This window comes from Nocardiopsis alba (assembly GCF_000710955.1).
Taxonomy (GTDB): domain Bacteria; phylum Actinomycetota; class Actinomycetes; order Streptosporangiales; family Streptosporangiaceae; genus Nocardiopsis; species Nocardiopsis alba.
Genome location: NZ_BAZE01000006.1, coordinates 1 through 56,944, shown reverse-complemented (window position 1 = coordinate 56,944; position 56,944 = coordinate 1). Strand labels below are relative to the sequence as shown.

At 70.2% G+C, this 56,944-nt stretch carries 51 protein-coding genes and 1 pseudogene (1 of these 52 cut by a window edge); 33 read left to right on the top strand and 19 right to left on the bottom strand.

The features are described from left to right. Positions 1-1,496, bottom strand: the 5' portion of a protein-coding gene (locus tag TR33_RS12740; RefSeq protein WP_042283274.1) for an ABC transporter permease. 1,195 nt of this gene lie to the left of the window's left edge; the window shows 1,496 of its 2,691 coding nt (coding positions 1-1,496); its start codon is at positions 1,494-1,496; the stop codon falls past the left edge of the window. A gap of 4 nt (positions 1,497-1,500) precedes the next feature. Continuing rightward, on the bottom strand, positions 1,501-2,265 hold the full coding sequence (locus TR33_RS12735) for an ABC transporter ATP-binding protein (protein WP_014908378.1): 765 nt from the start codon (positions 2,263-2,265) through the stop codon (positions 1,501-1,503). Positions 2,266-2,610: 345 nt separating this feature from the next. Here TR33_RS12735 and TR33_RS12730 point away from each other — a divergent pair, with 345 nt between their 5' ends. From TR33_RS12730 to TR33_RS12710, 5 genes are all read left to right on the top strand, one after another. Further along, on the top strand, positions 2,611-3,948 hold the full coding sequence (locus TR33_RS12730; RefSeq protein WP_042283270.1) for a sensor histidine kinase: 1,338 nt from the start codon (positions 2,611-2,613) through the stop codon (positions 3,946-3,948). Continuing rightward, complete coding sequence (locus tag TR33_RS12725; protein ID WP_014910489.1) at positions 3,923-4,582, top strand: response regulator; 660 nt, start codon at positions 3,923-3,925, stop codon at positions 4,580-4,582. The genes TR33_RS12730 and TR33_RS12725 overlap by 26 nt, the downstream gene beginning before the upstream one ends. A gap of 197 nt (positions 4,583-4,779) precedes the next feature. Continuing rightward, the gene (gene fabG, locus TR33_RS12720) at positions 4,780-5,484 is read left to right on the top strand and encodes a beta-ketoacyl-ACP reductase (RefSeq protein WP_014911925.1); all 705 of its coding nucleotides are present in this window, start codon (positions 4,780-4,782) and stop codon (positions 5,482-5,484) included. 53 nt (positions 5,485-5,537) lie between these two features. Continuing rightward, positions 5,538-6,302 (top strand): enoyl-ACP reductase FabI, encoded by a 765-nt coding sequence (gene fabI, locus TR33_RS12715; protein WP_014910830.1) that lies wholly within the window; start codon positions 5,538-5,540, stop codon positions 6,300-6,302. Between the two features lie 84 nt (positions 6,303-6,386). Continuing rightward, on the top strand, positions 6,387-7,148 hold the full coding sequence (locus TR33_RS12710; protein WP_014911286.1) for an SDR family NAD(P)-dependent oxidoreductase: 762 nt from the start codon (positions 6,387-6,389) through the stop codon (positions 7,146-7,148). A gap of 45 nt (positions 7,149-7,193) precedes the next feature. On the opposite strand, the gene TR33_RS12705 is transcribed toward TR33_RS12710, so the two are convergent. After that, positions 7,194-8,954 carry a helix-hairpin-helix domain-containing protein gene (locus TR33_RS12705; RefSeq protein ID WP_017535717.1) on the bottom strand — a complete coding sequence of 587 codons (1,761 nt, stop codon included), beginning with the start codon at positions 8,952-8,954 and terminating at the stop codon, positions 7,194-7,196. 97 nt (positions 8,955-9,051) lie between these two features. Further along, positions 9,052-9,582: a MarR family winged helix-turn-helix transcriptional regulator gene (locus TR33_RS12700; RefSeq protein WP_042283269.1), complete on the bottom strand. Its 531-nt coding sequence runs from the start codon at positions 9,580-9,582 to the stop codon at positions 9,052-9,054. A gap of 98 nt (positions 9,583-9,680) precedes the next feature. On the opposite strand from TR33_RS12700, the gene TR33_RS12695 reads away from it, so the two are divergent. Beyond that, positions 9,681-11,942 (top strand): LLM class flavin-dependent oxidoreductase, encoded by a 2,262-nt coding sequence (locus TR33_RS12695; RefSeq protein ID WP_014911519.1) that lies wholly within the window; start codon positions 9,681-9,683, stop codon positions 11,940-11,942. 31 nt (positions 11,943-11,973) lie between these two features. Here the strand turns inward: TR33_RS12695 and TR33_RS12690 are convergent, their stop codons facing one another. Then, positions 11,974-12,927: an aldo/keto reductase gene (locus TR33_RS12690; protein ID WP_187294502.1), complete on the bottom strand. Its 954-nt coding sequence runs from the start codon at positions 12,925-12,927 to the stop codon at positions 11,974-11,976. A 108-nt stretch (positions 12,928-13,035) separates the two neighbouring features. On the opposite strand from TR33_RS12690, the gene TR33_RS12685 reads away from it, so the two are divergent. From TR33_RS12685 to TR33_RS12670, 4 genes are all read left to right on the top strand, one after another. Further along, on the top strand, positions 13,036-13,788 hold the full coding sequence (locus tag TR33_RS12685; RefSeq protein ID WP_017535720.1) for an MSMEG_4193 family putative phosphomutase: 753 nt from the start codon (positions 13,036-13,038) through the stop codon (positions 13,786-13,788). 51 nt (positions 13,789-13,839) lie between these two features. Further along, entirely contained in the window at positions 13,840-14,421 is a 582-nt protein-coding gene (locus tag TR33_RS12680; protein ID WP_017535721.1) for a DUF3090 domain-containing protein, read from the top strand. A gap of 2 nt (positions 14,422-14,423) precedes the next feature. Then, the gene (locus TR33_RS12675) at positions 14,424-15,224 is read left to right on the top strand and encodes an SCO1664 family protein (RefSeq protein WP_017535722.1); all 801 of its coding nucleotides are present in this window, start codon (positions 14,424-14,426) and stop codon (positions 15,222-15,224) included. Positions 15,225-15,361: 137 nt separating this feature from the next. Then, complete coding sequence (locus TR33_RS12670; protein ID WP_042283525.1) at positions 15,362-16,129, top strand: HAD-IIA family hydrolase; 768 nt, start codon at positions 15,362-15,364, stop codon at positions 16,127-16,129. 67 nt (positions 16,130-16,196) lie between these two features. On the opposite strand, the gene TR33_RS12665 is transcribed toward TR33_RS12670, so the two are convergent. Further along, on the bottom strand, positions 16,197-16,580 hold the full coding sequence (locus TR33_RS12665; RefSeq protein ID WP_017535724.1) for an RNA polymerase-binding protein RbpA: 384 nt from the start codon (positions 16,578-16,580) through the stop codon (positions 16,197-16,199). 654 nt (positions 16,581-17,234) lie between these two features. On the opposite strand from TR33_RS12665, the gene TR33_RS12660 reads away from it, so the two are divergent. The 7 genes from TR33_RS12660 to TR33_RS12630 all read left to right on the top strand — a co-directional run bounded on the left by TR33_RS12660 (position 17,235) and on the right by TR33_RS12630 (position 23,505). Continuing rightward, the gene (locus TR33_RS12660) at positions 17,235-18,548 is read left to right on the top strand and encodes an ATP-binding protein (protein ID WP_014909546.1); all 1,314 of its coding nucleotides are present in this window, start codon (positions 17,235-17,237) and stop codon (positions 18,546-18,548) included. Then, the gene (locus TR33_RS12655) at positions 18,548-18,952 is read left to right on the top strand and encodes a roadblock/LC7 domain-containing protein (protein WP_014910217.1); all 405 of its coding nucleotides are present in this window, start codon (positions 18,548-18,550) and stop codon (positions 18,950-18,952) included. Before TR33_RS12660 ends, TR33_RS12655 begins: the two co-directional genes overlap by 1 nt. Beyond that, positions 18,949-19,308: a DUF742 domain-containing protein gene (locus TR33_RS12650; protein WP_014908978.1), complete on the top strand. Its 360-nt coding sequence runs from the start codon at positions 18,949-18,951 to the stop codon at positions 19,306-19,308. Before TR33_RS12655 ends, TR33_RS12650 begins: the two co-directional genes overlap by 4 nt. Continuing rightward, a complete protein-coding gene (locus TR33_RS12645) occupies positions 19,289-19,912 on the top strand; it encodes a GTP-binding protein (RefSeq protein ID WP_026125214.1) in 624 nt (207 codons plus the stop codon). Before TR33_RS12650 ends, TR33_RS12645 begins: the two co-directional genes overlap by 20 nt. Positions 19,913-20,022: 110 nt before the next feature. Further along, positions 20,023-21,240 carry a cytochrome P450 gene (locus TR33_RS12640; protein WP_014912542.1) on the top strand — a complete coding sequence of 406 codons (1,218 nt, stop codon included), beginning with the start codon at positions 20,023-20,025 and terminating at the stop codon, positions 21,238-21,240. Further along, a complete protein-coding gene (locus TR33_RS12635) occupies positions 21,240-22,496 on the top strand; it encodes a cytochrome P450 family protein (RefSeq protein WP_017535729.1) in 1,257 nt (418 codons plus the stop codon). Before TR33_RS12640 ends, TR33_RS12635 begins: the two co-directional genes overlap by 1 nt. A gap of 163 nt (positions 22,497-22,659) precedes the next feature. Beyond that, complete coding sequence (locus tag TR33_RS12630; RefSeq protein WP_017535730.1) at positions 22,660-23,505, top strand: hypothetical protein; 846 nt, start codon at positions 22,660-22,662, stop codon at positions 23,503-23,505. A 69-nt stretch (positions 23,506-23,574) separates the two neighbouring features. Here TR33_RS12630 and TR33_RS12625 read toward each other — a convergent pair whose 3' ends face one another. Together TR33_RS12625 and TR33_RS12620 are read right to left on the bottom strand one after the other, a co-directional pair. Beyond that, complete coding sequence (locus tag TR33_RS12625; protein WP_017535731.1) at positions 23,575-24,978, bottom strand: nucleobase:cation symporter-2 family protein; 1,404 nt, start codon at positions 24,976-24,978, stop codon at positions 23,575-23,577. A 376-nt stretch (positions 24,979-25,354) separates the two neighbouring features. Next, positions 25,355-27,040: an ABC-F family ATP-binding cassette domain-containing protein gene (locus TR33_RS12620; protein WP_017535732.1), complete on the bottom strand. Its 1,686-nt coding sequence runs from the start codon at positions 27,038-27,040 to the stop codon at positions 25,355-25,357. Between the two features lie 211 nt (positions 27,041-27,251). Here TR33_RS12620 and TR33_RS12615 point away from each other — a divergent pair, with 211 nt between their 5' ends. The 5 genes from TR33_RS12615 (at position 27,252) to TR33_RS12605 (ending at position 30,333) form a co-directional block, all read left to right on the top strand. Continuing rightward, positions 27,252-28,214 (top strand): bile acid:sodium symporter family protein, encoded by a 963-nt coding sequence (locus TR33_RS12615; RefSeq protein WP_017535733.1) that lies wholly within the window; start codon positions 27,252-27,254, stop codon positions 28,212-28,214. Positions 28,215-28,292: 78 nt separating this feature from the next. Beyond that, the gene (locus TR33_RS26885) at positions 28,293-28,457 is read left to right on the top strand and encodes a hypothetical protein (protein WP_014908821.1); all 165 of its coding nucleotides are present in this window, start codon (positions 28,293-28,295) and stop codon (positions 28,455-28,457) included. A gap of 175 nt (positions 28,458-28,632) precedes the next feature. Beyond that, positions 28,633-28,851, top strand: coding sequence for a hypothetical protein (locus TR33_RS26595; protein ID WP_152472941.1), 219 nt, complete (start codon positions 28,633-28,635; stop codon positions 28,849-28,851). A 508-nt stretch (positions 28,852-29,359) separates the two neighbouring features. Beyond that, positions 29,360-29,908, top strand: a complete 549-nt coding sequence (locus TR33_RS12610; protein ID WP_026125215.1) for a maltokinase N-terminal cap-like domain-containing protein — start codon at positions 29,360-29,362, stop codon at positions 29,906-29,908. Positions 29,909-29,973: 65 nt separating this feature from the next. Further along, complete coding sequence (locus tag TR33_RS12605) at positions 29,974-30,333, top strand: MmcQ/YjbR family DNA-binding protein (protein ID WP_014911566.1); 360 nt, start codon at positions 29,974-29,976, stop codon at positions 30,331-30,333. A gap of 50 nt (positions 30,334-30,383) precedes the next feature. On the opposite strand, the gene TR33_RS12600 is transcribed toward TR33_RS12605, so the two are convergent. Then, positions 30,384-31,739 (bottom strand): outer membrane protein assembly factor BamB family protein, encoded by a 1,356-nt coding sequence (locus TR33_RS12600; RefSeq protein WP_159068784.1) that lies wholly within the window; start codon positions 31,737-31,739, stop codon positions 30,384-30,386. A gap of 497 nt (positions 31,740-32,236) precedes the next feature. Here TR33_RS12600 and TR33_RS26380 point away from each other — a divergent pair, with 497 nt between their 5' ends. Beyond that, positions 32,237-32,848: a hypothetical protein gene (locus TR33_RS26380; protein ID WP_017535736.1), complete on the top strand. Its 612-nt coding sequence runs from the start codon at positions 32,237-32,239 to the stop codon at positions 32,846-32,848. 14 nt (positions 32,849-32,862) lie between these two features. On the opposite strand, the gene TR33_RS12590 is transcribed toward TR33_RS26380, so the two are convergent. Genes TR33_RS12590 through TR33_RS12575 form a run of 4 tightly spaced genes read right to left on the bottom strand, consistent with a single transcriptional unit; the run spans position 32,863 to position 36,733 of the window. Beyond that, positions 32,863-33,294: a hypothetical protein gene (locus TR33_RS12590; RefSeq protein ID WP_014911231.1), complete on the bottom strand. Its 432-nt coding sequence runs from the start codon at positions 33,292-33,294 to the stop codon at positions 32,863-32,865. Positions 33,295-33,348: 54 nt separating this feature from the next. After that, on the bottom strand, positions 33,349-34,020 hold the full coding sequence (locus tag TR33_RS12585; RefSeq protein ID WP_042283265.1) for a hypothetical protein: 672 nt from the start codon (positions 34,018-34,020) through the stop codon (positions 33,349-33,351). Positions 34,021-34,061: 41 nt separating this feature from the next. After that, positions 34,062-34,991 carry a 5'-methylthioadenosine/S-adenosylhomocysteine nucleosidase family protein gene (locus TR33_RS12580; protein WP_042283264.1) on the bottom strand — a complete coding sequence of 310 codons (930 nt, stop codon included), beginning with the start codon at positions 34,989-34,991 and terminating at the stop codon, positions 34,062-34,064. Then, a complete protein-coding gene (locus TR33_RS12575; RefSeq protein WP_017535738.1) occupies positions 34,988-36,733 on the bottom strand; it encodes an AbeC-like domain-containing protein in 1,746 nt (581 codons plus the stop codon). The genes TR33_RS12580 and TR33_RS12575 overlap by 4 nt, the downstream gene beginning before the upstream one ends. An 88-nt stretch (positions 36,734-36,821) precedes the next feature. Between TR33_RS12575 and TR33_RS12570 the strand changes: the two genes are divergently transcribed. The 3 genes from TR33_RS12570 (at position 36,822) to TR33_RS12560 (ending at position 38,914) form a co-directional block, all read left to right on the top strand. After that, positions 36,822-37,538: an NUDIX hydrolase gene (locus tag TR33_RS12570; RefSeq protein ID WP_042283263.1), complete on the top strand. Its 717-nt coding sequence runs from the start codon at positions 36,822-36,824 to the stop codon at positions 37,536-37,538. Positions 37,539-37,606: 68 nt separating this feature from the next. Continuing rightward, positions 37,607-38,194 carry a histidine phosphatase family protein gene (locus TR33_RS12565; RefSeq protein WP_017535740.1) on the top strand — a complete coding sequence of 196 codons (588 nt, stop codon included), beginning with the start codon at positions 37,607-37,609 and terminating at the stop codon, positions 38,192-38,194. A 297-nt stretch (positions 38,195-38,491) separates the two neighbouring features. After that, positions 38,492-38,914, top strand: a complete 423-nt coding sequence (locus TR33_RS12560; RefSeq protein ID WP_014913446.1) for a YchJ family protein — start codon at positions 38,492-38,494, stop codon at positions 38,912-38,914. 61 nt (positions 38,915-38,975) lie between these two features. Here TR33_RS12560 and TR33_RS12555 read toward each other — a convergent pair whose 3' ends face one another. Further along, positions 38,976-40,325 (bottom strand): hypothetical protein, encoded by a 1,350-nt coding sequence (locus TR33_RS12555; protein WP_042283262.1) that lies wholly within the window; start codon positions 40,323-40,325, stop codon positions 38,976-38,978. A gap of 695 nt (positions 40,326-41,020) precedes the next feature. Between TR33_RS12555 and TR33_RS12550 the strand changes: the two genes are divergently transcribed. Then, positions 41,021-42,514 carry a sodium/glutamate symporter gene (locus TR33_RS12550; RefSeq protein WP_017535743.1) on the top strand — a complete coding sequence of 498 codons (1,494 nt, stop codon included), beginning with the start codon at positions 41,021-41,023 and terminating at the stop codon, positions 42,512-42,514. 56 nt (positions 42,515-42,570) lie between these two features. On the opposite strand, the gene TR33_RS12545 is transcribed toward TR33_RS12550, so the two are convergent. From TR33_RS12545 to TR33_RS12535, 3 genes are all read right to left on the bottom strand, one after another. Then, positions 42,571-43,947 (bottom strand): hypothetical protein, encoded by a 1,377-nt coding sequence (locus tag TR33_RS12545; protein ID WP_017535744.1) that lies wholly within the window; start codon positions 43,945-43,947, stop codon positions 42,571-42,573. Positions 43,948-44,181: 234 nt separating this feature from the next. Next, positions 44,182-44,919, bottom strand: a complete 738-nt coding sequence (locus TR33_RS12540) for an SDR family NAD(P)-dependent oxidoreductase (protein WP_042283260.1) — start codon at positions 44,917-44,919, stop codon at positions 44,182-44,184. A 130-nt stretch (positions 44,920-45,049) separates the two neighbouring features. Continuing rightward, complete coding sequence (locus TR33_RS12535) at positions 45,050-46,330, bottom strand: hypothetical protein (RefSeq protein WP_042283259.1); 1,281 nt, start codon at positions 46,328-46,330, stop codon at positions 45,050-45,052. Positions 46,331-46,856: 526 nt separating this feature from the next. Between TR33_RS12535 and TR33_RS12530 the strand changes: the two genes are divergently transcribed. Continuing rightward, the gene (locus TR33_RS12530) at positions 46,857-48,026 is read left to right on the top strand and encodes an FxsB family cyclophane-forming radical SAM/SPASM peptide maturase (protein ID WP_026125217.1); all 1,170 of its coding nucleotides are present in this window, start codon (positions 46,857-46,859) and stop codon (positions 48,024-48,026) included. Then, on the top strand, positions 48,027-49,358 hold the full coding sequence (locus tag TR33_RS12525) for an HEXXH motif domain-containing protein (RefSeq protein ID WP_042283258.1): 1,332 nt from the start codon (positions 48,027-48,029) through the stop codon (positions 49,356-49,358). It abuts the gene before it with no gap. Positions 49,359-49,396: 38 nt separating this feature from the next. Here the strand turns inward: TR33_RS12525 and fxsT are convergent, their stop codons facing one another. Continuing rightward, positions 49,397-51,952, bottom strand: a complete 2,556-nt coding sequence (gene fxsT / locus TR33_RS12520) for an FxSxx-COOH system tetratricopeptide repeat protein (protein WP_042283256.1) — start codon at positions 51,950-51,952, stop codon at positions 49,397-49,399. Positions 51,953-52,208: 256 nt separating this feature from the next. Between fxsT and fxsA the strand changes: the two genes are divergently transcribed. Together fxsA and TR33_RS12515 are read left to right on the top strand one after the other, a co-directional pair. Continuing rightward, positions 52,209-52,382, top strand: coding sequence for an FxSxx-COOH cyclophane-containing RiPP peptide (gene fxsA / locus TR33_RS26020; RefSeq protein ID WP_014911352.1), 174 nt, complete (start codon positions 52,209-52,211; stop codon positions 52,380-52,382). 247 nt (positions 52,383-52,629) lie between these two features. Then, positions 52,630-54,471 (top strand): nSTAND1 domain-containing NTPase, encoded by a 1,842-nt coding sequence (locus TR33_RS12515; protein ID WP_042283252.1) that lies wholly within the window; start codon positions 52,630-52,632, stop codon positions 54,469-54,471. A 251-nt stretch (positions 54,472-54,722) separates the two neighbouring features. On the opposite strand, the gene TR33_RS12510 is transcribed toward TR33_RS12515, so the two are convergent. Beyond that, positions 54,723-56,111, bottom strand: coding sequence for an MFS transporter (locus TR33_RS12510; RefSeq protein ID WP_042283249.1), 1,389 nt, complete (start codon positions 56,109-56,111; stop codon positions 54,723-54,725). 341 nt (positions 56,112-56,452) lie between these two features. Between TR33_RS12510 and TR33_RS12505 the strand changes: the two genes are divergently transcribed. Together TR33_RS12505 and TR33_RS27495 are read left to right on the top strand one after the other, a co-directional pair. Beyond that, complete coding sequence (locus TR33_RS12505) at positions 56,453-56,812, top strand: transposase (RefSeq protein ID WP_234305833.1); 360 nt, start codon at positions 56,453-56,455, stop codon at positions 56,810-56,812. A gap of 19 nt (positions 56,813-56,831) precedes the next feature. Next, positions 56,832-56,944: pseudogene (locus tag TR33_RS27495) on the top strand (IS5/IS1182 family transposase); the annotation flags it as partial.

Below are 56,944 nucleotides of genomic sequence, written 5' to 3'. Positions count from 1 at the left end.
ACGGTCAGGGCGATCATCGCGGTGGCGGCGCGGCGCGGGTTGCGGACGGAGTTGTCCACGGCCAGCATGCTCGGAACGCCCACGCGTCGCAGCGGGACCCCCACCAGGCGCACGATGCCGCGCACCAGCAGCGGGCCGAGGACGACCACGCCGACGAAGGCGATCAGGGCGGCGCCGGTCACGATGAACAGGCCCGCCGGGTCGGGGCCGGTCATACGGGTCAGGCCGATCAGACCGGCCGAGACCGCGAACAGCAGCAGGCCGAACACCACGCGCACCCAGCCGGTGCCCTTCTCCAGACCGGAGGCCGTGGCGCTGGTGCGCAGGGCCGCCAGCGGGGCCACCCGGGTGGCCCGCATGGCCGGGACCAGGGCGGAGAACACCGTCATCAGGGTGCCCAGCAGCAGGCCGCTGAGCACGGCGCCGGGGCCGATCACCACGGAGGCGGTCACGTCGGTGCCCATGAGCGGGCCGGCGAAGCGGGCACCGGCCATACCGATGCCGATACCGGCCAGCACGCCCAGGATCGAGGAGACCATACCGACCACGAAGGACTCGGTCAGCACCGAACGGAAGACCTGGCCGCGCTTGGCGCCCACACAGCGCAGCAGGGCCAGTTCGCGCTGGCGCTGCGCGATGAGGATCGCGAAGGTGTTGTAGATGACGATCGCGGCGACGAACATCGCGATCACGCCGAACAGCAGCAGGGCGATGCGCAGGACCTCGGTCTGGGCGCCGACCCCTTCGGCGAGCTCCTCGCCGAACTCGGTGCCGGTGGCCACCTCGGCGGTGGCGCCGAGCTCCTCCTCGACGGCCTTGGCGACGGTCTCGTCGTCGGTGCCCTCGGCGGCCACGACGTCGATCTCGGAGTAGCCCTGGGGCGCGGCGATCTCACGGACGACGTTCTCGGTCAGGACCGTGGCGCCGGCCATGCTGAAGTTCGGGTCGACACCGAAGTTGACGAGGCCGGTGAGGGTGAAGTCGCGCTTCTCCTGGTCGGCGTCGAGCATGGTGACGGTGTCGCCGACCTCGAAGCCGGTCGAGGACGCGGTGGAGGTGGCCAACGCGATCTCGTCGTCGGCCTCGGGCAGGCGGCCCTCCTTGGCGGAGAAGCGGGAGGCGTCTCCAAGGGAGACCGCGGCGGGCGGCATGAACCCGACGGCCCGTCCCTCGGCGTCCAGGAGCACGGCCCGGCCTTCGAGCATGCCGTCGGCGGAGGCGACCTCGGGAAGGTCGCGGACCCTCTCCAGCTGTTCCTCGTCGAAGGCGACGGCCTCGGCCGGGTCCTCGCCCTCGACGTACTCCGGTTCGGCGGGCGTCGCGATGGCGTCGACGCCGGTCGCCGAGCCCATCACGGACTCCTCGTAGCTGGCCTTGAGCGTGTCGGCGAAGACCATGGTGCCCGAGATGAACATGACGCCCAGCAGGATCGCCAGGACGGTGGTGACGTAGCGGGACTTGTGCAGACGTAGCCCCGCGAGTGTGGTGCGCAGCATCGGGCTAGGCCTCCAGCTTCAGCAGGTGGTCGGAGACGACCTCGGCGGTGGGGGAGAGGACCTCGTCCACCAGGCTGCCGTCGCGCAGGAACACCACGCGGTCGGCGTAGGAGGCGGCCACCGGGTCGTGGGTGACCATGACGATGGTCTGCTGGAGTTCCCGGGCCGAGTTCTGTAGGAAGGCCAGCACTTCGGCGCCCGAACGCGAGTCCAGGTTGCCGGTGGGCTCGTCGGCGTAGACGACCTCGGGGGCGTTGAGCAGGGCCCGGGCGACCGCGACACGCTGCTGCTGGCCGCCGGAGAGCTTGGCGGGCAGGTGGTCGAGTCGCTGACGGAGTCCGACCACGTCGATGATGTGGTCGAAGCGGGCCTGGTCGACCTTGCGCTTGGCGATCTGGGAGGGCAGCAGGATGTTCTGCTCGGCCGTCAACATCGGCAGCAGGTTGAACGACTGGAAGATGAAGCCGATCCGGTCGCGGCGCAGCAGCGTCAGTTCGCCGTCGCGCATGCCGGTGATCTGGGTACGGCCCAGGTGCACGGTGCCGGAGGTGGGCACGTCCAGCCCGGCCAGGCAGTGCATCAGGGTCGACTTGCCCGAGCCGGAGGGGCCCATGATCGCGGTGAACGCGCCGCGGTGGAACTCCACGTCCACCCCGGCGAGGGCGTGCACCTGGCTGCCGCCGGTGTCGTAGGTCTTGGTGAGGCCCCGCGCCACCACGACCGGAGGGGCTTGGACCGGGGACGGGGACTGCGTGGTGGGCGTGCTCACGAGGACTACTCCTGGTATCGCTGACGGATGGTGCCGGTGGGTCGGGGGAGACCCCCGTGCTCTTCGGCGTGGTCACCACGCTAGGCCCGCGAGAACCACCGATTCCTCCCCCTACAGGCCGAAACCGGGGTCGGCCGAAGGCATGACGCGCAACGGGTTCGCGACTCCTTCGACCGGCCGCACCCCCGACTTTCGTAGGGGGTCGGTAGCGACCGCGAACGCCACCGGTTCCTCGGGCGCCCCTCTGACCAGGGAGAACGTAGAGGGATCGACGAACGGACCGTCGTCCGCCGGGCGGTGTCGTGTCGCCGAAGAGGCGTGATCCCTCCACCTAGACTCGGGCGGGTGAACGAGCGGTTGAGAGAGTGGAACGAGAACCTGGGCCTGCTGGTCCGACGCCACGGGATGTGGTGGTGGAGGCGACGGGCGCGTATCGCCGACTGGTTCTACGCGCTCTTCACCCTGCCCTTCAGTGGGCTGATGATGCTGGCGGGGACCACCAGCGGGATCGGGCTGTTCTCCAAGCCCTTCGCCGCCCTCATGGTCGCGCCGGTCGGAGCCCCCGAGCCCGGGCCCGCCGCGGCCTGGACCGCTGTGGCCACGTTGTTCGCGCTGTTCGTGATCCCCGGGACCCTGGCCTCGGCGACGATGCTCTGGCGCAGAAGCTCGCCCCGGTGGCTCCTGATCGCCGGCGCGATCCTCATGATCGGCTACGGCGACCCGATCCCGCTCATGGTGGGCCTGTACTCCTACCCGGCCTTCTTCAGCGACCGCAAGGTCCTCACCGGCTGGTTCGCCCTCGGTGTCCTGAGCACCGCCCTCGTCTACAACGCGTCGGTGACCGGCTTCGTGATGGCCGTGATCGTCTTCCTGCTGGTCCCGGTCTTCGCGGGGCTGTGGATCGGTACACGCCGCGAACTCATCGAACGGCTCGAAGAGCGGGCCGAGCGGCTGGAGCGCGAACAGCACATGATGGCCGAGCAGGCCATCTCCTCCGAACGCACCCGCATCGCACGGGAGATGCACGACGTGGTCGCGCACAGGGTGAGCCTCATGGTCCTGCACGCGGGCGGATTGGAGGTCTCGGCGATCGACGACCGCACGGTCGAGGCGGCCGGGCTCATCCGCACCACCGGACGCGAGGCGCTCGCCGAACTGCGCGGGATCCTCGGGGTCCTGCGCGACGAGGGCGGCGAGACCGCCCCCACCGCGCCCCAACCGGTCCTCGACGACCTGGAACGGCTGCTCGGCGAATGGCGCGGGGCCGGAATGGAGGTGCGCCGTGAGGAGAGCGGTGATCCGCGTCCGCTGCCGGTCCAGGTCCAGCGCACCGCCTACCGGGTGGTCCAGGAGGCCCTGACCAACGCGGCCAAGCACGCCACCGGCGCCGTCGTCGACGTCCATCTGTACTACGCGGCGGACCGTCTGGAGCTGGAGGTGTCCAACGGCCCCGCTCCGGGGGTGGTGAACCCTCCGCCCCGCAGCGGGTACGGTCTGACCGGGCTGAGCGAACGCGTCGCCCTGGCCGGCGGCGAGGTCTCGGCGGGCCCCTGCTCCGACGGGGGGTGGCGTCTGCGCGCTATCTTGCCGCTGGGGGAGACGGACGAGAACGATGCCCCCGTCCCGAACACCGAAGTCGAGGAAGAGGGCTCCGAGGGTGATCCGCACACTCCTGGTCGATGACGAACTCCTGGTCCGATCCGGGTTGAGGATGATCCTGGAGTCCGCTCCGGACATCGAGGTGGTCGGTGAGGGGAGCGACGGCGACGAGGCGACGCGTCTGGCCGAGGAGCTCGCCCCCGACGTGGTCCTCCTGGACATCCGGATGTCGGGCACCGACGGGCTGACCGCCGCGACCCGGATCACCTCTCTGCCGAACCCGCCCCGTGTGGTGCTGTTGACCACCTTCGACCTGGACGAGTACGTGCACAGCGCGCTCCAGGCCGGGGCGGTGGGCTTCCTGCTCAAGGACACGCCGCCCCGCGATCTCATCGCCGCCGTGCGCACCGTCCACGAGGGGCACGCCATGCTCTCGCCCAGCGTCACCAAACGCATGCTCGAACGCTTCGCCGCGCCCGCCCCCGCCGACTCGGCCGCCGGCCGTGAGGAGGCCCTGCGTCGGTTGTCGGTGCTCAGCGAGCGGGAACGGCAGGTGCTGATCGCGGTGGCCGAGGGCAAGTCCAACGCCGAGGCGGGCCGGGCCCTGGGCATGCGCGAGACGACGGTCAAGGCGCACGTCAGCCGGATCCTCGCCAAACTGGAGATGTCCAACCGCGTTCAGGCCGCGATCCTGGCCCACGACGCCGGTTGGGCCTGACCCGGCCGGCAGGCCTTCGCCCTCGCGCGGGTCCCGACCTCGGCCGTTCCGCGCGGGGGACACGTGGCTTTTCACACCCCCTGACGGATTCACCCTCGGTTGCGGCTACCCGCTGGTAGCTCGGTACGCTGCAAGGCGATCCCCGCCCGAGGTACACACATCGTGGCTGTTCAAGGCCACAGAGAAGAGGAGCCCCTATGTCGCGTTCGGTACTGGTCACCGGCGGCAACCGCGGAATCGGCCTGGCCATCGCCCGTGAACTGGCGGCGAACGGCGACAAGGTCGCGGTGACCTACCGCTCCGGCGAGCCCCCGGAGGGTCTGCTCGGTGTTCGCTGCGACATCACCGACTCCGCCCAGGTGGACGCGGCCTTCAAGGAGGTCGAGGAGACGCACGGACCGGTCGAGGTCCTGGTCGCCAACGCCGGTGTCACCAAGGACCAGCTCCTGGCCCTGATGAGCGAGGACGACTTCTCCTCGGTGCTCGACACCAACCTCACCGGATCCTTCCGTGTGGCCAAGCGCGCCGTGCGCGGCATGATGCGCAAGCGCTTCGGCCGTATCGTCCTGATCTCCTCGGTCGTGGGCCTGCTCGGCTCCGGCGGCCAGGCCAACTACGCCGCCTCCAAGGCCGGCCTCGTCGGCTTCGGTCGCTCCCTGGCCCGTGAGCTCGGTTCGCGCAACATCACCGTGAACATCGTCTCCCCCGGCTTCATCGCGACCGACATGACCGCGGCCCTGGACGAGGACCGTCAGACCGAGATCAAGAAGAACATCCCCCTCGGTCGTTTCGGCGGCACCGACGACATCGCCAGGACGGTCTCCTTCCTCACCGGCCCCGGCGCGGACTACATCACCGGTGCCGTCATCCCGGTCGACGGCGGCATGGGCATGGGTCACTGACCGCCCGCCCCACCGACCGCACCGGCAACCGAGACAGACAGAACGGACCCGACATGGGAATCCTCGAAGGCAAACGCATCCTCGTCACCGGGGTGCTCACCGACTCCTCCATCGCCTTCCACATCGCCCGCTTGGCCCAGGAACAGGGCGCCACGGTCGTGCTGACCGGCTACGGTCGGCTCGGTCTGGTCAAGCGCATCGCCAAGCGCCTGCCCGAGGAGCCCCCCGTCCTCGAACTGGACGTCACCGACGACGAGCACCTCGCCTCCCTGGCCGATCGGGTCCGCGAGCACGTCGACGGTCTGGACGGCATCGTCCACTCCATCGGGTTCACGCCCCAGGAGGCCCTGGGCGGCAACTTCCTCAACACGGAGTGGGACGACGTCGCCAAGGCGATGCACACCTCCACCTTCTCGCTGAAGTCGCTCACCACCGCGCTGCTGCCGCTCATGGACAAGGGCGGCTCGGTGGTCGCCCTCGACTTCGACAACAGCGTCTCCTACCCCATCTACGACTGGATGGGCGTGGCCAAGTCCGCGCTGACCTCCACCGCCCGCTACCTCGCCCGTTACGTCGGCGACAGGAACGTGCGGGTCAACCTGGTGTCGGCGGGCCCGCTGAGCACCATGGCCGCGCGCAGCATCCCCGGCTTCGAGACCCTGGCCGAGCACTGGCCCGAGCGGGCCCCGCTGGGCTGGGACGTCAAGGACCCCGAGCCCGCGGCGAAGGCGGCCGTCGCCCTCCTCTCGGACTGGTTCCCGGCCACCACCGGCGAGATCGTCCACGTCGACGGCGGCTTCCACTCCACCGGAGCCTGACACGGGACGGGCGGCGTCCTTCGGCGTCGCCCGCCCCCTTCCGGATACCATCGGGCCCTGCGAGTACCGAAACGAGGGGGACGTATGGATCTGGGACTGGCGGGCGCCAAGGTCATGGTGACCGGGGCCAGCAGGGGGATCGGCCGCGCCATCGCCCAGGCGTTCGCGGAGGAGGGCGCCGACCTGGCCCTGTGCGCGCGTACGCCGGGACCTCTGGCCCGGGCGGCCGAGGAACTCGGGGCGACCGGGTCCACGGTCTTCACCCGTGACCTGGACGTCACCGACCACGATGCCCTTCCGGCCTTCGTCGAGGACGCGGTCGTCGCGCTCGGCGGACTGGACGTGCTGGTCTCCAACGTCTCCGGTGGCAGCGCGCCCACCCCCGACCAGTGGGAGCGCGGGTTCGCCGCCGACCTCATGCCGTTCGTCCGACTGGCCCAGGCTGCCGAACCGCACCTGCGCCGCTCCGGTACGGGCGGCTCGGTGGTGCTGGTCTCCACCACCTCCGCGTTGCACGTGACCCGACCCGCGGGGGCCCGTTCCTACGGCGCGGTCAAGGCGGCGCTCAACCACCACGCCGCCTCGCTGGCCCGGGAGTGGGCGCCGGAGGGCCTGCGCGTCAACACCGTCTCCCCGGGGCCCATCGAGTTCCCCGGTGGAGGCTGGGAGCGCCGCAAGGAGAGCGACCCGGACTTCTACGAGAGCGTGCGCGAACGCATCCCCTACGGTCGGCTGGGCCGACCCGAGGAGGTCGCGCGCTCGGTGGTCTTCCTGGCCTCGCCCGCCGCGTCCTTCGTCACCGGCCAGAACCTGGTCGTGGACGGCGGCTTCCTCGACCAGGTCTGACCCCCGTCCGACGTATGGACCCTCGGGGTCCGTTCGTCGGGCGGGTCAGCCTTCGCGGAGGATCTGGACCAGGCGGGTGGTGCGCTCGGGCGCGAGCGTCTCGCGCACCCCGGTCGCCAACGCCCCGTCGGTGGCGTCCACCACCGACACGTGCCGGGTGGCGCGGGTCAGGCAGGTGTACACCTGAGGACGCGAGATCGGAACCTCGGGCGGGAAGACCGCGACCACGGCGGGCCACAGGCCACCATGGGCGGCCGCCACGGTGATCGCCCACCCGTGCCGCAACACGGACGGGTCCGTCACCTTCACCCGGGAACCGCCGGCCAGCTCCACCACGGCGCCCTCCGACACCTCGCGCAGGTATCCGGTGTCCCCGGGGCCGTATCCCGGCCCCTCGGCGGTCACCAGGATCCGGTCTCCCACGTCGAACCCGCCGTGCGCGCCCGGCCCCGGGTTCAGCAGTTCCTTGCAGGCGGCGTTGAGCGCGCGTGCGCCCGCCGGGCCGTCCTCCCGGGCGGTCACCACCTGAATCCCCTCGGAGGCCACACCCAGGGCCCGGGGGATGGAGTCGGTGACCAGCTGGGTCACCCGGTGGGCCGCCTCCTCCGCGGAGGAGGCCGGCACTCGGACCACCTCGCGCCCGGGGGCCTCGACCTCGGGCAGGTCGCCTGCGGCCACGGCCCCGGCCAGGACCGCCAGGGGCCCCGGTTCGGCGTCGTCGGCCAGGAGCGCCACGTGGGCGGTACGGGAGACGGCGACGTCCATCGCCACCCGCCCCGGGGTGGCCGAAGGGGCCTGGTCGGGGTCGGCCAACAGCACCAGGTGCGCGCCCTCGGAGCAGGTCGAGACCAGCTCGGCCATGCGGGAGGTGCCCACCGCCATCGACTCGTACAGCACCACGATGCCCGCCTCGATCGGGGCCCGGGCCAGGAGGGCGGGCAGCGACTCCACGCCGGGCGCGCCCTCCGCCCCCTCCTCGTCCGGCTCGCCCTTCGCGTCGACCACGGAGGCCAGGTCGGCCTCGGCCGCGGCGGCGGTCTGCGCCGTGGGGGCGACCACCGCCAGGCCCACACCGCTCTCCTTCGCGATGGCGGAGATCCCGAGCAGGGCGCGGGCGATCTCGGCGCGGTCACCGGGGCCGTGTCGTAGCACGGTGACCGGGCGCAGAGCCACCGTCACCAGGGCCTCACGGGTCTGTTCGGACAGGGGGAAGCCGCCCCGCTCCCGGGCGGCGTCGACGGTCTCGGTCGCGGTCAACGAGTCCATGACCGGATCGTTGGCGCCGATGAGCCGGGCCAGGCGGACGCCCAGACGCTGTTCGCGCTCACCGATCTCGGCGAGCGCGTAGAAACGTTCGGGGTCGGGCGGCTCGGGGATCCCGCCCTCCTCGAAGTCGAAGTCGTCGTCCGGTTCGTCGGTGCTCTCGAACAGCACCGCCTGCTCGCTCGACAGGGCCGCCTCCAGGGCGGCCATGGGGGAGGGGACGCCCAGCCGCCCGATCACCGTGGCGAGCCGCTTCTCCTCGACCGCGGTGTGGCCGCGCCCCGCCGCGGTGCGCAGGGTGTGCCGGACCAGCGCGGCCAGACGACGGGGATCGTCCGGTCTGGCCTGGTCGCCCAGGTGGTGGCGGGCGCAGAAGTCGGCCTGTTCCAGGGTCACCCCCGGCAGGCGGAGCAGGAGCCAGGGGTCGGCGTCCAGCTCTGCGGCGGGCTGTGGACCCAGTACGGACACCAGCCGCGCCGCCAGGGCGCGCGGGGCGCCCATGCGGTCAAGGACGGCACTGACCTTCTCGACGGCCTCGGACACCGGTTCCCCTCGTCGTGTCGTTCGTGGACGTCAAGGAGCCTACCGACTCGCGGCGACGGTCCGGCTCGGGGTCGATCGGAGGGCGGGTCGGAGCCGTTCAGCCGGCGCGATCGGAGGGGGCGGGCTCCTTATCGCCCGGACCGGTCACCTGGAGGACCGCCTCGCAGGGGTCGGTGTCGGGGGAGTGCCGCCGCACGGAGACGGCGGCCGTGCTCGCCGAGGCCCGGAACAGGGCGCGGTGTTCGGGGGCCAGCCCACCGAGGAGCCGTTCCTCCACGTGTTCGACGACCTTCTCGGCCCGGGCCAGGACCGCCCGGCCGTGGTCGGTGGGGCAGACGCGGCGTGCCCGTCGGTCCTTGGGGTCGACCCGACGTCGGACCAGATCGGCGGCCTCGAGGTCGTCGAGCAGGTAGGTCATGACGCTGCGGTCGATGAGCAGACGGTCGGCCAGGCAGGCCTGGGTGGGCGCCTCGCCCTCGGCCGCGATGGAGAGCACGTGGTAGCCGCGGCTGCCGTGCGGAAGGTCGGTGAGGGCCTGTTCGACGTGCTCGTGCCAGCGGCGGAGCAGAACGGCCAGGGACCACCCCAGGTTGTGTTCAGGGGCCCTGTCCGGGGTGGTGGGGTTCATCTGCTCACCGTATCAAGGGCGATTCGCGCGTCAGATAGGTTGTAGGAACTATCGTTTGTGATTTCAATGATTTTGCCGGACCGTGCCGAGGAGCGCCCATGACCGACTACGGACATCACCTGGAGTTCGGCACCTTCCTGACACCGACCTCCCGAGACCCCGAACACGTCGTCGGGCTCGCCGAGCGCACCGAGGCGGCGGGTCTGGACCTGGCCACCTTCCAGGATCACCCCTATAACCCGGAACTCCTCGACACCTGGACCCTGCTCGGTTGGGTGGCCTCGCGCACCGAACGTCTTCGCGTCGCCGGTAACGTCCTCAACCTCCCCCTGCGTCACCCCACGGTCCTGGCCCGTGCCGCCGCCGGTCTCGACCTGCTCTCCCGAGGCCGGGTCGAACTCGGTCTCGGCGCCGGAGGCTTCCGGGAGGCCGTTCAGGGCATGGGCGGGGCCCGACGCACCGCGGGGGAATCGGTCGACGCGCTCTCGGAGGCCATCGACCTCATCCGCGCCGTCTGGGACGTCGACTCCGGCGGCGAGGTCCGTTCCTCGGGGCCGCACTACCCCGTCCCCGGCACCCCGCGCGGCCCCCGGCCCCACCACGACATCGGTATCTGGCTGGGCGCCTACAAACCCCGGATGCTCGGGCTCGTGGGGGCCAAGGCCGACGGCTGGCTGCCCAGCCTCGGCTACCTGGACCTCGCCGACCTGCCCGAGGGCAACAGGATCATCGACGAGTCGGCCGAGGCCGCCGGGCGTGATCCGCGCCAGGTCAGACGCCTGCTCAACCTGACGGGAACCTCCTTCTCGTCCGTATCCCGGGGTTTCCTCCAGGGGCCGCCCGAACAGTGGGTCGAACAACTCCTGCCACTGGTCCTGGAACAAGGGGTGGCCACCTTCGTCCTCGGCGGCGACGACCCCCGCGCCATCGACCTCTTCGGTCGGGAGGTGGCGCCCGCGCTCAGGGAGGCCGTCGAAGGCGAACGCGCCGTGAAGGGGACCCCCACCGGCCCCGCCCGGCCCGTCGCCGCCCTGGCCGCCCGCCGCCCGGGCATCGACTACGACGGGGTCCCTGCCGCCCTGCGCGATCTCGCCGTGGAGCCCGGCGACGGCGGCTACACCGGAGTGCGCCACGGCTACATGCAACGGGGCCGGCCCGGACTGGTCCTGCGTCCCACCGACCCCGAGCAGGTGGCGGAGGCGCTCGCCTACGCGCGGGAACAGCGGGTCCCCCTCAACGTGCGCTCCGGAGGTCATGGCATCAGTGGGGCCTCCACCAACGACGGCGGCATCGTGATCGACCTCGGCCGGATGAACGGGATCCGGCTCCTGGACCCGGACACCGGACGGGTCCGTCTGGGAACCGGGGCCCGCTGGGGCGACGTGGCCAGGACCCTCGGCGACCGAGGGTGGGCGATCAGCTCAGGCGACCACGGGGGCGTGGGCGTGGGCGGTATCGCCACCACCGGCGGCATCGGCTACATGTCCCGCGCCCACGGGCTCACCATCGACCGCCTCACCGCCGTCGAACTCGTCACCGCCGACGGTCGTCTCCTGCGCGTGGACCAGGACCACGACCCGGAGCTGTTCTGGGGGACGCGCGGCGCCGGGGCCAACCTCGGCGTGGTCACCGCCGTGGAGATCGAGGCCGCGCCGGTGGGGAACGTCGTCCTCGGCAGGTTCGTCTACGACGCCTCGGCCACCGCCTCCTTCCTCCGCGCCTGGGGGGAGATCGCCGACGCCGCCCCGCGCGAGGTCACGGCCTTCCTCACCCTGGGCGCGGGCCGCGGCGGTCAGGGGCCCGTCGCCCAGGCGATGGTGGTCTACGCGGGTGAGGACACCGACGCGGCCGTCGCCGCGCTCGAACCCTTCCTCAAGGCGGGGCCGGTCCTGGACCAGCGCGCCCAGGTGGCGCCCTACGCGGCCCTCCTGGTCCCGCACCAGGGTCCCCACGAAGGGCACGGGACCCCGGTCTCGCGCTCGGGGCTGATCGGGGAGACCACCCCGGAGATCGCCGAGATCGTCGCCGCCATGATCACCTCGGGCGACTCCTACTTCACCCAGTTCCGGCAGGTCGGCGGTGCCGTCGACGACATGGCTCCCGAGGCCACCGCCTACGCCCACCGTTCGGCCCGTTTCTCGGTGGCGGCGCTGGGGGCCCGCGCCGGGCGCCTGGACCGTCACTGGTCGGCCCTGGAACCGCGGCTCCAGGGGATGTACCTGAGCTTCGACACCCGCACCGGGCCCGAGGTATTGGCCCAGGCCTTCCCCGAACCCACCCTGAGTCGGCTGCGCGCCCTCAAGGCCGTTCACGACCCGGACCAGGTCTTCGACCAGAACTTCCCGATCCCGCCCGCCTGAGCGGACCGACCGGGCCGGTCCCGGGCGCGGGTCAGCGCCCCGGGCCGGCCGTCGCGTCGTCCAAGGCGTCTCTGATCTCGGGTGGCAGCTCCACACTCTCCACCGAGAGGATCTCCTCCAGTTGGGGGAGGGTACGCGGCCCCACCACGGCGGCGGCCACGCCCTCCTGGTCCCGGGCCCAGCTCAACGCCACCGCGGTCGGGGACACCCCGAGACCGTCGGCGGCGGTGCACACCGACTCCACCACCCGTCGGCTGCGGTCGTCCAGGTAGGGCTCCACATAGGGGGCCATGTGCGGAAAGGCGGCGCGCGAGTCCGCGGGCACCCCGTTGCGGTACTTGGCGCTGAGCACGCCCCGGCCCAGCGGAGACCACGCGATGACGTGGGCGTCTCCGGCCGCCACGGCGGGGCGCAGGGCGCGCTCCGCCGACCGGTTGAGCAGGGAGTACTCGGTCCCGGCGCTCACCAGCGGCACCCGGCCGGGCCGTGCCCTCTGCCAGGTCGACAGGGTCGCGAACTGCCAGGCCTCCAGGCTCCCGGTGCCCACGTAGCGGGCCTTGCCGGAGGTCACCGCCGCCTCCATGACCTCCAGGGTCTCCTCCGGAGGGGTGCGGGGGTCGAACACGTGCAACTGCCACAGGTCCACGTAGTCGGTTTGCAAACGGCGCAGCGAGGCCTCCAGGGACGCCATCAGGTGGCGCCGGGAGGCGTCCACCGGGCGGTAGCCCTCGGGGGTGTGACCGCTCTTGGTGGCCACCACCATGTCCTCGCGCCGTACGGCCCCGCGCAGCAGCCGGCCCAGGATCCGTTCGCTCTGTCCGCCCGTGTAGATGTCCGCCGTGTCCACGAGAGTGCCTCCCGCGTCCGCGAACGCGGTGAGCTGCTGCCCGGCCTCCTCCTCGGAGGTGTCCTTTCCCCAGGTCATCGTGCCGAGAGCGGTACGAGACACCCAGAGACCTGATCTGCCCACCTGTCGCTGTTCCATGCGGCGGAGAGTACCGTGTCCGCCGAAGTCGGGTGAGGGGGACGGCGTGGAGAGGCCCGGGGCGGTCCGTGCCGGGACCGCTGCCCGCACGCGGCCTAGAGTGGGGGCATGGCGACAGCGGCTGAGACCAAGGACACCCCGACCGTCCCCGAGGCGGTCACCCTCCTGCTCGTGAGGCACGGCATGACCGACGCCACCGGTCCCCGGCTGGCGGGCCGGGCCCCGGGGCTGCACCTCAACGACACCGGCCGGGCCCAGGCCGTCGACCTGGCCGGCCGGCTGGCCGGCCTGACGCCCGCGGCCCTGGTCTCCAGCCCCCTCGAACGCTGCCAGGAGACCGCCGAGGCCCTATCGGAGCGGATCGGCGTTCCCATCACCACGGACGAACGCTTCGTGGAGTGCGACTACGGCTCCTGGACCGGCCGTTCCCTCACGGAGCTGGCGGAGGAGCCCCTGTGGCGGGTGGTCCAGGATCACCCCAGCGCCGTGCGCTTCCCGGGCGGCGAGTCCCTCGCCGCGGTCTCGGCCCGGGCCACGGAGGCGGTCCGGGACTGGAACGGGCGCCTCCTCGCCGAGGCCGAGGGGACCGCGGGCTCCCCTCCCGTCTACGTGGTGTGCGGACACGGGGACGTGATCAAGGCGATCGTCGCCGACGCCCTCGGCGTCCACCTGGACCTCTTCCAGCGCATCCGGGTGGACCCCTGCTCGGTCACCTCCATCACCTACACCCGGACCCGACCCTTCCTCAACGGGCTCAACGAGACCGGGCGGCCGCTGGCCGGCGTCCTGCCCACGGCGAGGGAGGCCGGGGGCGACGCCCCGGTCGGAGGCGGGGCCGGAGGGGCCGAGGAACCGGCCTGACCGGTCACCGGAGAATCGCACCCCGCCACCGTCATCCCGTAAGGTTCAGTCATGCCCGTCTTTCAGTTCAATCCGCCGGAACGGTTCATCGCGGGGACCGTCGGTCGGCCCGGGGACCGCACCTTCTTCCTCCAGGCAGTGGGGGAGGGTCGCATCACCAGCGTCGTGTTGGAGAAGGCCCAGGTGGAGGCCTTGGCCACCCGTATCGAGGAGCTTCTGGAAGAGGTGAACCGCCGGTTCGGCACCCCGCCCGGCGATGAGACCGCGCCCGAGGACGACGGCCCTCTGGAACAGCCGATCGAGCAGGACTTCCGGGTCGGAACGCTCGCCCTGGCCTGGGACGCCGAGGCCGCGCGCGTCATCATCGAGGCCCAGGAGATCGACGAGACCGCCGGCGAGGAGTTGGTCGAGGACGACGAGGACGAGTTGGAGGTCTTCGCGGAGGAGGCCCCGCCCCACCGTGACGTCCTGCGGGTCTACCTCACCCCCGGCGAGGCGCACGCCTTCGCCGTCCGCGCGCTGAAGGTCGTCTCGGCCGGGCGTCCCGACTGCCCGCTGTGCGGGCGTCCGTTGGACCCGGAGGGGCACATCTGCGTCCGCCAGAACGGTTACCGTCCGGACCGCCTCGTCTGACCTTGGACACCGACGACACCACCGGATCCCGGCCCGCCGAGGCGCCGGGATCGGGCCCCTCCCCGGCCGACTTCGACGGGATCGACCCCGCCGAGGCCGTGTCCCTGTTGCGCGAGGGCGAGCTCACGGTGGAGGGGCGGTTGACCTCCGCGTCCAACGCCACGCTCTACTGCACGATCTCCGACGGCGTCCGTTCGGCCGCCTGCGTCTACAAACCGGTGGCGGGGGAACGGCCGCTGTGGGACTTTCCCGACGGCACGCTGGCCGGCCGTGAGGTATCGGCCTACGCCGTCTCCGAGGCGCTGGGATGGTCGGTGGTCCCGCCCACCGTCCACCGGGACGGCCCCTACGGCGAGGGCATGGTCCAGCTCTGGGTGCACGGCGACACCACCGTCGACCTGATCGCCCTGTCCAGGGAGACCGGGCACGTGGGGCTGCGCCGTATGGCGGTGCTGGACACGGTGATCAACAACTCCGATCGCAAGATCGGGCACCTGTTGCCCACCCCCGGTGGTCATCTGTACGGGTGCGACCACGGAGTGTCCTTCGCCGAGGAGTACAAGTTGCGCACGGTCCTGTGGCAGTGGCGGGGCGAGCCTCTGACCGAGGAGGCGCTGGAGGCGCTCACCCGGCTGCGGGCTCGGCTGGAGGACGCGGAGGACCCCTTGTCCGTCGAGCTGGCGCGCCATCTGACCGGCCCCGAGGCCTACGCCGTGCGGGCCAGGGTGGAACTGTTGCTCCACCATCGTGTCCACCCCTACCCCTCGCCGGATTGGCCCTCGGTACCGTGGCCGCCGGTCTGACCCGGAACGGGCGGATGGACCGGGTGTGAGCAGTGTCTAACACCCGACCTGCGACTACCGGGGGGTAGGAATGGCGTCGCCCTCACCCCGCCCGGCACAATGGTGTCGTGAGCAACGAGTGGAACTACCTTTTCGACATGGACGGCGTGCTCGTACGCGAGGAGCACCTGATCCCCGGCGCGGACACGCTCATCGCGGAGCTGCGCGAGCAGGGGACCCCGTTCATGGTGTTGACGAACAACTCCATCTACACCCCGCGTGACCTGCGTGCTCGACTGCTCAACACGGGGCTGGACATCCCGGAGGAGTCCATCTGGACCTCCGCGCTGGCCACCGCCCAGTTCCTTCAGACCCAGCGTCCCGGCGGTTCCGCCTACGTGGTGGGAGAGTCGGGCCTGACCACCGCGCTGCACAACGTCGGCTACGTGATGACCGAGCGCGACCCGGACTACGTGGTGCTGGGGGAGACCCGTACCTACAGCTTCGAGGCCATCACCCGGGCCATCCGGCTCGTGCGCGGCGGGGCCCGCTTCATCGCGACCAACCCCGACGAGACCGGCCCCAGCGCCGAGGGGCCGCTGCCCGCGACCGGTGCCGTGGCGGCGCTGATCGAGAAGGCGACCGGTCGACGTCCCTACTTCGTGGGCAAGCCCAACCCGTTGATGATGCGCTCGGCGCTGCGTCGGATCGGCGCGCACTCGGAGAACACCCTGATGGTCGGCGACCGGATGGACACCGACGTGCTCAGCGGGCTGGAGGCCGGGTTGCAGACCGTCCTCGTGCTCTCGGGCATCTCGGACCGGGACACCGCCGACCACTTCCCCTACCGGCCCACCCGGGTGATCGGGTCGGTCGAGGAGCTGGTGGGGCACACGCAGGACCCCTTCCAGACGGCCGAGGGCTGACCAGGGGGACCCCGGACACGACGGCGGGGGCGGTGGACTCCACGTCCATCGCCCCCGTTCCGTCGTCTCAGGCGCTCTGCCGCTGCTTGGCGATCTCCTCGACCTTCGCCGCCTCCTCGCGGCGTCGGGCTCGGAGCAGTTCCAGCCGTTCGGCGAGGACCTCTTCCAGGTCCTCCATGCTCCGGCGTTCGAGCAGCATGTCCCAGTGGGTCCGTACCGGCTTGGTGTTCTTGGGTTCCTCACCACCGCCGTCGCGCCGCAGCGCGCGGTCGCCGCAGAAACGGCATTCCCATTCGGCGGGGATCTCGGCCTCGGTCGCGAAGGTGACCGAGAAGCGGTGACCCCGGGTGCAGTCGTATGTGACCTCCTGGCGGGGAGCCAGGTCGGTGTTGCGGTCGTTCTCGTAGCTCGTCGCCCCGAGCCGGGTGCCGCGAAGTGCTCGCTCGGCCATCGTGTGGGTGCCTCCAGGCGCTCGTGCGGTCTCGCGGGGTGTAACGCGTCGGTCCACGTCAAGATTCCCCGCTCACCTGAGGTCGAACCACCCCGAAGTGGGCGGGTGCCCCGCGTGTGCCGTGGGAGCCGGAGAGAGCGGGCTCCACGGCACCGGTGACCTGAACCACCTTAGGGGGCGACCATCGAAAGTCGCCTCACCGCCCTCGGCATGGCACGAAGTGTCGTACGCCGTTTCCCCGTTCACCCGGATCCGTCCCGTCGACGCAGTTCGCGATATGCGCGCGGCGAATCGGAACGGTGTTTTCCGAGGTATTGCGAGTGTGGTTCCCAAAGGCCCGTCGAGCGCCGGAAGCCCTGCGGTGACGGACGTACAGAGGCCTTCCCGGGGGAATGCATTGTTCATTGGCGCGATATGAGAGGCCGGAGGGTTTGGTGGTATGTTGTCTCGCTGTGTGCTGAAAATGCGGGTCGGAGTATTCTTTGTCCCCGCTCTCGGCGCATCTTCGCACGTGGATCGCGGTTTTCTCCAGGCCTGACCTTCGGCGTGCGCGAAGAATGACGACGCGGCCGGACATGGAGCCCCATGACTGCTGGACCACCACCCCCCGGTGGAGCATCGTCTCCGAAGTCCACGGCACCACGATGGCTCCTGATGCCCGCGCTCATCGCGCCGCTCTGGGGCTGGGCGCTGTGGGAGACACGCTCCGAAGGGTCGCTCGCCGTGCTCATCGCGGGCGGCCTGGCACTTCTGCTCGCCCTCGTGGCGGCACTTCTGCTCGCGGCCCGCGATCGGCGGATCGCCGAACTGCGCTCCCAGGTCGACAGGGTGCGCTCCGACACGGTCGCCCTCTCCGAGGAACACCTGCCCCGCCTGGTCGGACGGCTGCGCGAGGGAGATTCCGCGGAGACCGCCCTGCACAGGATCACACTGCCCGAGGACCCCGGCGTCGCCGGCGCGCTGCGGACCGCCGCCGCCGAGATCGCCCTGGCCGAACGTCGGCGCTCCGCAGCGATGGCCGCCTGCGCCACCGCGGCCGGCCGGGTCCAGGCCCTGACGACCACCATGCTCGCCGACCTCCGTCAGATGCAGGAACGCCATGGCGGAGCGGAGAGCGGTCCCGACGTCCTGGGCGACCTGATGCACCTGGACCACGTCACCGCGCAGACCGGACGTGTGGCCGACAGCATCGCCGTGCTCACCGGGGCCCGCTCCGGCAGGCGCTGGAGCCGCGCGATCCCGATGGAGAGCATCCTGCGCGGCGCCATGGGCCGGATCGGCGCCTATCAGCGGGTCCGGACCCACAGCGTCTCCCGGCTGGCGGTGGCCGGGTTCGCGGCCGAAGGCGTCATCCACGCCCTGGCCGAGATCCTCGACAACGCCGCCAAGTTCTCCCCGCCCACCGCCGAGGTCCACGTGCACGTGGAGGAGGTCCAGGCGGGCGTGGCGATCATGGTCGAGGACGGCGGACTGGTCATGGGCGAGGAGGCCCTCGGGCGCGCTCGACGCGCGGTCGAGAACGGGCTGGACATCGCGGCCATCTCCGGAACCCGTCTGGGCCTGTCGGTCGTGGGACAGCTCGCCCGACGCTACGGCCTCTCGATCTCCTTCCGTTCCTCCTCACGCGGTGGAACGGCCGTCGTGATGCTCCTGCCCCAGCGCATCATCAAACCGCTTCCCGCCTCGACCGGCCCCACACCGGTCGTCTCCTCCTCACCGTCGGCCACGCCCCGGCCGGACGACACGTCCTCGGACGAGGACACCGACACCCCCTCCGCAGACGCCGGGTCCACGACCCTCCTCCCCAACGGGCTGCCCCGGCGCCGTCGGGGACGGACCCTCGCCGCGGCCGAGCGCGCCCGTCCCACCCTCGCGGAGAGTGCGCCCCGGACCCCCTCCAAGGGGTTCGGCGCGTTCCGTGAGGCGGTGCGGGGCCAGGGACCGACCGACCCCTTGAAGGAGACATGATGGATCTCAAGAAGCTGACCTGGCTCCTCGAAGGCCTCACCGAGCGCACCCCCGGTGCCCGTCACGCGCTCGTGCTCTCCCGAGACGGTCTCAAGCTCTGTCACACCGCGAGTCTGGACGTCGACCGGGCCGACCACCTCTCCGCGATCGCTTCGGGGGTGCAGAGCCTCGCGCACAGCGCCTCGATCGAGTTCGGCGACGGCGGGGGCGGGGTCCGTCAGGCGATGGCCGAGTTCTACGGCGGTCTGCTGTTCATCGTCGAGGCCGGACACGGCACTCATCTGGCCGTCATCACCGACGGGGAGGCCGAGCCCGGGCTGGTCGGTCACAACATGAACGAGCTGGTCGAGCAGATGGGCGAGCACCTGACCACCCCGGTCCGTGCCGGGACCGAGACGGCATGAGCCGGTCGCACCGGGACGAGGGGCCGGACCGGCTCTACGTCATCACCTCCGGGCGCAGCGGCGGCGCCGACGAGGCGTTGGATTCGGTGACCCTCATCGTCGCCGAGAGCGCCCCCTCGCCCGGAATGCAGTCCGAGCACGCCGCCATCCTCGAGCTGTGCGCGAGCCCTGTGGCGGTGGTCGAGGTCGCCGCCCACCTGCGTCTGCCGGTGGCGGTCGTGCGCATCCTGCTCACCGACCTCATCGACACCGGTCGGGTGACCGCCCGTCATCCGGCCTCCGCGCCCACGTGGGCGCACCCCCTCGCCTCGCCGGACGTGTTGGAGAAGGTGCTCGTTGCGCTCCACAAGCTCTGAACCCGCGGACGTGGACGGGGTCGGCCCGCCGTCGTCCCCGCTTCCGGACACCGCCTCCCAGGCCCTGAAACTCGTCGTCGTCGGAGGGTTCGGCGTCGGCAAGACGACCATGGTGCGCTCGGTCAGCGAGATCCGTCCGCTCGACACCGAGGAGACGATGACCAGGGCCGGGGCCGGGGTCGACGACCTTCAGGGTGTGGAGTCCAAGCACACCACCACCGTCGCCTTCGACTTCGGTCGCATCACCCTGGACGCCACCTCGGTCCTCTATCTCTTCGGCGCTCCCGGCCAGGAACGTTTCTGGTTCCTGTGGGAGCGCATGTTCGTCGGTGCCCTGGGGGCGGTCGTGCTGATCGACACCCGCCGCCTGGAGGACTCCTGGTACGCCATCGACCGGTTGGAGGCGCAGGGCACCCCCTTCGTGGTGGCGCACAACGACTTCGGGGCGACCGCCCACTCCCTGGAGGAGGTCCGCTCCGCTCTGGACCTGGACCCGACCGTCCCCCTGCTGCGCTGCGACGCCCGGGACCGGGACTCCGCCAAACAGGTCCTCATCTCCCTCGTCCACCACGTCCGTTCCCTGGTCGAGAAGGGGGCCGGGTGACCTCCGGCCCCGCGCCCCCCGAGGAGACGAGTCCCTCCGGACCACACCCCTGATCCCGTTTCCGGAGCCCGACGGGCTTCGATCGACCTAGACGTGGAGAAGAACCCCCTGTGCCCACCGACGAACCGGTCAAGCTGTACACCCCGGAGTTCCGGGAGGACACCGCCGTCTCCTTCCGGCGGTTGAGAGAGCGTCACGGACCCGTGGTCCCGGTCCTCATGGAGGGAGACCTGCCGGCCTGGCTGGTCATCGGATATCGAGAGCTCCACCATGTGCTCACCACCCCCTCGGTCTTCGCCCGGAACCCGAGCCGATGGAACGCCTGGGACCGGGTGCCGCCGGACTGGTCGATGATGCCGGTCGTCATGCCCCTGCCGAACATGCTCTCGGCCGAGGGGGAGGAGCACGCGGCCCGGGCCCGGGCGGTCAACGCCGCGTTGGGCGGGGTCGACCCGCACGAGCTGGGCGTGGTCACCGAACGGCTGGCCGACCGGCTCATCGACGCCTTTCGAGGATCGGCGGAGACCGAGCTCATCACCACGTACGCCGACCGGCTGCCGGCCCTGGTCCTGTGCTGGATGTTCGGTCTGGACGGCGAACGGGGCGACCGGCTCACCTCCGTGATGACGACCGTCTTCGACGCCGGCCCCCGGGTCATGGAGTACTACATGGAGATGGCGACCACGGTCGGAGGCCTGGTCGCCGAGCGCAGGGCCCGGCCGGGGCCCGACGTGGTCTCCCGTCTGGCGGCCGACCCGCGCGGCTACACCGACGAGGAGATCGTCCCCGAGCTGCTGGCCATCCTGGGCGGAGGCCACCAGACCACCAGCGCGTGGATCGGCAACGCGCTGCGCCTGATGCTCACCGACGACCGTTTCTCCGCGTCCTTCTCGGGAGCCCGCAGCAGCGTGGGGGAGGCGCTCAACGAGGTCCTGTGGGAGGACTCGCCCTCCCAGATGCAGGCCGGACGCTACGCCGCCCACGACGTCGACCTGGGAGGTCGGCGGATCCGTGAGGGGGACATGGTCCTGCTCGGCTACGCGGCCGCCAATCAGGACCCCGTGGTGCGCTCGGCCCGAGGGCGGGACGAGCGGGCCAACCACGCCCACCTTTCCTTCTCCCACGGCGAGCACGGTTGCCCGTACGCGGCCAGGACGATCTCCGAGACCATCGCGGCGACCGCGGTCGAGGTCCTCCTGGACCGGTTGCCGGACGTCGAGCTCGCCGTCGCCCCCTCCGAGCTCCGTTGGCGCCCCTCGCCCTGGCTCCGCGGGGTCCAGAGTCTTCCCGTCACCTTCACCCCCGCGAGCCCCGAAGGAGCTCTTTGATGCCCTGTCCCGTGCAGCACAACGCCGACGGAATCCCCCTCGTCCACGCGATCCCCGACGACGTCCAGGCCGATCGCGAACGCCTCCACCAGGAGGGTCCGCTGACCCGGGTCGAACTCCCCGGCGGGGTCATGGCGTGGGCCACCACCCACCACGAGGTCAGTAAGCAGACCCTCAACGACCCGCGCCTGGTCAAGAGCGTCGACCACTGGGCGGACTACCAGAACGGCGTGGTCACCAAGGAGTGGCCCCTGATGGCCACCATCCCCACCGACGGGGTCAACATGCTCGCCCTGGACGGCGACGCCCACCGTCGTCTGCGCACCCTCACCGCGGCGCCCTTCTCGGCCCGGCGGGTGGAGCGGCTGCGTCCGCGCATCGAGCGCCTGACCGCCCTGTACCTGGACGCCCTGGAGGAGCGGGCCCACGAGCCCCAGGATCTGAAGTCCCTGTTCACCTTCAAGGTGCCGATCGGCGTCATCGCCGAGCTGTACGGGATCGAGGAGAAGGAGGGCGTCGACCTCGGCGAGATGTACGCCAAGCTCTTCTCCGGCACGACCGAGCCCGGCGAGCACATCGAGATCTACGGGGCCCTGTTCCAGTTCTTCACGGAGGTGGTGGCCCGTAAGCGCGCCACCCTGGACGAGTGCGACGACTTCACCGCCGACCTGATCAGGACGGGATCGGAGGGCGAGGACGGCCTCGACGACATGGAGATCGTCGTCACCCTGCTCACGGTGGTCGCGGCCGGACACGAGACCACGGTCAACCTGCTCACCAACGCGGTCCGGGCGCTCCTCAAGCACCCCGAACAGCACGAGCTGCTGAAGAGGGGCGAGGTGAGCTGGGAGGACGTGGTCGAGGAGACCCTGCGCTACGACCCGCCCAACAACGTCATGATGTTCCGCTTCGCCACCGAGGACATCGAGGTGGCCGGACGGACGATCAAGAAGGGCGAGGCCCTGATGACGCACTACGGGGCGGCGACCCGCGACCGCGCCGAGTTCGGCGAGGACGTGCACGTCTTCGACCCGAAGCGGACCCGAGGCCGCCACATCACCTTCGGCTACGGTCCGCACATCTGCCCGGGCGCCCCGCTGTCCCGGCTGGAGGCGGGGATCATCCTGCCGATGCTCTTCGAGCGTTTCCCGGACCTGCGCCTGGCCGTTCCGGACGAGGAGCTGGAGGTCGTCGCGGCGCTGGCCAGCAACAGCCTCAAGGAGTTCCCGGTCGTCCTGCGGCCCCGGGACGCCTGAGAAAACGTGTGAGATGGGCCGTCCCCGTCGGGGCGGCCCACGTCACGTTCCGGCCAGGGGATGATCAGAAATCGTCTAAAAGCGTGTGAAACCGGACAGTAGATGGGTCTCATCCCCGAGAATCGGCATTCCTGGTGTCGTTCCCGGCGGGGGGTATGAGTACATGTCGGAACGTGGCGCGGCGGCGGCCCTCGTCCTGCTCCTCCTCGCCACGGCCTGCGGGCCCGTCGAGGAACACCCCGGATCGGGGAACCCGCTCGAAGACGCGCCCGGACCCACGATGAGCCCCCCGCCGGCCGACGAGACCGGACCTCCCGAGCCCGGGAAGGACGAACGTCCCATCGGAAACGCCGCCGAACCCGAGGACGCCACCGAGTACATGATGGCCCTGGCCCGCTTCGACGACCCCGAGGCGATGCGACGCGGGACCGCGTTGGCGGTCGAGGACTCCGCCGCCCACCTCTATCTGCGCCACTTCGCGCAGGTCGCCGCCGCCCTCGACGAGGCGGGGGAGATACCGGACGCCGCCTCGGTGGAGCCCGACGCCGACGGTTTCGAGGTATGCCCGGCCGAGCCCGCGCCGGGCACCTGTGCCCGCTTCACCGACTTCACCACCGAGGAGGGGCTGGTCACGGGATTCCGGATCGACGACATCGACCCGGGGGAACGGCTGGTCTCGGCCCAGGACACCACCGCCGGCTCCGCGGGGGTCGAGGCCCGACTGATCACCGCCTACCGGTCGATCACCCGCGACGACCTCGTCGTCACCGCGGAGTTCACCACCACCGACGACGCCGATCTCGACCTTCCCGGAGCCTCCTACACCACCACCGACGGAGAGCGCAGACGTGCCTCCGAGGCGATCGGCGATCACCACCTGGAGGCGGGCCGGACCACGCAGACCATGCTCGCGTTCCCCGCCGGCACCCCGCTCGGAGGCCGACTCGCGGTCGGCGGCTGCCTGGCCGAATGCTCCTCCCGAGTGGACCTGGAGATCCCGGTCGGTTGACCTGGGCCGAGAACGGGGACGGGGCGCCGACGAACGTCGACGCCCCGTGTGCCCGCGGCGGGTGAGGGGTCAGCCCCCGACCCCGGAGGGTTCCGCCTCGTCGGGTGCGGGTTCGGGTTCGGGGGACTTCCTCCGACCGGAACCCAGGACCTCGAAGAAGACGTTGAGCAGCAGCGCGGAGATCGTGGCCGTGACCACCCCCGAGCTCAGGATCATCGAGGCCCAGTCCGGGAAGGCGGAGAAGAACGTGGGCGAGGCGATCGACAGGATGCCGAGTCCGAGGGAGACCGCCACGATGATCAGGTTGTTGGTGCCCTCGTAGTCCGCCTTGCCCAGGGTCTGGATACCCGCCGCGGCCACCGAGCCGAACAGCACCAGACCGGTGCCGCCGAGGACGGCCGAGGGGATCACCGCCACGATCTGACCCAGGAACGGGAAGAGCCCCATCGCGACGAGGAACGCCGCCCCCGTGGCCACCACGTAACGGCTCTTGACCCGGCTCAACGCGATGAGACCGATGTTCTGGCTGAAGGTACTGCCGGGGAAGGAGTTGAACAGCGGACCCACGACCGCCATGGCGGCGTCGGCGCGGAGGCCGTCCGCCAGACGTCGACCATCGATCCTGCTGCCCACGACCTGGCCCACGCCGAGGATGTCGGCCATACCCTCGGCCAGGATCACCACCATCACGATCGACATCGTCACGATCGCGGCGACCTGGAACTCCGGCGGACCGAAGTGGAAGAAGGCGGGCAGGGAGAAGGCCGGCCCCTCGCCCACGGAATCGAGGTCGAGACGGCCCAGGGACGCGGCGAGCAGAGTGCCCAGCAGCATGCCGATGAGGATCGCCGAGCGGTTCCACGCACCGCGCAGGACCTTGGTCAGCACCAGGATGATGGCCAGGGTCGCCCCGGCCAGGAGCATGTCGACGCCGGTGGGCACGCCGTCCTGCCCGCCCTCGGTGATCCAACCGACCGCCACCGGCATCAGCGTGATGCCGATGATGGTGATGACGCTGCCGGTGACGACCGGCGGGAAGAAACGGATCAGCCCGGCGATGACCGGCGCGATGAGGATGCCGAAGAGCCCCGCGACGATCGACGCGCCGAAGACGACGGGCAGGCCGTGGGAGTCGCCGATCGCGATCATCGCGGTGACCGGGGTGAACGAGGTGCCGATGACCAGCGGCATCCGGATGCCGAAGCGCCACACGCCGAGTGTCTGCACCAGGGTCATCAGGCCGCTGACCAGCAGGGCCGCGCTGATGATGAGGGCGGTATCGGTCGGGTTCAGGCCCAGGGCGGCGGCGACGATCAGCGGCGGGGTGATGACGCCCGTGTACAGCGACAGGATGTGCTGGAGGCCGTAGACGACCATCTGCCGAAGCGGTGGTCTCTCGTCCTCGGGGCGCTCGTCGACCGCGCGGCCCCGGTCGTCGGAGCGGGTGTCCGTGCCGCCCTTGGGGAACTTCATCGTGGCTGGGCCTTCCGGGGTGGTGCGGTGCGGGAGGGCGCCGAACACGGAGGCCGTGTCGTCGCGCGCCGGGCTCGGAACATGACGCCGAGCGGTCAAATCATCGGATGATCCGAATCAACATGCAAATTCGGGGTGAACGGTTGTAGAAAGACACCAATGCCCTCCGTTTCGAATTCGCTCCCCTCCGTATCCGTCCCGGGGCGTGCGCATGGCCTCCGCCGCGGTCCGCACACGCTTCACATCGCCCTCCACCGGGGGACTCCGGCCTCTCCGGACTCCCCTGAGACGACGACGGGGCCGGCCGCGGCACACCCCGCGACCGGCCCCGTAACGTGACGAAGACCGCTTTCGACGCCCGCCTCGACGGGCTTCCCTACCGGGTCCGCGCGACCCTGGACTCGTCCCACACCGGCTCGTCCGACTCGTACACGCGACCATCCGCGCCGAACACCACGAACCGGTCGAAGCCCCGGGCGAACCAACGGTCGTGCGTGACCGCCAGGACCGTCCCCTTGTAGGCGTCCAACGCCGACTCCAACGCCTCGGCCGACACCACGTCCAGGTTGTCGGTGGGCTCGTCCAACAGCAGCATCGTCGCCCCCGACAACTCCAGCAACAGCACCTGGAAGCGGGCCTGCTGACCGCCCGATAGCGTGTCGAAGGTCTGCTCGGCGCAGAGCGCCAGTTCATAGCGGTCCAGGGCACGACCAGCCTCGTCGCGGGGCACCCCCTTACGGGTCCCCGCCCCGTTGTGCAGGATGTCCAGGAGCGTGCGTCCGACGAACTCCGGATGCTCGTGGGTCTGGGCGAACCACCCCGGCAGTACCCGGGCGCCCAGACGGGCCCGCCCGGTGTGCGCCACCGGCTCCACCCGCTCGCGCTCCTCCTCCGGGACCTCCGAGGACGCCGGATCGTCCCCGCCCCGGGCGAGCAACCGCAGGAAGTGCGACTTACCGGAACCGTTGGACCCCAGGACACCGATCCGGTCGCCGTACCAGACCTCCAGATCGAAGGGGCGCATCAGCCCGGTCAGCTCCAGCCCCTCGCACACCAGGGCCCGTTTGCCGGTCCGTCCCCCGCGCAACCGCATCCGCAGGTTCTGCTCCCGAGGAGGGCCTTCGGGCGGCCCCACCTCCTCGAAACGTCGCAGGCGGGTGCGCGCGGACTGATAGCGGGTGGCCATGTCCGAGTTGTAGGACGCCTTCTGCTTGTACATGGCCACCAGGTCCCGGAGCTTGGCGTGCTCCTCGTCCCAACGGCGACGCAGCTCCTCCAACCGGGCGAACCTCTCCCGCCGGGCCTCGTGGTAGGTGTCGAAGGAACCTCCGTGCACCCACGCGCCGTTACCCGCCGGGCCCGTCTCGACCGTGACGATCCGATCGGGGACCCGACCGAGCAGCTCACGATCGTGCGAGACGAACAACAACGTCTTGGGGGAGGAGAGCAGCGCCTCCTCCAGCCACCGCTTCCCGGGAACGTCCAGATAGTTGTCGGGCTCGTCCAACAACAGCACCGGTGCCGGCCCGCGCAACAGCGCCTCGACGACCAGACGCTTCTGCTCGCCCCCGGACAGGGTGCGCACCTCACGCCACCGGCAGCCCATGTACGAGACCCCGAGCGCCGCCTCACAGCACTGGTCCCACACCACCTCGGCGTCGTAGCCTCCCGCGTCGGCGTAGCGGGTGATCGCCTCGGCGTAGCGCATCTGGGTCCGCTCGTCCTCGGAGACCATCATCGCCTCCTCGGCCCGCTCCAGCTCCGCGTGGGTCCGGCGCACCGATGGCGAGGAGACCGACACCAGCAGTTCGTGCACGGTGGTCGCGTCCCGCACGTGCCCCACGAACTGCGGCATCACCCCGAGCTCGCCGGTCACGGTCACGGCTCCGGAGCCGGCCCTCGCCTCTCCCCGGATCAGCCGCAACAGTGTGCTCTTACCGGAACCGTTCGCGCCGACGAGTGCGGTCCTGGACCCCTCGCCGACCTTGAACGACACCTCGTCCAGCAGCACTCTCCCGTCCGGGAGCGTGTAGGTGACCCGGTCGACGTCGATATGGCCCACGACCGTACCCCTCCTCATGACCTCGCACGGTCTTCCGTGCCCGGGAAGATTTCCATGCGAGGGGGCCGCGGGGCAACGGCTTTTCCCGTTCGACGGTCGGAGACGGAAGACAAGGACGGCCCCGGTGGCGGGACCGCCGTGACCAGGGGGTAACGTGCCGTTCGCCCGGAATCGACCTTCCTCACCGGGCGGGATGCGGAAGAAGTACACGATGACGGTCATCAAGCAGGTCGCCGACTTCGTCGGCCGATGGTTCGCGGTCCTGGTCCTGGCGGGGGCGCTCGTCGGGCTCGCGCTGCCCTCCCAGGCGGCGCAGATCACCCCGCACGTATCCCTGCTGCTCGGCGTCATCATGTTCGGCATGGGCCTGAGCATGCGCCCGGCGGACTTCCGGATCGTGGCCCGCCACCCGGGCGCCGTCCTGCTCGGCGTCCTCGCCCAGTACACGATCATGCCGCTGCTGGGATGGGGCATCGCCCACGCGTTCGGGCTGCCGCCCCTGCTGGTGGTCGGCATGATCCTGGTGGGCGCCTCGCCAGGGGGTACCTCGTCGAATGTCATCGTGTATTTGGCCAGGGGAGACGTCGCCCTGTCCGTGGCGATGACCTCCATCTCCACTCTGCTGGCGCCGTTCATCACCCCGCTGCTGGTCCTGGCCCTGGCCGGCTCGACCCTGGACGTCTCCGCCGGGGACATGTTCCTGTCCATCCTCCAGGTCGTGCTACTCCCGGTCGTGGGCGGTCTCCTGCTGCGTACCTTCGCCGGACGCCTGGTGGCCGGGATCCTGCCCGTACTGCCCCTGATCTCGGTGCTCGGCATCGTGCTGGTCGTCACCGGGGTGGTCGGAGCCAACGCCGACGCCGTCATGACCACCGGACTCCTCCTGGGGCTGGCCGTGATCGCGCACAACACCCTCGGCCTGGCCCTGGGCTACCTGGTGGGTCTGGCCGGGCGCCTGCCCGAGACCGGCCGTCGCGCCCTGAGCGTCGAGGTCGGCATGCAGAACTCGGGGCTGGCCGCGAGCCTGGCCACCGCGCACTTCGAGCCACTCGCCGCCCTACCCGGAGCGCTGTTCTCGGTCTGGCACAACCTCTCCGGGGCCGCCGTGGCCACCTTCTGGGCCCGCCGTCCCCCGGCGACCGAAGGAGACCGGGAGGAGACCCCCGCCCCCTGAGCCTCCGGGGTTGCCGGGCCGCCGGAGCGCGTGGCAGGCTCTGCCTTCCACATCCCCCGAACACGAGGACGGATACGCGTGGCCGCCCGTAAGAAGAAGCGCAAGCCCGGTAAGGGAAGGAACGACATCCGGCGGGGACCCACCCGCGACCCCGGCCCCACCGGCAACGTCGGCTGTTACTTCCTGCTGATCTCGATGCTCGTCATCGGACTGGTGATCGTCCTGTTGGAACTGTTCACCTGACCCGCCCGCGCCGCGCTTCGGGACGAAACCGTCCCGAAGCTGCGAAACCTCCGGGCGGCGAGGAGAGGTTTCCCCGCGAACCCGGGACCCACACCGAGTGGCCCTGTCCTCAAGCGGCCGGCGATCATCACCGAAAGTCATGGACCCATCACGATGCGCCTGTCAGGGTGGTCGTATGACCGAGCGACACCGTCTCGTGGTCCCCTGCTCCGGGTTCCTCGTACTCGCCCTGCTCTCCACCTCGGGGGTGTTCGTCGAGCGACTCGTCAACTGCACGGCCACCGGGCCACCACCCCGGATCACGGCCGCCGCCACATGCTCGGGCGAGCGGAGGCGCACACCCCGCGGTCACGTCCCCCGATGGCGTAGGCCCCCCTACTGCACCCACCACTGACCAGGGAGTACCCGTGAAACCCAGAAGACCCGGTCGTTGACCTTCCGCCCGGGGCCTGTGCCGGATCCCGGGCGGACCGCCGACCCCCGTCAACGAGTGACGGGGGTACCAACACGGGAATCTGCCGGAGACACTCGAGGCTCAACGGACCGGACGGGCCCCGCCGAAGTCGAGGCCCGAGGGGCCCCGAAACGAGGGAGGCCCCACACGTCCCGCCCCTCCGGGTCGTGAACGGCACCGGGAAGGTCGGGAACTGTCCCGAGAATCGCAAGAGAGCCTTCGAAGTAGTACCCGAAGGGTTTAGGGCAAAGAATTTCCAGAATCCCAGAACCCGGCTCTGAACTGTGATAACGCGAAATCCACCAGTGGCCGTCCGTTCGATCCGCCGCCCTTGCGCACGGAGGAACACGCGGTGTTCGGGGGGAATTCATCCACGCTTCGACCCCTCCCACGGCCCCCGGGACGTCCCCCTCGCGCCCCGGGAATCGGATGTCGGATACTGGTGCGCATGGCGATCATCTACAAGGCCGTACTCGACCCGGACAAACCGACCCTGATCGGTGCATGGCTCGACGGACGGTCATGGGCCGGAGACGGCCCCACCGAGATCCTCGGCTCCTACCGGTTCGACGACCCCGAAGGCGAGGTCGGAATCGAGAACTTCCTGGTCCGACGTGGCGAACGACTGCTCCACGTGCCGCTGACCTACCGCGGCGCCCCTCTCAGCGGCGCCGAGGAACACCTGGTCGGCACCATGGACCACTCCGTCCTCGGAGAACGCTGGGTCTACGACGGCACCGGCGACGAGACCGCCGTCGCCTGCTTCCGCCGAGCCTTGGAGGGCGCGCAGGAACAGGCCGCACTGGAGATCCGGGACGGAGACCGCGAACTCGGGACCAGGGAACAGACGGTCCTGATCTCCAGGGAGACCGACGGTCGGACCTCCGGCGAGGGACGCGTCGACATCCCCCACGTCCTGGATCGGGCCACCGAGGGCCCCACGCGACTCGTCGCCCGCTGGGACGGCGGCCGGGCCGTGGTCGCGACCCTGGGCTGACCTCCGCCCCACCGACGGCATCGCCCCCGGGGCGTCGTGTCGGTGGGGTGTGGTTGTCTCTTCCCATGGCTGTCGAGATCGAGCGGTTCCTCAGATTGGTCGACGCGCTCCCGGAGAGCACGCACCAGGACTCGGAGCGGTACACCACTTTCAGGGTGCGGGGCAGACCCTTCGGCTACCTGTGGCCCGACACCGCCACCGTGGGCCTCAAACAACCCCTGTGGGAGCAGGCCGCCCTGGTCGCCGAACGCCCCGACGTCTTCGAGGTCCAGTTCACCACCGGCGAGTTCGGCTGGGTGGTGGTCCACCTCGACGGCATCGAACTGGACGAACTCGGCGAGCTCACCCTGGAGGCCTGGTACCTGACGGTGCCCGACGAACTCCGGGAGAGCGCGCCGACCCCCGCCGCCCTGATCTCCGCCTGACCCCGCCCGTCACCCCGGCACCGATCCCGAACTGCTCCAGGGACCTCGGATCAACCCGTCACCGGGTAGGCATGGAATCCCTCACGCCCTTCGGCCGGCTCGATCGCGATCGAGCCATTGGTCATGACAGGTGCGGCTCCCGGGTTCAAGACCAGGTCCGACCCGTCCTCGAGATCGAGAATGATCGGCTTCTCCCAGGCTTCCAGATCCGTGATCGTCGCGTAGAGAACACCGTTGTTCGTGCTCACCGGTTTGATGGGGCGGCGCTCCGAGTCGTGCGAGAACCATTCGACCCAGAGCACCTCTCCTTCGACGGCATCGATGTTGACCAGGGTGAGACCGGGGTCCTCCGCCCAGCACGTCACATTCCTCGTTCCGTCGAAACCACACGTCGCCTCACCCCAACCGAGACGGGGCGCCGAATCCGCGGTGAGAGGGTCGTGATTGATGCTGAAGTCCGCGATTCCGGTGGCCGTATCGAAGAGCGCGATCGTTCCTCCACGGGTGTCCCGGTCCCAGGGGTTCCTGCTGTAGGAGGCGATGGCATAGAAGCGCCCGGGGCCCGCGGAACGTACGCTCTGCACCTGGTATCCATTGAGCGATCCATGGGCCATGACCATCTCTCCCGGATCGGGGTCCGTGTCCAAGAGGTCGGAGTACTCGTTCCTGGCCGCTTGGGAGTGAGTGGCGTGATCACCTTCCTCCCAGGTCTCCCAAAGCCTCTCGCCGGTGTCGACGTCGATTCCGTGCAGACGATGGACATCGTAGAGATCGGTGTCGGAATCCTCCGAGGTCGCTACGAGCACACCACTCTCATCAACGAAGCGCGGTGTTACGTGCGGTTCCGACCATGAGTGGCTTCCATCCTTCAGAACGAGGGAGTGCGCCCCTTGGTCGCTCAGAATCACTGAGTCGTTCGCCGCTCCGATGATCCTTCCCGAAAAGCCTCCCTCGGCCTCGGCGACGATGTGCCAGAGCGTCTCGCCTTCGAAGAGGTCCACGGCGAGCACCTCGGACATGAGACGGTCTCGGCTCGTACCCTCTCCGGGAATCCTTGTCTCGAAGGTTGCGATCGCCAGAACGGTGTCCGAGTGTTCCACGGTTCGAACCGAACGCGGGGTGGTTCCACCGTGCTCGGTGGTCGTGATCCACATGGGGGTGTCGTCCACGACGTTGTGAGCACGCAGGCCCTGCTCGCTCGCATGGACGACGATGGGCCCGAGGATGTCGATAGAGGAAAGTCCGCCTTGTCCGCTCAGGACATGGGGGGCGCCGCTCTGGTCGAAATCCAACGCCGGAAGGAATTCATCGAATTCTAGGGCCTCCATCCCCGGGGCCGCGGTTTCCGTTCCGGTTCTCGCCTCGGGCCCCACGGAAGTACAAGCGGAAGCGGTCAGCAGGGCCATAGCGGCCAATGAGGGGGACAGCCACCTTGTGCGCGAAGTGCGGTCGGTCGGCACTCGTTCTCCTGAGGGTTCGGGGGTACCACGCGTGATCGTAGGGGAACCGGTCTCGGAAAACGTGCTCATGCGGAAAAGGGCGCCTGGACCTCTCCTGCGGAGAACGGAGGCGCGGGCCCCTTGCCCGGGGCGATCCTCGTGACCGGGGCCGGCGGGGGCAGGGGTGTGTGACACGGGGGTGGAGGGAGAGTCACCCGTGAGGTGATACCGCGTTCCGATCTCGTGGGCCACAGTGGTGGCGGCCCGTCCCCCTCTGGTCATCGACCCCCGGAGGCCCTGTGGCGCATAACCAGGCCTGTGCGAACGCCAGGAACCCCGGCTGCTCGTGTTCGGGTTGCGGAGGCAGCCTGCACGGGTGGCCGGGCCACCTGGATCTGGCGAACGAGTACCCGGAAGAGCGCGAGAGACGTTATGAACAGGCTTACCGGGAATGGTGCCGCGAGGTGGGCACCGAGGAACGGGAGCGCCGTCGACGACTGGCCTCGCCGACCGAGGGGATGCTCCACTCGGCCACCACGATGGCCAGGATCGACATCGCAGGCCACCTGGCCGCCCGCCCCGCCACGGTGGCACGGATCAGAGAGCTCGGCCTCCGACTCAATACGCACGCCTTCGTCCACGTCCGAGTGGAGGCGCGTCGTCGCTCGGTCACCCGCCCCGAGACGGCGGACATCTCGCGGGTTCTGCCCGGACATTTCTGGTGTTCCCTGCTGACCGTGCTCGTGGAAGCCGCCGACCGGTGGGGGCGGGTGATCGACAAGGTGCCCGTGTACGCCCGCGAGCTTGTGGAGGAACGGACGCCACCGGGTTGGGGCGCGGCGCAGGAGGCGATCGCCGACACCGCCCTGGAGGCGGTGTGGCGTTGCGTGGTGGAACTTCTGGGGCTGCGTCCCCCGGAGGAACTCCTTCTGGTCATGCGGGTCCTGGCCCTCTTCGTCTGCCCTGATCCGGGCCGACATCCCGAGCTGCTGCGGGTCTGTCTGTCGCCGCTGCAACGCGGTGTTCTCCAGGAGACGACGACGATGCTCCTGCGACAGAGTCTCGTCCGTCCGTAGAGGTCACGGTCCTCTCACCGTCCGAGGAGGGGTGACAGGTCGACGGAGGGGGCACCGGTGTACTCCACCCCGGGTTCGGGCGGGACGGGTTCGCCGGAGACCGCGTCGGTGCAGTGGGCGTCGAACATCTGGGCCTCGTCCAGGGGGATCAGCCCGGAACGGTCCACCCGCCAACCTCGGACGAGCCGGGTGGGGGAGCGCCTCTCACCGTTCGGGCGGGGGAGGGCGTCGACGAGGGTGCGCACGACCAGGCCGGCCGGAGCCCCGCGGAGCAGGGCCAGGTGGAGACGTTCCACGACCTCGGGCCGTTGGACGTCGAAGGTCCGGCCTCGCCGTTCGATGGTGGTGGTCATCGTATGACCGGTGTTCAGGGTGAGGAGATGGTGTCGGCCGGGCACGTCGCGGAGGAGGGTGCGGAGCAGCGTGTGCGCTGCGGCGGAGAGCATGTTCCCAGTCTGCGCCGCCGAAGTGGACCGGATCGGGTTGTCCACAGGCCGGATTCAGTCGATTTCCGGAGGGCCGGGGCGGGGCGGAACGCCGGCCCAGATGGCGGAGAAGAGCTCCGACACGACGTCGTAGAGGAGACCGGGGGCACGAAGGTAGAGGCAGGGGGAGTTCCTGCCGTGGTCGTGTCGTGAGTAGAAGGTCAGGTAGGCGGCCTGATCGGTGAGGACGATCCGGTGGGAGTGGGGAAGGTCGAACAGACGCAGCTCCATGTTCGGCCGTTTCCTTCCCACCTCGTCCAGATAGTCGATGTTGGCGCCGATCTGATCGCGCAACAGGTGCTCGGTCACCCCCGGATCGGTGGTGCTCAGGGCTTCGGCGCGTTGCCGTAACCAGTGGCCGGAGCAGGTGTCGGGGTCGGGCAACAGCAGCTGTACGGGGACGGGGCGCGTGGCCCCGGCGGACCAGAGCGGGGCGAACACGTCACGGGTGAGCGTGTTGCCCCGCCCTGTCAGGACCTTGACCCTGCGGGCCCGGGCCAGGTCCTCCGCCAGATCGGCCTCGGCGAGACGCTGTTCGCGGTACACGCGGTGGACACCGGTACCCGTGAGGCGCGCGAGCAGGGAGATCGCCCACCACCGGGGGCGGGAGGCGCGGGCCCAGCCGAGCGCGCATACGAGGGCGGTGGCGAGGAGCGAGCTGAGTACACCGAGGCCGAAGGCGGTCATGTGATCCCCTCCATCAAGGGAGTGTCATCGTGGAGGCCCGGTCAGCACAGGTAGGGGAGCAGTTCCCGGGCGACGTGCGCGGCGTTGAACGCGGCCAGCTCGTGGTGGTCGTCGTTCTTCTCCTGGTCGGCGTTGTCGGAGATCCCCCGTACCACCACCCAGCCCGGGTTGGGAGAGGAGCTCACCGAGTTCTCCTGCCAGTACTGGCTCAGACCGCCGGACTCCATGTCGACCGCCAACACCTTGTCGTTGTAGTGCTTCAGGTAGCGACGCTCGTCGGCGTTGCGGTCGGCGATCACGGCCTCGCCCGATCCGACGAGACCGTGGAGCACCTCGAAGGTCCGCTTGCGGTGACCGTCGATCTGGCCCCGGATGCCGGCGGGGGAGCCGTGGTCGGTGAAGTAGGCGTTGACCGCGTGGACCATGCGCGCGGGGGTCTCCCGTTCCTCCCCTCGACGCTGTACGTCGTCGGCCTTGATCTTGCGGGAGTCGTAGTACACGATCCGGGTGGAGACGATCACGTTGCCGACCCGGGCGTCGACCGGGTCGAGTCCGCCACCGATCCCGACCAGGAGCCACAGGCGGGGGGAGTAGTGGTGGCGCAGGTGGTCCAGGGTGGACATCGTCGATCGTTGCCCGGGGCTGTGTGTGCGGGCGGCCACGACGGAGAGCGGCCCGCTCTCCGTCTCCACCGTGCCGGTGTTGAAGAAGAGGCCGTCGCGTCGTTCGCTTCGTTTCAGGCCGAAACGGTCGACCACCGCGCGCATCTCCTCCGGCAGGATCGTGACGACGCCGACGTCGGCGTGCCGTGATCCCTTCGGGTTCTCGATGCCCTCGGCCGGTGCCGAAGGGGTGGGGGTGATCCGTCGGTTGTCGACGTGGGCGCCGTCGCCGACGACGTTGCTGTTGTGGTTCTGACCTCCAAGGTTGACGATGCCGCTGTTGGTGCTCGGAAGATGGTTCGGGATCATGCCGCGTTTCCGTTCTGTCGGGGTCCGTTGTTCTGCTGGGGGGCGTGGTTCTCGACGTGGGCGCCGTCGCCGACGACGTTGCTGTTGTGGTTCTGACCACCGAGGTTGAGAATTCCGCTGTTGATGATCTGCGTCGCGCGGTCGTCGAACTCGGAGATGTCGACGCCTCGGGAGCACAGGAAGTCACTGGTGGCCTTGAGCAGTCGCCGCTCGATGTTCTTCATGTGGCCGAGGAGACGGATCTTGTCGAGCTGGACCTTGTTCCACTCCTGGGCCTTCTCCTCGCGAATGCTGAGACGACTGGCGATGGAGACGTTCCGGGTGGGGGTCAGGGTCGGGTCCGGTCGGCGAGTGACGAGCCGCCTGGCCAGATGCCAGGGATAGGAGACGATCCGCGGGAGGCGCGTGACCTCGCGGGGCAGACGGGTCAGGGAGCCGAAGGCGGCCGAGAGGACGGCGCGTTTTCCGCTCTGGCCGTACTCGCCGCCCTTGCGGAAGTGGTCCGGTGTCCGTGTCAGCGCGCAGGCGGCGAAGACCAGGCTGAGCGTGCGACCTCGGAGGCCGACCTGGAGGAGGACCGTGGCCATGAGTTCGGTCCCCGCGTCGGGAACGCTCACCTCGAGGAAGTGGTACAGGTTCGGGTCCTGGGAGTCGATGATCCGACGCATCGACGCCTTGTCGATCTTCCCTTTGAGCAGGGCGCGGTCGTCGGAGAGATCCGAGTCGGCCACGTACACCCGGTCTCGGGCGTTCACGGGGAGGCGGACGTCCTCGTCGTCCCCACGGAGCTGGTCGACGGCCTCGCGCAGGTGGTCCACCAGCTCGTGGGGTTTGAAGGGCGGATAGCGGTGCTCTCGTAGGGAGAGGGGCTGGTCGTCGCTTCCGGGCCGCAGGAGCTGGATGGTCATGGGCGGGTTCCACTGGTGGATGAGCTCGCCCGCACCGATGAAGGGTGATTCGTCGCCGAAGAGCGTGAAGACGGAGCTCTCCTCGTCCTCCTTCCCCTTGTGCTCGGGGCGGCGATAGACGACACAGGGGTGGTCCTGTTGTTCGGCCACGATCGTGGCGCGGGCGGAGAGCCTCTTCGGCCGGAGGGCCTCCTTCCGTTGGATCCCGTTGAGCCATATCTGGCGGACGATCCCGACGAGGACCGTCACCACGAGGACGGCGCAGCCCCATCGGCCCGCGAGGATCGCCTGCGCGGGTGAACCGAAGCCCAGGCCGAGCATGAGGAAGGCGATGATGAGCGCCGCGATCCCGACGCGTTTGAGCTTGAGGGTCTCCTCTCGGACCCTCCAGTCCCCGGTCGAGGGGAGACGCAGGGGGCGTCGGCGGTGGAATCGACGTTTCTTCCCTCGACGGGGCGTCAGCGGGTCCTCGGTCCGGGAGATCTTCGCCGAAAGGGCGACTGCGCGGTCCAGGAGGTGGAGGAGGAAGAATCCGCCCACCATCAGCGCGGTCGTCACCGTATGTCCGAACAGGAACGGCACCGCGACCGAGCTCAGCAGGGACAGCCTCAGGAACGCGGTCAGATGGGCGGCCAGCCAGGCGTGGTGCATGACGGGTACGAGGTCGAACCCGTAGGAGGGGGCCACCCGCCGACGTGGGGCCGTGCAGACCTCCCGGATGACGAGATCGCGAAAACCCTCGTCGACGTGGACACCGGCGCACAAGTGCCGTGTGGTGTTGAAGGGCCCGGATTCGGAGGTTCGCCGATCCGGGGGCGCGAGGAGGGTGGGCATACCGTTCCCTGTCTCGAAGGGGGTTAAGGTCAACGAGACCATAAGTGGTCGATCGAGTTAAAGTCAAGATGACCTTTAGGGGGATGCGGTGGACGACCGCTTGAAGAGGTCCGTCGGGGTGGAGTTGTCCCTGGTGACCGTGGACCTGGTGATCCTCACGATCCGTGAAGGAGAGGCCACGGTCCTGTTGGTGGAGAGGGGCGCGGAACCCTTCAAGGGGAGGGCGGCCCTGCCCGGTGGACGAGTGCGGTCCGACGAGACCCTGGGCGAGGGGGCGCTGCGTGAACTCCGGGAGGAGACGGACATCGACGGGACCCGCCTCCACCTCGAGCAGCTGGGGGCCTACGGAGACCCCGGCCGTGATCCTCGAGGAAGGGTGGTCACCATCGCCTACCTCGCGTTGGGGCCCGACCTTCCGGTGCCGAAAGGGGGGACGGACGCCGCGCACGCCTATTGGGCCCCGGTGACGGAACTGCTCGCCTCCCCCGACACCCTGGCCTTCGACCACGCGCGCGTACTCGACGACGCCCTGGAACGGGTGCGGGAACGGTTGGAGTACACCACCGTGGCGGCGGCCTTCTGTCCCGAACCCTTCACCCTCGGAGATCTGAGGGAGGTCTACGAGGTGCTGTGGGGGCGTTCCCTCGACGCCAGCAACTTCCGGCGCAAGGTCACCAGGTCCGAGGGCTTCGTGGTGGACACCGGAGAACAGCGCCCTCAGGCCACGGGGCGCCCCGCCGTCCTGTACCGAAGAGGTCCGGCGCGGCTGCTCAGCCCGCCCTTCCTCCGACCCGGAACGGTGTGATCCGGGCTCCGTGGTCTTCCATGCCCCGGAGAGGTTGATGTGGGGGAGGGCGGGGCATCACGGTCGGCATGGGGGAACTGGTGCTGGTCAGGCATGGGCAGACCGAATGGAGCAGGACGGGACGGCACACCGGGCTGACCGACGTGCCGTTGACGGAGGAGGGGGAGCGGCAGGCGGCCTCGTTGCGTGCGCCGTTGGCGCGGAGGCGGTTCGCCCTGGTGGCGACCAGCCCGCTGGCACGGGCCGTCCGCACCGCCGAACTCGCCGGGTTGAAAGGCCCCGTCGTCCTGCCCGACCTGGTCGAATGGGACTACGGGGCCTATGAGGGCATCACCTCCGCCGAGATCCACGAGGGGCGTCCCGAGTGGGATCTGTGGACCGACGGGGTCCCGCCCGGAGACATCGACCATCCGGGGGAGGGCCCCGAGCAGGTGGCCGAGCGGGTCGATCGGGTCCTGGAGCGGGTCGTTCCGGTTCTGGAGGAGGGGGACGTGGCGCTGGTCGCCCACGGCCACGTCCTGCGGGTCCTGACCGCGCGCCGTCTGGGTCTCCCTCCCGGCCGCGGGGCCCTGTTCCGTATGGAGACCGGGGCGCTGGGGGTGCTGGGCACCGAACACGGACGTCCGGTCCTCGGCGGGTGGAACCTCACCGGCTGAGGGGGAGGGCCCCGTGACGGCCCGAGGAGGGGCGGGACGGGAACCCGGACCTCGGGGGTTTTGTCGTGTGCTCGGTACCGGGTACTACCACGTGGTGGATGCACATGGATGACCCACAGAGAAACGGTGAACCCCTCCCGATCCCACGTCCGCGCCCTGCACCCGACGACGGACCACCGCCCCGCCGGCCGCCCTCGACCCCGCGTCGTCCCGACCGGGACGACGACTGACCACGAAGCCCGGCCCGGTTCCCCTCGACCGGGACGGGTGGTGGCCGGGAGAGGCCAGAATGGGGACATGGCCAAGCACGGTTCCCGTCTCCGACAGTCCCTTCCCGCCGACTCCCCCTGCCCCTGCGGCAGGTCGCGTACCTACGCGCTCTGTTGCGGTCGCCTGCATTCGGGCGAGTCCAAGGCGGCCACGGCCGAGGACCTGATGCGTTCGCGCTACAGCGCCTTCGTGGTCGGCGACGAGGAGTACCTGTCGCGTTCCTGGCACCCCGACACCCGTCCCCGTGACGTGGGGGTGGACGCCGACACCGTGTGGAGGGGGCTGGAGATCCTGGGGAGCACGGAGGGCACCCCCTTCCACGACGAGGGCACCGTCGAGTTCCGGGCCCGTTACCGGGAGGGCGGGCGGGACGGCGAGATCCACGAGAACAGCCGTTTCCTGCGCCACGGGGGAGCCTGGGTCTACCTGGACGCGCTCGGCGGGCGTTGACCGGCGGCCCCGTCCGAGGGGGAGGGGCGAGGTGGGCGGGGCGGTTCAGGGCCCGCCCTTCTCAGTTGCCCTCGCGCAGGAGGATCGCCAGCAGCCTCGACCTGGCGGCGGTGTCGTGGTCGGGGTGGTGCCGGGCCAGCGCCTCCAGGACGGGGAGGGCGTCGGGGTGGGCTCCTATGACCAGCGGGTCGGGGTCGGTCAGGAGCATCCGTTCCACGTCGGGGGAGCCCTTGGAGGAGAGGAAGGCGGACAGGTCGGAGTCGTCGGGCGCCATCGCGGCGGCGACCATGTCGATCACCACCCAGGGCCCGTGGGCGGCCAGCAGGTGGTCGATACCGCGCTGATTGAGCATGCCCGAGGAGAGCAGGACCACCGCCGCCATGCTGGAGTCGGTGGGGCGGGGCGAGCACAGCATGGCGCGTAGCTGCGGTTCGATGTCGGAGCTGGTGGTGTTGAGGACCTGTGTGCCCACCCAACGGCGGAGCGCCAATCCGGGCCCGCGGACCACGGCGGCGATCTGGCGGAGGGCCTCGGCCGGTCCCCGGCGGTCCAGCCAGGGCGCGACCTCGCGCAGCCGTTCCTCATAGGGCAGGACGGCCAGGGCATCGAGGAAGCGGGAGGCGCAGGCCTCCGCGAGGGTGTCGACGATGGGGGCGTGCACCCCCACCTCCAGCAGCATCCGGCGTACCCCGTAGCGGCCCAGAGCGGTGAGCTCGACGGTGCACCGGCCGTGCCGGTCCTCGTCTGGGGCGGTGGAGGGACGGTGGTCCAAGAGCACCGCGCCGGTGTCGGAGAGCTGCCACAGGACGTGCAGGAGTAGTTGGGCCGTCTCGGGGGTCCCGCCGGGCGGTCCGGCGGGCAGGGGTCTGGACAGGGTCTCCTCGGAGAGGGTGTCGAGGTCGGGGCGGTGGCCGTCGGGGGCCTCGTAGAGGAAGCGCAGGACCCCCGGGAGCAGTTCGGGCCCGGTCGTGCCGGGTGCGGGTGATTCGGGGCGTGCGAGGTCGCCTCGGGCCTGGGCGATGGTGCGTTCGAACTCCTGGAACCACCAGCCGAGCACCCGTTCGGAATCGCGTACCTGGTGTTCCAGGTCGGGTGCGGGGCGGGCGAGGGAGTCGTCGATACGGACCAGTCCCAGCCGCAGCGCCGCCGACCAGGGGACGACGAAGTGCGCGACGTCGGCGGCCGAGTTCAGGCCGCCGAGCCAGGTGACGCGGTCGGCCGGTCGGCCGAGCAGGTCGTTGGGCCAGAGGGAGAAGCGGGAGATGGCGGTTCGGGCGTCGTCGATGCCTGGGACGCCTCCGGTGGTGACCGGGGTGGCGGGGGCGCTCCACCGGGCCAGGCTGAGGGCGTCGCACAGGAGGGGGGAGTCCAGCGCCATGCGGGCGAGGACGTCGTTGGGCAACAGTGACACGGGCCTGGCTGACAGGGGCGGGTGTCCCGGGCGCGACGGTTCGTGAGAGGGCATGTCCGGTCCCGGTTTCTAACGTTCGGGTCGTGGGTGGAGTGAGGACACCTCTTATTACCGCTCCGAGGAGGTGCGGTGGGGTGGTTTCGCGCAGATCGGTACGAACCCGGGAACGGTGTCGACGTGCCGGAAAGGCCTTCGCCGGGCGCTTTCCGCGCGGGTTCCCCGTGGTCGGACCGGGGGTGATCGCGGCGAGGGGGTCGGTACGGACGCGGATCGCCCGGCCGTTCGAGACGGGATGAACCGATCACATGATGATCCTCACCGTCACCGTGTGGAAACGTCCGGTGTGGAACGGCTCGAAGTGGGTAGCGAGGCGAGGCGCCGCGAAGCCGGATCCGAGATGAAGGGCTCTTCAGGGGGCTTTTCGCGTCCCGGTGCCCTCCCCGCTCATGACCTGGGTCTTCCGGACACGAGATCACCTGTCGGTCACGACCCGATGGGGTGGGGCGAACGTCGTTTTTACCACTACGTCACCGTGTGTAGGATTCCCCGAGCGATCGCGTTACGTGGACCACGTTCCCGCGCGATCTACCTCCCAGCCTCAGCCCCTGAGTACGCCACGGCTTCGCACGGCCGTGTTCCCGGACCCGGGGGCACACGTTTGCCCTGTGCCCTTCGGGCCGTACTGAGAGGTGGATATGTCCCCTGACACCGTTGGCCTCGCACTCCTCCTTCTGGGGGTGTTGCTGCTGATCTCCAAGCTCGTCCGGGTCAAGTGGAAGTTGACCCAGAAGCTCTACCTGCCGAGCTCGATCATCGGCGGCGGCATCGCGTTGCTGTTCGGCCCCGACATCTTCGGTCGCCTCATGGGTCTGCTCGCCGATCGCGGTATCGCGGTCGGGTTCGCCGAGCGGGCCGCGGAGGGGGGTCTCTTCGGTGTCGACATCATGTCGGTCTGGTCGGCGCTTCCCGGTCTGCTCATCTCGGTGGTCTTCGCCAGCCTCTTCCTCGGTAAGCGACTGCCGAAGATGCGCGACGCCGTCGACCTGGCCGGTCCCAACCTGGCCTTCGGCATCACCGTGGCCAGCGGCCAGTACGTGATCGGCATCCTGCTGGCCCTGCTGATCCTGGTGCCCTTCCTGAACGTCCCGGTGGTCTCCGGGGCGCTCATCGAGATCGGCTTCCTCGGCGGTCACGGTACCGCCGCGGGTCTGGGCAACACCTTCGAACAGGTCGGCTGGGGAGAGGGTCAGGACCTCGCCCTGGGCATGGCCACCGTCGGTCTGCTCTCCGGGATCATCATCGGCATCGTCCTCATCAACTGGGGCGCGCGCCGTGGCAAGACCTCGGAGCTGGACGCCTCCAACCGCGGGACCGACCGTGAGCAGGCCGGTCTCATCGAGCACGAGAAGCGCACCCACGGCTCGACCATGACCGTGCACCCCTCCTCGATGGACCCGCTCACCCTCCACTTCGGTCTGGTCGCGCTCGCGATCATCATCGGCCAGCTGCTCCTGTCCGGCCTCCAGTGGACGGAGCGGATGCTGTGGGCCGACACCATCGAGATCATGGCCTTCGTGCCGCTGTTCCCGCTGGCCATGATCGGCGGCATCATCGTCCAGATCTTCATCGACCGTCTCGACAAGAACCACATCGTGGACGAGCGTTCGGTCGAGCGGATCCAGGGCATGTCGCTGGACGTCCTGATCATCGCGGCCATGGCGACCCTGTCGCTCCAGGCCATCGCCGACAACTTCGTGGCGTTCCTCGTCCTGTCGGTCGGCGGCATCCTGTGGTGCCTGTTCACCTTCCTCGTGCTGGCGCCGCGCATCATGCCGAACTACTGGTTCGAGCGCGGCATCGGCGAGTTCGGGCAGTCCCTGGGCGTCACCGCCACGGGCATGGTGCTGATGCGCGTGGTCGACCCGGAGGCCAGGACCCCCGCCTATCCGGCCTTCGGCTACAAGCAGCTGATCTTCGAGCCGTTCTTCGGCGGTGGTCTGGTCACCGCCGCGGCGATTCCGCTGATGGTCAGCCCGCTCGTGGGCCCCTGGGGCTTCCTGGGCATCATGGCGGTCACGATGGCGGCGGCGCTCTTCTTCGGTCTGGTGGTGCTGCGGCGCAGGCGTGCCAAGGCCGAGTCCGGGGCCGAGCCAGCGCCCGGGGCCCGGGAACAGGATCCGGTCGCCTGATCCGGACCACTCCTTCGCCGTAGGGCGTGCCGTCGACGGCACGCCCCACGGGCGTCTCAGGAGGCGGGGGCCTGTGCCTGGGCGGCTCGGGCCCGTGCGGCCACCCACGGATCGGGATGGTGGCGGCCCAGCATCCTCAGGACCTCGCGCGTGTCCGGATGCTCGGGGTTCCAGAGACGCCCCACGTCGTCGAACAGGCGCCGGTCGATCCCCTCGGCGGCCTCGGAGGCGAGGAAGGACTTCAGGCCCGTCTCACCCATGGCGGTGGCCGCGGCGAACACGTCGATGGCGGTCCAGTGGCCGAAGGCGACGCTCAACTCCTCCCGCTCGACCTCCGAGAGCATGTGCGAGGACAACAGGACCACCGAGGCCATCCCGGCCACGGTCGGATCCGGATGTTCGAGCAGCCGGCGCAGGGACGGTTCGATCCGGGAGCTGACGGTGCCCAGCGCGAGCGCGGCGTTCCAACGGCGCAGCGCCCGCCCGGGTCCGGCGGCCACCGCGACGATCTCCCGGAGGGCGTTCTCGGGTGAGCGCGTGTCCAGCCACGAGGTGAGGGCGAGGAGCTGACCGTCGGGGGAGAAGGTCGCCAGCGCGTCCAGGAAGCGGTCGGCCTCCAGACGGACGAAGTCCTCGATCAGTGGAGCCGGACATCGGCGCGCGAGCAGGATCTGTCGGACCCCGTAGCGCCCGAGGTCGGTCAACTCCACCCAGATCCGTTCCGGACCGTGCTCCTCGGGGCCGGCCCCCGGCCGACCGTCCCGGATCACGGTCACCGCCCCGGTGTCCCGGAGCTGGAGCACCCCTCGGGCCAGGCGGCCGAGGTTGCGGCCGGGGCGGTGCACCGGTAGATAGGCCTCCTCCTGGGCGGTCGTGACCTCGTGGGTCATCCGTCCCAGAGGGACCCGTGCCCCGTCGGGGGCCTCGTAGAGCCGACTCAGCGCGGTGTCGGGTTCGACGTCGGCGACGCCTCGTAGCGAACGTTCCACGCACTCCTGGAAACTGAGGGTCCACCAGCGCAGGACCCGGTCGGTGGAACCGGACCACCTGTCCAGGTCGGGGGCGGGGCGGGCCTGGGCGGTCTCGCACTCGACCAGCCCCAGGCGTAGGGCCGTACGCCAGGGGTGCAGGAAGCGGGAGGCCTGTTTCGGGGAGGCGAGCCGCCGCAGCCAGAGGTCGCGGTGGTGCTCCTCCCGCCGTAGATGTCGGGGCCAGAGCCCGAACTCGCGGATCGCCGCCCGGGTGTCGTTCAGGTCGGGGAGCCCTTGGACGTCGACGCGGGTGACCGGGCCGCACCAGCGGGCGAGCCGCAGCGCGGTGCCCAACAGGGGGCTGAGCAGAGCCGAGCGGGCCAGTTCCCGCGGGGGACGCAGGGAGACCGGTCGGGCCGTGAATCGCCGGTGGGCCGACGCGTCCGAACGGTGGGAAGACATCTGGGCCCCCGGGTTCTGGATTCTCGAACTTCGTTGTCTCCCTTGTACAGCCCGTTCGTGGACCCGTGTGGCTGTTTTGTCGACATCACGGGATGAGATCGCCGAAAGAGGGGTTTCGGGCGTGGTGGGAACCGGACCCGAGGAGGAGGGATCCCGGATTCCGACAGGGGAAATCCGGGACTCCAGGGTCCGATTCCCGGAATCCCGGAAGTGTTTCTCCGGAGTCGGCCCGACTCAGTGCAGGTACGAGGCGCCGTTCAGGTCCAGCACGGAGCCGGAGGCCCACTCGGCCTCTGGAGAGGCCAGGTGCAGCACGGCCGCCGCGATCTCCTCGGGCGTGGCCACACGGCCGAAGGGGCTCTGAGCGAGGACCTCGTCGGTGATCCGGTGGGCCACGCGTTCGGTGGCGATGAACCCCGGGGCGATCGAGGCCACCGCGATACCGTGCGGGGCCAGGGAGACGGCCAACGACTGGCCCAGCGAGTGCAGGGCGGCCTTGCTCGCCCCGTAGGCCGGGTGGTCGGGCTCCCCCTTGAAAGCGCCGCGCGAGCCGATGTTGACGATACGGCCCCGCACGCCCCGTTCGATCATGTTGCGGGCCGCCTGATGGGACAGGTGGGCGGCGCCCAGGATGTTGACATCCACGGTCTCCCGCCAGACGCGGGACCACTCCTCGAAGGAGGTGTCGGCGACCGGGTGGGGGAGGTTCACCGCCGCGTTGTTCACCAGGACGTCGACGCCACCGAGCCGTTCCACCGCGGTCGCGACGAGGGCGGGCGGGGCGTCGGGGTCCCGCAGGTCGGCCTCGATCAGTGTGTGGTCCTTCCCGGGCAGAAGTCCCAGAAGCTCCTCGGCCTCGGAGCTGCTGGAGCCGTAGTGCACGGCCACCCGGTCTCCGGCCTGTGCGAAGGCGAGGGCGATCGCCCGTCCGAGACCTCTGGCGGCACCGGTGATCAGGACACTGCGGTTCATGGGGGGCCTTTCGACGAGGGCGAAGGGAAACGCGTACCACCCTAGTCCGGAGTGTCGTGGGGTTCGGAGGCGGGCGCGGGAGAGGGGCCCGGCCGCCTGAGGCGGGACGGCCGGACGGGGTCGGAAGGGTTCAGCGGACGAGCGCGGTGTCCGGGGCGAGCGCGCCCTCGGCGACCAGCGCCAGCACCGTGTCGGCCCAGGGGCGGGCGTCCACGGCTCGAACGAAGGCCTCCGGGTCGCCTCCGGCCGGCGGGAGACCGGCCGCGAGCAGGTCGTGGGCGGCGCCCATGGGCCGACGGACCGCCAGCCAGCGGTCCATCAGGCCCTCCACGTCGATCGGGCGGGCCCGCGCCGCCAGATCCAGCAGTTCGCCGGCGGTCAGGTCGGAGACCGGCGGGATCCGGGGGAGGTCGATCCCGGAGACCCGCAGTCGGCGGTCGACGCAGTGGTCGCCCAAGGCCGTGATCCGGTAGCGCCCCGGGGCGGTCTCCTCCACCGCTCCCAGTCGTGAGAGAGCCTTCAGGGACCGGTGGACGTGCCCGGCCGGGTCGTCCTCGCCCGCACCGATGTGAGCGAGGTCGGCGATGGAGCGGGCCCGTCCGGTCAGGAAGAGTTCGCCGAGGAGGAGGAAGGGGGTGGGGCCGGGCAGGGCCGTCATGGTGAAGAGCGCGTCGGCCCAGGCGTCGGCGGCGGCGCCTGGGCGCCTCCGGGACCAGGCCCGGGCCGCGGACCCGGGGAGGATGTGCAGGTAGGTGGTGCGCAGCAGTCCGGCGGCGCGGGCGACGCCGAACACGGGGCCGATCTCTTCGGGGGCCACGTCCAGGGTCTCGGCGGCCTCGACCACGTCGTCGTCGTTCAGCGCGTCGTGTTCGGTGCCCGGGCGCAACAGTCGGTAGGGGGCGACCCAGTCCGCGAGGCGGGCCGCGCGGCACAGGAGGGGGCAGTCCTCGGCGAGGGCGTCCAGGTCGCGTGGGGGCGCGGGCAGGTGCGGGCGGATCGGGTCGGCGTCGACCTCTCCGTGGCCGAGGCGATCCAGGAGCGGGGCGGCGACCTCGAACGCGGGCTCCTCCACCGGGGTGGTCGGGTCGATCGGGTCCAGATCGACCGTCTCGATCAGGGCGCGTAGCCGTCGGGGGCTCTCGGTCGAGATCAGCCTGCCGGTGGAGACCAGGTGGTCGCACCAGGACAGCCAGGTGTCGCGGAACCCGTGGGGCGGCCGTTCGCGGCGGCGGATCGCCTCGGCGACCTCGAGGACGTCGTCGAGGGTCCAGTCGGCGGGGTCGGGCGCTCCGCGGTCCCGGTGGACGCCGAGGAGAAGGACGAGGGCCTCGGTCTCGACCGGGGCGGGGTTCCGGGCGGCGCGCGCCCAGTCGAGGCAGTCGGAGATGGCGGAGATGAGCCGGTCGGTCATGGTCTGGTCACCGAACGTGATGTGGGGGCTGAAACGGCATCAGAGTAGCCCCCTCGCCTGTCTTCGTGGGGGTGAACATCGAAACCGCCCGAGGTGTTCTCTCGAGTGGTCGGGGGGCGGCGTGTGAGCCTGGAAGAAATGCTGATAAAAGGTGATGTGAACGAAGGAAAACACATTTGCGTAGAGGGTAACGATTACCTCGTTTTGGGCATGGTCAATCCTTGTTTCAGTGGCCGAATCCGGCCACTTTTCGGACCTTCGTCGTGTTCGGTCGCGTGGCGGGGAAAGTGACTTCACAAGAGCCTCTCACCTCCATCTCCTGGGGGGCTCGGACCTTCGGGACAGTTCGCCGGTACCGGAAGGCGGGGGTGGACTACCCATGGGTGAGGTTTGTCGTTACCTCAGAAGAGTACGTATTCCGTTAAAGGCGATCCTCGATCGTATTTCGCGTGTGCTCTCACCCCAGGAGGTCGGTGGCGTGGCAAGGAGCCCCGTACCGGAAAGACGCCCTGAATGGCCCGAGGAGCTGGACGTCGAACGGCTCCTCGGAGAGGGATGGCGTCCCACGCCCTTTAGAGAGTTCATTCTCAAGATCCACAGCCGCTGCAATCTGGCCTGCGACTACTGCTACATGTACGAGATGGCCGATCAGAGTTGGCGCTCCCAGCCCCGACGGATGGCCAGGGTCACGGTCGAGCGGGTCGCCGAACGCATCGCCGAACACGCCCGCGCCCACGGCCGGGACCGGGTGGACATCGTCCTTCACGGCGGCGAACCCCTCCTGGTGGGGGTGGAGCACCTGCGCCACACCGCGCAGTCACTGCGCAAGGCCTGCGAGCCCGACGTGGAGGTCCACCTGCGCATGCAGACCAACGGCGTGCTCATCGACCCCCACTTCCTCGACCTGTTCGAGGAGTTCGGGATCCGTGTCGGCGTCAGCATCGACGGCGCGCCCGCCGATCACGACCGCCACCGCACCCGCGCCAACGGTCGGGGAACCCACGCCGAGGTCCGGGCGGGGATCGAACGCCTCAACGCCCGACACGGACACCTGCTGGCCGGACTGCTCGCCACGATCGACCTGGAATCGGACCCGGTCACCACCTACGAGCATCTCCTGGACTACGGCCCACCCGGGGTGGACTTCCTCCTGCCGCACGGGAACTGGGACGAGCCACCGCCGGGCTGGTCGCCGACCGAACCCCGTTACGGGGCCTGGATGGCCGCCGTGTTCGACCGTTGGTACGGAGCGCCCGAACGCGAGACCAACATCCGCATGTTCAACGAGATCATCCGCCTGGTGCTGGGCGGATCCTCGCGCACCGAGAGCGTCGGACTCTCCCCGGCCGCCCTGGTGGTGGTGGAGACCGACGGCTCCATCGAACAGGTCGACAGCCTCAAGTCGGCCTTCGAGGGCGCGACCCGCACCCCTCTGCACACCTTCACCCACCCCTTCGACGACGCCCTCTACCTGCCATCGGTGGCCGCCCGACAGATCGGTGCCCGGGCCCTGAGCCCCACCTGCACCGCCTGCCCGCTCTCCCGGGTCTGCGGAGGAGGGCTCTACCCGCACCGCTACGCCTCCGGAAGCGGTTTCCTCAACCCCTCGGTGTACTGCGCCGACCTCTACCACCTGATCGCCCACATCCAACGGACCGTGGCCGCCGACGTGGCCCGGATCAGGAAGGGACAGTAGATGCCCGGACCGGTCCCCGCCCCCCTGTTCGACGCGTTGGCCCGGGGCGGTGGCGGTCACGAGGCCATCGCCCACCTGCGCGCCGCACAGTACGGCAAGCACCTGCTCCTGCTCCGCCGCGTCGTGGACGCGACCCTGGAGGGTCGCCATCCCGAGGCCGCACGTGTCCGAGAGGCCTACGAACTCCTGGCCCGGGCCCAGGAACACGCCCCGGAACCGGTGACCGGGGTCCTGCGTCACCCCACCGTGGGGGTGTGGGCACGCCGTACGCTGCTCTCCCTGGGCGGTCATCTCCCCGGGCCTCCCCGGCTCGGAACCCTGTCCGCGCTCGCCGCCGCCGCGGCTTTGCGCGCACGGACCGACGCCCGACTGCGGGTGCCCCTGGACGGTCCCACGGCGCCCCTGCCCTCACTGGGACGCGCCCTGGTGGGGGAGGGGACACGAGGCGCGTGGTGCGAGATCGGCGGTGGGAGGGCGCTCCTGCGGAGACCGGGCGGCCCGGAGGTGGAGGTCCCCGAGGATCCGCACGAGGACGCCCCCGGCTGGCAGGCGCTACGCCGCCTCGAAGCGTGCCACCGCGGCCGTCGGGTCGAGCTCTACCTGGACGACCAGGATCCCGACCGGCTGCCCGGAACCGACCTGCCGGCCCGAAGACTCTCTCCTGGTGAGACGGTGACGTGGCGCCGGGCCCTGGAAGGGGCCTGGGAGCTCTTGGTGGAGTACCACGAAGAGGTGGCGGAGGAGGTCGCCGCCCTGGTCCTCACCCTCACACCGATCACCACCCCCGGGAACGGGACGCACACCAGCGCCACCGCCCAGCACGCCTTCGGCAACCTGGGGCTGTCCACCCCGACGGGGCCGGTGCCGTTCGCGCTCACCTTCGCGCACGAGGTCCAGCACGCCAAGCTCACCGCTCTGCTCGACCTGGTCGACCTCACCCTCCCCGAGGACGGCGCCCGTTTCTACGCGCCCTGGCGCCCCGACCCCCGTCCCGCCGCCGGACTGCTGCAGGGGGTGTACGCCCATCTGGGCGTGGCCGGGTTCTGGGGCAGGCATCGCCACACGGTCCGAGGGGAGGAGGCGCGCCGGGCCCACGCGGACTTCGCGCACTGGCGACGTTCCACGTCCGACGCCGCCCGTGTCCTGGCCGGCTCGGGCAGGCTCACCGCCGAGGGGGAACGGTTCCTGGCCCGGACCGGACTCACCCTGAGGGAATGGCTGGAGGAACCGGTTCCGGTCGAGGCGGAGCGGGCCGCGCGGGAGACGGCCCGCCGCCACCTCGACCGGTGGCGGGCGCGCAACGGAGCCCTACGGCACGGGGCGCTCCGATAAGAGGGCGACCGGGCCGGGGGACGGGCCGGCCCGGTGTTCTACAGCAGGGGCGGGTCGAAGTCGGAGACGAGCCGTCGGCCCTCCTCACAGGCACTGGTGAAACCGTGCTCGCGTCCCAGGGTGCGCACATAGGCCGTGTGCGTCCGTTCGGCCAGCTCCTTGGCCGCGACCGTGTCCCGCGCGGCGCGCAGGTCCAGGGCCAGGTTCGAGGCGCAGGCCAGGGCGCTCGGATGGTCCTCGCCCACCAGGGAGCGGAAGCGGCGCAGGGTGCCCCGCCCCAGACGGACGGCGTTGTCGATCTCGCCGAGGGCGGCCAGGTCGCCCGCCAGGTTGGTGGCGGCCGCCAACGTGTAGTGGTGATCGCGGCCCAGGCGCGCCTCCAGGGCGGCCAGCGCCGACTCGTTCATCGATCGGGACCGTACGGGGTCGCCCATCAGCCGATACAGGAGGGCGACGTTGCTGGTGCAGCCGTGCTTGTAGGGATGGTCGTGGCCGTAGGCCTGGGCATAGCGCTGGTCGGTGTCCTCGGCCAACTCCAGCGCCCCGGCCAGTTCGCCGGTGGCCCGCCACAGATTGGCCAGGCACATCGCCGCGGCCAGGGTGCTGGGGTGGTTGATGCCGTACAGGCGCAGGTAACGGGAATGGGCGTCCTGGCCGAGTTCGAGCGCCTCGTCGACCTCACCGGACAGGCGGCGGGCGATCGACAGGTCCACCTGGGCGCGCAGGGTGCGAGGGTCGTCCACGCCCAACTGCTCGCGTCCGTAGGCCAGGGCGTCCTCGCCCAGGTCGCAGGCCTCGGTGAAGTCGCCGGCCAGGCGCACCGCCTGCGCCATGCCGTTCCAGTACGACAGCAGGGCGGGCGAGCCGCCCACGGGGCCGCTGCGTTTGAACAGCATGTAGGCGCGTTCGTGTTCCTTCTGGGCGGTGGTGAAGTCACTGGTCAGAGCGTGGTCCAACGCCAGGTTGTTCAGGGCGCGCAGGGTGGCGGCGTCGTTGGGGCCGAAGGCGTCCTCGTACCGGTTCAGTACCTCCTCGTCGTGTTCACGGGCCTTCCAGAAGTCCCCGTGGGAGCGGTAGTCGGCGCCCCGCCCGGAGAGCACGGCCAGGGTGTCCGGATGGTCGGGGCCCAGGATGTCGTTCATCAGGGGCAGGATCGCCCGGTTGATGTCCCGGGCCTCCGAGAAACGGCCCAGGTCCCGCAATCGGTTGGCGTACTTGGCCTGGGCGCGCAGGACGTAGGGGTCGGCGCGGCCGGAATCGGCGGTCCACCTCTCGATGAAGTTGCGGGCGTAGCGGCTCGCGGTCTCGTAGTTGCCCGAGTTGTACAGGAAGTTGAGCATGTTCAGCCCGAACTCGCGGACCTCGGAGAGGTCGGATTCGGCGACCCGGGCCGGACGCATGTGCGAGAGCAGTTCCAGGTAGCGGGCCTGCGCGGCGGAGTCGGTGAAGCTGGTGGGGGCGGCGGCGCTGAGCAGCGACCACACCTCGACGCGGATCGTCTCCTGGGTGCAGTCGTCCAGTTCCTCGCGGACCAGGGCCTGGATCAGTCGGTGCACCTGGATGGTGCGGTTGGTGTTGTCGAGCCGGACCAGGGCGTAGCGGCCGAGCTGCCCGATGGCCTTGCTCAGCCGGATGGGGTCGGCCATCAGCTCGGCCATCTCGGGGCGTACGTGGCCCTCCTCCACGGGGAAGAAGAGGTCGCGGGGGATCGGTTCGGGGCCGAAGAAGGCACAGCAGCGCAGGAGGTCCATCGCCTCGGGCAGGTTCTCCTGGAGCTTGGCCACCGACAACTGCCAGGCGGCCGTCATGGGCTGGGGGTACTCGGGGGGTTTGCCCTCGCGCAGTAGGGGGCCGGTGCGTTCGGAGAGCAGCCCCAGGTACTCCTGGACCGACATGCCGGTCTCGGCCTGGAGCGCCCCCGCCTGTTCCAGGGCCAAAGGCAGGTGGCCCAGGGCCTCGGCCAGTTCGGCGGCCTCCGCGGTCGTGATGCCCCGAGGGATGCGTCTGGTGAGGAATTCGACGCTCTCGCGTTCGGAGAAGACGTTCACCGGCACGGTCTCGGCCACCCCGCCCCAACGGTGGTTGCGCGTGGTGATCAGGACGTGGCCCGGACCCTGGGGGATGACGTCGTTGAGCTCCTCGGGCTCGTCGGCGTTGTCGAAGACCAGCAGCCACCGCGAGTACGGATCGCCGCGTCGCAGCGCCTCCAGGACCCCGTTGGCGGCGTCCTCCACGCCGGTGACCGCGGGGCCGGGGAGGTTGAGGTGCGGGGCCAGGTGGGCCAGGGCGGAGCGGACCAGGCCGGGCTGGTCGGCCATGATCCACCAGACCAGGTCGTACTCCTCACGGAAGCGGTGGGCGTACTCCACCGCCATGAGCGTCTTCCCGACACCGCCGTACCCGTGCAGGGTCCTGGGGACGATCGGCTCGGGGGTCGGGACCACCGCGGTCACCTGGTTCATCAGTCCGGCCCGGAGTTCGTTGAGCTGCTCGGCCCGGCCGGTGAAGTTCTTGTGACGCGGTGGGACCCTCCCCCACACCTCCGGGAACCTGTTCCTGGAGCGGTCGGGAAATCCCCCCTGTGAAGCGGTCACTCTTATCCTCCGTTTTCACATAGGCCCCACCAGGTTCTCTGTTCTCCGGTGGACGAAAAGACCTGTTGTGGTGTCGTGCCGGTGGATGTTACCCGGGAATGATGTCCGGAAAATAAGAGTAGGCGAAGATGTTAGTAGGGGACAGGTGCGTGGTAGAAACTTCATAAGGCAATCGTGAGAAAGACCTCTCGAAAGGGCGGTGGTCACCGTCCTTTCGTGGATGGCTGTCAAAAGGCGGCGGCACGGAGGAGGGCACATGGTGGAACAGGGGCTCGACGGTGGCGTCGCCCTGGTCGAGATCGGTGAACTGTCCCTCCGCGACCTCGACGGGATCAGTGGTTCCGTGATCGCGGAGGCCCTGCGTTCGGTGCTCGACCCCCGCACCGCCGGTGCCGAGGTGGTCGCCGGGTTCGTCAACGATCCGGAATGAGAAATCGCCCTCGGCGGCGGGAGTGCCCCCTTTCCGTGCCCGAGGTCGTCGACCGCCCGGACGCGGTTCGCGTATGTGTCGATTCGGAGGTCTTCTGTAGAGAACTCTGAAGAGGGATCACGTGACCGGTCGGGCGGAAAGTCGCGGATAATTCACGGGGTCTCGAAAAGGACCCCGTTCCGTGTCCCTGGAACGGCGCCCCCCACGCGCTGAAATCACCCCCTCACCGCCGGCCGGGAGCCGCGTCATGCCACGAGCCGCCCTGGAACGAGCGCGCGGCCCGTTCATCGGGCCGCGGCCCTACCATGCCCGAGACCGCCACCTCTTCTTCGGCCGTGAGGAGGAGACCGCCGCGCTGGTCGACTCCTGGGCCCGCCATCGACTCACGGTGCTCCACGGCGACCACGGGGTCGGCAAGACCTCCTTGGTGCGGGCCGGGGCGGTACCCCGCCTTCTCGACCGCGGGCACACCGTCCTGCCCTCCGAGGATCTGCGCTTCGACCCGGTCTTCCCGTCCTCGATCCTTCCCGGACACAACCCCTACACCCGGGCCCTGTTGGCCTCCTGGGCACCCTCCGAGTTCCCCACGCGAGGCCCGGGCACCTCGATCGTCGACTTCGTACGCGCGCACGAGAGCACCGATCGGTACGGCCGGCACCGTCCGCTGTTCGCGGTCCTGGACCGGACCGAACTCCTGCTTCGACGCCCTTGCGGCCCCGACCGGTGGCGCAAGGACTTTCTGGACGAGCTCTTCGGCGCCCTGGAACGGGACGACGATCTCCACCTGGTGTTGACCGTACGCACCGATCATCTGGACGAACTCCGCCGGCTCATGGACAAGCACGCGATCTCCCCCGTGGAGATGGGGCTGCGCCCCTTCGCCCCCGACACCGCCCGCTCCGTGGCGAGGAGCTGTCTGGAGGCCGTGGGGTCCCGGATCGGCGCCGCCGAACCCGACCGGCTGGTGGAGGAGGCTCTGGTCCTCCGGGGCCCCGACGGGCGCGTCCGTGCCCGCCGGGACACCGTCGAACCGGCCTTGTTGCAGATCCTGGGCGCGACCCTGTGGGAGGAGGCGTCCGAGGACGGTACGACCCTGGTCCCCGACGACATCGAGGTCGACCGGGCCCTCACCGAGCGGTTGGCCGGGGTGCTGGAGGAGGTCGCGGCCGAGCATCTGGTCCCGCCCGACGTGCCCCACGCCTGGCTGCGCAGACTCGTCGCGTCGGGTGGACGAGGGGTGCCCGGGCCGGCGCACGAGGATCCGGACGGCTCCCTCACCCCCGGAGTCGTGCACGCTCTTGAGGACCGGTACCTGGTCGCGACGGGGGACGACGGCTCCTCCTACGTCCTGCGCCATCCGAGACTGGCGGGCCCCCTCATGGCGTTGGCCCTGTCGCCCTACTCCCGGGGGTTGGCCCCCTGGAGCGATCAGGACCGGCTGGACATCGCCGGGGAGGCGCGCACCCGGGGTGAGACGGCCCTGGCGGCCGAGCACGCCCGCCTGGCGTTGTGCTCGCCCTCGCCCCTCGAACCGGGGGCCCGGGCCCTGTTCACCACGCTCCTGGCCGACCTGGCGTTCGAACGCGGGGAGCATCGGGCCGCCGCCGAGTACTACGCGGACGCGGCGAGCTGCCGTGAGGCCGTCGGTGAGGGGGCGGCCGTCTCCCGGCTGATGGTGGCCGAGGCGCGGGCCCGGCTGTTATCGGGCGAACGCTCCAGGGCCCTGTCGTTGCTGACCGCGGTCGGAGGCAGGGCCCACGCCGACCCCAGTCTGCGCACCGGTATCGGCCAGGTGCTCTGGTCGGCCGGGCAGGCCCACTCGGCGCTGGACGTGCTCGGTGCGGCCCTGGTGGGCGGAGGCGGGGTCTCCGAGGCACGGAGGACCCGGGACGAGATACGCGCGGAGCAGGCCGCTCTGGCGGAACGACGGAGGGCTGAGTATGGACCCGGCCGCCCTGGTGGCGCTGATCACCGGCATCGTAACGGCGGCCGGAACCCTCGGGGCCACGGCTCTCGCGGCCAACCGGGCCGCCGCCGTGGAACGGTGGCGGGCCGAGCACAACCTGCGGGTGGAACGGGAACGACGTGAGCACGAACGCCGGCGCGCCCGGTCCCGGGAGGTGCGCCGCCGTATGGACGAGGTGCGGCGCAGCGTGCTGCAACTCGACCTGAGCATGCGGCACATCGCCCAGTTGCGCAGGCACGGGCCGCCGGGTCAGGGCGGCAACGACCTGGCCGAACAGGTGCGCCAGGCCCGCAGCCACGTCTTCGAGGCGGTGATCGCGGTCGAGAGGGTGCGCGACGTGGTGCCGCCGGAACACCAGGAGACGGTGGACGGACTCAGGAAGGCGGTGGACCGGGCTCTGGGACACGTCCAGGTGCGGACGAACCGGAGCGGGGGAGCCGAGCAGGTCCACCAGGCCCTGGCGACGGGGCTTCGATCGCTGGCCGAGGCGCTTCCCGAGACGGGCGGTTCCCTGGTCCGGTGGTCCGAAGGCGAAGAACGGTGAGGCAGAGCGCGATCAGGGCGATGATCACCGTGATCAGGACGACGGTCGTACGGGTCCCCAGGGCCTCCAGGGCGTGACCGCCCAGGAGGAGGCCCAGGGGCAGTGCTCCGCCGGTGAGGAAGCGGACCGTCCCGGTGAGCCTCCCCAACAGATCGGGGTGGACGTTTCTGGTGTGGTAGGTGGTCACGGTGACGTTCATGTGGGCGCCCACGAAGCCGATCCCGCCCCAGACGACGGGGAGCGCCACCGTGGGCCATCCGCCGCCGGCCCGCTCCGAGGCCAAGAGGAGCAGGGCCAGGGCCAACCACGCCCATGAGCACAGCCGGACCATGCGCGCGGGGTCCAGGGTCCTGACCATGTACGGCGCGAGGCAGGCGCCGAGCAGGCCGCCGGCGCCGGTCGCGGCCAGGATCAGGCCGAGGAGGAAGCCGGGGAGCCCCTTCTCGGTGGCCATGAGCATGATGACCAGCCAGACCACCTGGAACAGGGCGTTGGTGACCGTGCACACCACCAGTGACAGGAGGAGGAAGCGGTCTCCGCGCACCAAGAGGAAGCCCTCGCCCAACTCCCGGAACAGGCCTTCCCGGGGGCGTTCGGTCCGGTCGCGGCGGATTCGGGGGAGCCGCGCGGAGGCCCAGAGCGCCAGGAGGCAGGACAGGGCCTCGAACAGCGCGGGGAGCCCGTGGGCCACCCCGTAGAGGGCCCCGCCCAAGGGGCGCCCGACCATCTGGGTGGCGTCGCCGCGGGCCTGGTTCTTGGCCGCGGCCCCGGCCAGTTCGTCGCGTGGGACCAGGTGGGGGACGGCCGCGGAGCCGGCGGTGGTGTACAGGGTCGAGCACACGCCGTGCAGGGCCGAGGCCACGGCGAGCAGGACCACGGGGGCGTCGAGGAGCAGGACGGGGCCCACGAACAGCAGGACGCAGAGGATGCGCCCGCCGAGCCCGGCGATCATGATCCCTCGGGGGTCGCGGCGATCGACGACGAGGCCGACCGGGATGTGCAGGAGCGTGCGGGGGACCATGCCGGCCGCCGCGATCCACCCGGCGAGGGCGGGGGATCCGGTGTGGAACAGGGCCAGGAGCGGGATCGCCAGGCCGAACGTCATACCGCCCAGGCCCGCCAGGGCGGAACCGCTCCACAACAGCGCGAAGTGCCGACGCCAACGGTCGTCGACATGTGTCGGAATGCTCTCCCCGATGTGATGATCCGTTTTCGACATCGTTCTCTGTGCAGGTGGGAAAAATACGGTCCGGAAATCCCCGAAAAGGGTTTCGGGGAGGTGGATCGACAAGCCCGGGGTCCGGTGTGTTCCGGACTGTGGCTCCATGACCAGCGTGTTCGGCGCGGTTCGGAAGGCTCGGGCCATGGTATCCGGAAAAACGCTTCCTTCTTGTTCCGTTGGTGTTCAACGTGAGTCGGCGGTGTGGACGTGTCAACCGGGGAAAGGTGCTTTATTTTTGTTTTTCATGATTTTTCTATTGACCTCGACCACTGTTGAGGTCTTAGAGCTCATCTCAAAAGCCCTGCGAGACGACTCTGAACCTGCCATGATCACGGACTGTGAGTGATGTGTTGCCCGATGGGCTCTGGGAGATCGTCCAGCCGCTACTGCCCTCGCCGCCGAAGACCGGCCGCCCCCGCGCTGACCAGAGAGCAGTGCTGACCACCGTGCTGTTCGTCCAGGCCTCGGGCTGTTCCTGGGAAAAGGCCGACGGCCTGTTCGGCATCACCCGCGCCACCGCCCACCGCTGGTTCCAGACCTGGACCGCGACAGGCCTGTGGCCCACGATCCACCGCGCGGTTCTGGACGAGCTGGGCAGAAGGGCCCTGCTGGACTGGTCCCGCGCCACCGTCGACTCCCAGTCGATCCGCGCCAAGAGAGGGGGAGAAGACAGGGCCAAACCCCACCGACCGGGGTAAACCCGGTTCCAAGCTCCATCTGCTGTGCGACAACCAAGGGCTGCCGCTGACCTGCGCGATCTCCGCGGCCAACGTCAACGACGGCGAAGCGCTCAAACCCCTGGTGCGAGGCATCCCCGCGGTGCGCTCACG

Excerpts from the sequence above, each read along its gene's own strand:
- TR33_RS12680 (WP_017535721.1), top strand. The coding sequence starts at position 13,840 with ATGCCCGTCTTTCAGTTCAATCCGCCGGAACGGTTCATCGCGGGGACC.
- fabG (WP_014911925.1), top strand. The coding sequence starts at position 4,780 with ATGTCGCGTTCGGTACTGGTCACCGGCGGCAACCGCGGAATCGGCCTG.
- TR33_RS12575 (WP_017535738.1), bottom strand. The coding sequence starts at position 36,733 with ATGCCCACCCTCCTCGCGCCCCCGGATCGGCGAACCTCCGAATCCGGG.
- TR33_RS12515 (WP_042283252.1), top strand. The coding sequence starts at position 52,630 with ATGCCACGAGCCGCCCTGGAACGAGCGCGCGGCCCGTTCATCGGGCCG.
- TR33_RS12655 (WP_014910217.1), top strand. The coding sequence starts at position 18,548 with ATGGATCTCAAGAAGCTGACCTGGCTCCTCGAAGGCCTCACCGAGCGC.
- TR33_RS12525 (WP_042283258.1), top strand. The coding sequence starts at position 48,027 with ATGCCCGGACCGGTCCCCGCCCCCCTGTTCGACGCGTTGGCCCGGGGC.
- fxsA (WP_014911352.1), top strand. The coding sequence starts at position 52,209 with ATGGTGGAACAGGGGCTCGACGGTGGCGTCGCCCTGGTCGAGATCGGT.
- TR33_RS12690 (WP_187294502.1), bottom strand. The coding sequence starts at position 12,927 with ATGGAACAGCGACAGGTGGGCAGATCAGGTCTCTGGGTGTCTCGTACC.
- TR33_RS12665 (WP_017535724.1), bottom strand. The coding sequence starts at position 16,580 with ATGGCCGAGCGAGCACTTCGCGGCACCCGGCTCGGGGCGACGAGCTAC.
- TR33_RS12510 (WP_042283249.1), bottom strand. The coding sequence starts at position 56,111 with ATGTCGAAAACGGATCATCACATCGGGGAGAGCATTCCGACACATGTC.
- TR33_RS12625 (WP_017535731.1), bottom strand. The coding sequence starts at position 24,978 with ATGAAGTTCCCCAAGGGCGGCACGGACACCCGCTCCGACGACCGGGGC.
- TR33_RS12670 (WP_042283525.1), top strand. The coding sequence starts at position 15,362 with ATGGACGGCGTGCTCGTACGCGAGGAGCACCTGATCCCCGGCGCGGAC.
- TR33_RS12585 (WP_042283265.1), bottom strand. The coding sequence starts at position 34,020 with ATGACCGCCTTCGGCCTCGGTGTACTCAGCTCGCTCCTCGCCACCGCC.
- TR33_RS12685 (WP_017535720.1), top strand. The coding sequence starts at position 13,036 with ATGGCGACAGCGGCTGAGACCAAGGACACCCCGACCGTCCCCGAGGCG.
- TR33_RS12630 (WP_017535730.1), top strand. The coding sequence starts at position 22,660 with ATGTCGGAACGTGGCGCGGCGGCGGCCCTCGTCCTGCTCCTCCTCGCC.
- TR33_RS12605 (WP_014911566.1), top strand. The coding sequence starts at position 29,974 with ATGGCTGTCGAGATCGAGCGGTTCCTCAGATTGGTCGACGCGCTCCCG.
- fabI (WP_014910830.1), top strand. The coding sequence starts at position 5,538 with ATGGGAATCCTCGAAGGCAAACGCATCCTCGTCACCGGGGTGCTCACC.
- TR33_RS12635 (WP_017535729.1), top strand. The coding sequence starts at position 21,240 with ATGCCCTGTCCCGTGCAGCACAACGCCGACGGAATCCCCCTCGTCCAC.
- TR33_RS12590 (WP_014911231.1), bottom strand. The coding sequence starts at position 33,294 with ATGCTCTCCGCCGCAGCGCACACGCTGCTCCGCACCCTCCTCCGCGAC.
- TR33_RS12615 (WP_017535733.1), top strand. The coding sequence starts at position 27,252 with ATGACGGTCATCAAGCAGGTCGCCGACTTCGTCGGCCGATGGTTCGCG.
- TR33_RS12610 (WP_026125215.1), top strand. The coding sequence starts at position 29,360 with ATGGCGATCATCTACAAGGCCGTACTCGACCCGGACAAACCGACCCTG.
- TR33_RS12535 (WP_042283259.1), bottom strand. The coding sequence starts at position 46,330 with ATGACCGACCGGCTCATCTCCGCCATCTCCGACTGCCTCGACTGGGCG.
- TR33_RS26595 (WP_152472941.1), top strand. The coding sequence starts at position 28,633 with ATGACCGAGCGACACCGTCTCGTGGTCCCCTGCTCCGGGTTCCTCGTA.
- TR33_RS12660 (WP_014909546.1), top strand. The coding sequence starts at position 17,235 with ATGCCCGCGCTCATCGCGCCGCTCTGGGGCTGGGCGCTGTGGGAGACA.
- TR33_RS12710 (WP_014911286.1), top strand. The coding sequence starts at position 6,387 with ATGGATCTGGGACTGGCGGGCGCCAAGGTCATGGTGACCGGGGCCAGC.
- TR33_RS12580 (WP_042283264.1), bottom strand. The coding sequence starts at position 34,991 with ATGATCCCGAACCATCTTCCGAGCACCAACAGCGGCATCGTCAACCTT.
- TR33_RS12560 (WP_014913446.1), top strand. The coding sequence starts at position 38,492 with ATGGCCAAGCACGGTTCCCGTCTCCGACAGTCCCTTCCCGCCGACTCC.
- TR33_RS12700 (WP_042283269.1), bottom strand. The coding sequence starts at position 9,582 with ATGAACCCCACCACCCCGGACAGGGCCCCTGAACACAACCTGGGGTGG.
- TR33_RS12650 (WP_014908978.1), top strand. The coding sequence starts at position 18,949 with ATGAGCCGGTCGCACCGGGACGAGGGGCCGGACCGGCTCTACGTCATC.
- TR33_RS12600 (WP_159068784.1), bottom strand. The coding sequence starts at position 31,739 with ATGGCCCTGCTGACCGCTTCCGCTTGTACTTCCGTGGGGCCCGAGGCG.
- TR33_RS12550 (WP_017535743.1), top strand. The coding sequence starts at position 41,021 with ATGTCCCCTGACACCGTTGGCCTCGCACTCCTCCTTCTGGGGGTGTTG.
- TR33_RS12545 (WP_017535744.1), bottom strand. The coding sequence starts at position 43,947 with ATGTCTTCCCACCGTTCGGACGCGTCGGCCCACCGGCGATTCACGGCC.
- TR33_RS12540 (WP_042283260.1), bottom strand. The coding sequence starts at position 44,919 with ATGAACCGCAGTGTCCTGATCACCGGTGCCGCCAGAGGTCTCGGACGG.
- TR33_RS12695 (WP_014911519.1), top strand. The coding sequence starts at position 9,681 with ATGACCGACTACGGACATCACCTGGAGTTCGGCACCTTCCTGACACCG.
- TR33_RS12565 (WP_017535740.1), top strand. The coding sequence starts at position 37,607 with ATGGGGGAACTGGTGCTGGTCAGGCATGGGCAGACCGAATGGAGCAGG.